This window comes from Amycolatopsis pretoriensis, from assembly GCF_900107925.1.
In the GTDB taxonomy this organism is placed as follows: Bacteria; Actinomycetota; Actinomycetes; order Mycobacteriales; family Pseudonocardiaceae; genus Amycolatopsis; species Amycolatopsis pretoriensis.
Map to the genome: position 1 here is coordinate 1 of NZ_FNUJ01000010.1, position 57671 is coordinate 57671.

The 57671-nt window shown below is 69.9% G+C and carries 47 protein-coding genes, 1 tRNA gene and 3 pseudogenes; 17 read left to right on the plus strand and 34 right to left on the minus strand.

The window, feature by feature from the left end:
- Nucleotides 1–981: family 2B encapsulin nanocompartment shell protein (locus tag BLV96_RS37620; protein WP_091390109.1), on the plus strand; the 981-nt coding region annotated here is incomplete at its 5' end.
- Nucleotides 978–1994 carry a family 2 encapsulin nanocompartment cargo protein polyprenyl transferase gene (locus tag BLV96_RS37625; RefSeq protein WP_086671679.1) on the plus strand — a complete coding sequence of 339 codons (1017 nt, stop codon included), beginning with the start codon at nt 978–980 and terminating at the stop codon, nt 1992–1994. The genes BLV96_RS37620 and BLV96_RS37625, both read left to right, overlap by 4 nt.
- Nucleotides 1995–2095: 101 nt before the next feature.
- Here the strand turns inward: BLV96_RS37625 and BLV96_RS37630 are convergent, their stop codons facing one another.
- Nucleotides 2096–3220: a CapA family protein gene (locus BLV96_RS37630; protein ID WP_086671681.1), complete on the minus strand. Its 1125-nt coding sequence runs from the start codon at nt 3218–3220 to the stop codon at nt 2096–2098.
- A gap of 367 nt (nt 3221–3587) precedes the next feature.
- Between BLV96_RS37630 and BLV96_RS37635 the strand changes: the two genes are divergently transcribed.
- The 6 genes and pseudogenes from BLV96_RS37635 to BLV96_RS37655 all read left to right on the plus strand — a co-directional run bounded on the left by BLV96_RS37635 (nt 3588) and on the right by BLV96_RS37655 (nt 9008).
- Nucleotides 3588–4562 (plus strand): substrate-binding domain-containing protein, encoded by a 975-nt coding sequence (locus tag BLV96_RS37635; protein WP_086671683.1) that lies wholly within the window; start codon nt 3588–3590, stop codon nt 4560–4562.
- 113 nt (nt 4563–4675) lie between these two features.
- A pseudogene (locus BLV96_RS51585) lies at nt 4676–5146 on the plus strand (ATP-binding cassette domain-containing protein); the annotation flags it as partial.
- Between the two features lie 318 nt (nt 5147–5464).
- Nucleotides 5465–6169 (plus strand): annotated as a pseudogene (locus tag BLV96_RS51590) (ATP-binding cassette domain-containing protein); the annotation flags it as partial.
- Entirely contained in the window at nt 6166–7191 is a 1026-nt protein-coding gene (locus BLV96_RS37645; RefSeq protein ID WP_086671686.1) for an ABC transporter permease, read from the plus strand. The pseudogene BLV96_RS51590 and the gene BLV96_RS37645, both read left to right, overlap by 4 nt.
- Nucleotides 7192–7194: 3 nt before the next feature.
- Nucleotides 7195–7851 carry a FadR/GntR family transcriptional regulator gene (locus BLV96_RS37650; RefSeq protein WP_086671688.1) on the plus strand — a complete coding sequence of 219 codons (657 nt, stop codon included), beginning with the start codon at nt 7195–7197 and terminating at the stop codon, nt 7849–7851.
- A 71-nt stretch (nt 7852–7922) separates the two neighbouring features.
- The gene (locus tag BLV96_RS37655) at nt 7923–9008 is read left to right on the plus strand and encodes a glycoside hydrolase family 88 protein (protein WP_086671690.1); all 1086 of its coding nucleotides are present in this window, start codon (nt 7923–7925) and stop codon (nt 9006–9008) included.
- Between the two features lie 3 nt (nt 9009–9011).
- Here the strand turns inward: BLV96_RS37655 and BLV96_RS37660 are convergent, their stop codons facing one another.
- From BLV96_RS37660 to BLV96_RS37710, 11 genes are all read right to left on the minus strand, one after another.
- Complete coding sequence (locus BLV96_RS37660) at nt 9012–10322, minus strand: DNA polymerase IV (RefSeq protein WP_086671692.1); 1311 nt, start codon at nt 10320–10322, stop codon at nt 9012–9014.
- A gap of 1 nt (nt 10323) precedes the next feature.
- A complete protein-coding gene (locus BLV96_RS37665) occupies nt 10324–10635 on the minus strand; it encodes a transcriptional regulator (protein ID WP_086671694.1) in 312 nt (103 codons plus the stop codon).
- Nucleotides 10632–11249: a hypothetical protein gene (locus BLV96_RS37670; RefSeq protein ID WP_086671696.1), complete on the minus strand. Its 618-nt coding sequence runs from the start codon at nt 11247–11249 to the stop codon at nt 10632–10634. The genes BLV96_RS37665 and BLV96_RS37670 overlap by 4 nt, the downstream gene beginning before the upstream one ends.
- Before the next feature lie 150 nt (nt 11250–11399).
- Entirely contained in the window at nt 11400–12131 is a 732-nt protein-coding gene (locus BLV96_RS37675) for an ABC transporter permease (protein WP_086671698.1), read from the minus strand.
- Nucleotides 12128–13027, minus strand: coding sequence for an ABC transporter ATP-binding protein (locus tag BLV96_RS37680; protein ID WP_086671700.1), 900 nt, complete (start codon nt 13025–13027; stop codon nt 12128–12130). Before BLV96_RS37680 ends, BLV96_RS37675 begins: the two co-directional genes overlap by 4 nt.
- Nucleotides 13028–13180: 153 nt before the next feature.
- Complete coding sequence (locus BLV96_RS37685) at nt 13181–14767, minus strand: alpha/beta hydrolase (protein ID WP_167379870.1); 1587 nt, start codon at nt 14765–14767, stop codon at nt 13181–13183.
- A gap of 164 nt (nt 14768–14931) precedes the next feature.
- The gene (locus BLV96_RS37690; protein WP_086671725.1) at nt 14932–15312 is read right to left on the minus strand and encodes an effector-associated constant component EACC1; all 381 of its coding nucleotides are present in this window, start codon (nt 15310–15312) and stop codon (nt 14932–14934) included.
- Nucleotides 15313–15356: 44 nt separating this feature from the next.
- Nucleotides 15357–17075: an aminotransferase class V-fold PLP-dependent enzyme gene (locus BLV96_RS37695; protein ID WP_086671702.1), complete on the minus strand. Its 1719-nt coding sequence runs from the start codon at nt 17073–17075 to the stop codon at nt 15357–15359.
- Nucleotides 17072–17839 carry an amino acid ABC transporter ATP-binding protein gene (locus BLV96_RS37700; protein WP_086671704.1) on the minus strand — a complete coding sequence of 256 codons (768 nt, stop codon included), beginning with the start codon at nt 17837–17839 and terminating at the stop codon, nt 17072–17074. The genes BLV96_RS37695 and BLV96_RS37700 overlap by 4 nt, the downstream gene beginning before the upstream one ends.
- The gene (locus tag BLV96_RS37705) at nt 17832–18710 is read right to left on the minus strand and encodes an amino acid ABC transporter permease (RefSeq protein ID WP_086671705.1); all 879 of its coding nucleotides are present in this window, start codon (nt 18708–18710) and stop codon (nt 17832–17834) included. The genes BLV96_RS37700 and BLV96_RS37705 overlap by 8 nt, the downstream gene beginning before the upstream one ends.
- Nucleotides 18697–19644, minus strand: coding sequence for an ABC transporter substrate-binding protein (locus BLV96_RS37710; RefSeq protein WP_086671707.1), 948 nt, complete (start codon nt 19642–19644; stop codon nt 18697–18699). The genes BLV96_RS37705 and BLV96_RS37710 overlap by 14 nt, the downstream gene beginning before the upstream one ends.
- 96 nt (nt 19645–19740) lie before the next feature.
- Here BLV96_RS37710 and BLV96_RS37715 point away from each other — a divergent pair, with 96 nt between their 5' ends.
- Nucleotides 19741–20724 carry a Gfo/Idh/MocA family protein gene (locus tag BLV96_RS37715; RefSeq protein WP_086671709.1) on the plus strand — a complete coding sequence of 328 codons (984 nt, stop codon included), beginning with the start codon at nt 19741–19743 and terminating at the stop codon, nt 20722–20724.
- On the opposite strand, the gene BLV96_RS37720 is transcribed toward BLV96_RS37715, so the two are convergent.
- Nucleotides 20721–21926: a family 8 glycosyl hydrolase gene (locus BLV96_RS37720; RefSeq protein ID WP_086671711.1), complete on the minus strand. Its 1206-nt coding sequence runs from the start codon at nt 21924–21926 to the stop codon at nt 20721–20723. The genes BLV96_RS37715 and BLV96_RS37720 overlap by 4 nt on opposite strands.
- 159 nt (nt 21927–22085) lie before the next feature.
- Between BLV96_RS37720 and BLV96_RS37725 the strand changes: the two genes are divergently transcribed.
- Nucleotides 22086–22481, plus strand: a complete 396-nt coding sequence (locus BLV96_RS37725; RefSeq protein ID WP_167379871.1) for a PPOX class F420-dependent oxidoreductase — start codon at nt 22086–22088, stop codon at nt 22479–22481.
- Here the strand turns inward: BLV96_RS37725 and BLV96_RS37730 are convergent.
- From BLV96_RS37730 to BLV96_RS37750, 5 genes are all read right to left on the minus strand, one after another.
- The gene (locus BLV96_RS37730) at nt 22478–23020 is read right to left on the minus strand and encodes a TetR/AcrR family transcriptional regulator (RefSeq protein WP_086671715.1); all 543 of its coding nucleotides are present in this window, start codon (nt 23018–23020) and stop codon (nt 22478–22480) included. The two genes, BLV96_RS37725 and BLV96_RS37730, sit on opposite strands and share 4 nt — an antisense overlap.
- Nucleotides 23020–24552, minus strand: a complete 1533-nt coding sequence (locus tag BLV96_RS37735; RefSeq protein WP_086671717.1) for an acyl-CoA synthetase — start codon at nt 24550–24552, stop codon at nt 23020–23022. Before BLV96_RS37735 ends, BLV96_RS37730 begins: the two co-directional genes overlap by 1 nt.
- Nucleotides 24553–24689: 137 nt before the next feature.
- Nucleotides 24690–25892: a GTPase gene (locus BLV96_RS37740; RefSeq protein ID WP_086671718.1), complete on the minus strand. Its 1203-nt coding sequence runs from the start codon at nt 25890–25892 to the stop codon at nt 24690–24692.
- Nucleotides 25889–27673: a P-loop NTPase family protein gene (locus BLV96_RS37745; protein WP_167379872.1), complete on the minus strand. Its 1785-nt coding sequence runs from the start codon at nt 27671–27673 to the stop codon at nt 25889–25891. Before BLV96_RS37745 ends, BLV96_RS37740 begins: the two co-directional genes overlap by 4 nt.
- 101 nt (nt 27674–27774) lie before the next feature.
- Nucleotides 27775–28755, minus strand: a complete 981-nt coding sequence (locus BLV96_RS37750; RefSeq protein ID WP_086671720.1) for an IniB N-terminal domain-containing protein — start codon at nt 28753–28755, stop codon at nt 27775–27777.
- Nucleotides 28756–29057: 302 nt separating this feature from the next.
- Between BLV96_RS37750 and BLV96_RS37755 the strand changes: the two genes are divergently transcribed.
- Together BLV96_RS37755 and BLV96_RS37760 are read left to right on the plus strand one after the other, a co-directional pair.
- Nucleotides 29058–30188: an Hsp70 family protein gene (locus BLV96_RS37755; protein WP_091390112.1), complete on the plus strand. Its 1131-nt coding sequence runs from the start codon at nt 29058–29060 to the stop codon at nt 30186–30188.
- Nucleotides 30185–32587, plus strand: coding sequence for a helix-turn-helix transcriptional regulator (locus tag BLV96_RS37760; RefSeq protein ID WP_091390114.1), 2403 nt, complete (start codon nt 30185–30187; stop codon nt 32585–32587). Before BLV96_RS37755 ends, BLV96_RS37760 begins: the two co-directional genes overlap by 4 nt.
- 127 nt (nt 32588–32714) lie before the next feature.
- On the opposite strand, the gene BLV96_RS37765 is transcribed toward BLV96_RS37760, so the two are convergent.
- From BLV96_RS37765 to BLV96_RS37780, 4 genes are all read right to left on the minus strand, one after another.
- Nucleotides 32715–35336 carry a fibronectin type III domain-containing protein gene (locus BLV96_RS37765; RefSeq protein ID WP_086682524.1) on the minus strand — a complete coding sequence of 874 codons (2622 nt, stop codon included), beginning with the start codon at nt 35334–35336 and terminating at the stop codon, nt 32715–32717.
- Nucleotides 35337–35426: 90 nt separating this feature from the next.
- Nucleotides 35427–36170: a ferredoxin reductase gene (locus BLV96_RS37770; RefSeq protein ID WP_086682521.1), complete on the minus strand. Its 744-nt coding sequence runs from the start codon at nt 36168–36170 to the stop codon at nt 35427–35429.
- Nucleotides 36140–36739 (minus strand): sulfite oxidase-like oxidoreductase, encoded by a 600-nt coding sequence (locus BLV96_RS37775; protein WP_086682518.1) that lies wholly within the window; start codon nt 36737–36739, stop codon nt 36140–36142. Before BLV96_RS37775 ends, BLV96_RS37770 begins: the two co-directional genes overlap by 31 nt.
- 28 nt (nt 36740–36767) lie before the next feature.
- On the minus strand, nt 36768–37367 hold the full coding sequence (locus tag BLV96_RS37780; RefSeq protein ID WP_086682515.1) for a pentapeptide repeat-containing protein: 600 nt from the start codon (nt 37365–37367) through the stop codon (nt 36768–36770).
- A gap of 43 nt (nt 37368–37410) precedes the next feature.
- Here BLV96_RS37780 and BLV96_RS37785 point away from each other — a divergent pair, with 43 nt between their 5' ends.
- The 3 genes from BLV96_RS37785 to BLV96_RS37795 all read left to right on the plus strand — a co-directional run bounded on the left by BLV96_RS37785 (nt 37411) and on the right by BLV96_RS37795 (nt 39928).
- Nucleotides 37411–38313, plus strand: a complete 903-nt coding sequence (locus BLV96_RS37785) for an ornithine cyclodeaminase family protein (RefSeq protein ID WP_091390117.1) — start codon at nt 37411–37413, stop codon at nt 38311–38313.
- Between the two features lie 237 nt (nt 38314–38550).
- A complete protein-coding gene (locus BLV96_RS37790; RefSeq protein ID WP_086675346.1) occupies nt 38551–38805 on the plus strand; it encodes a hypothetical protein in 255 nt (84 codons plus the stop codon).
- 310 nt (nt 38806–39115) lie between these two features.
- Entirely contained in the window at nt 39116–39928 is an 813-nt protein-coding gene (locus BLV96_RS37795; RefSeq protein WP_086675345.1) for an LmeA family phospholipid-binding protein, read from the plus strand.
- A gap of 60 nt (nt 39929–39988) precedes the next feature.
- Here the strand turns inward: BLV96_RS37795 and BLV96_RS37800 are convergent.
- The 10 genes and pseudogenes from BLV96_RS37800 to BLV96_RS37845 all read right to left on the minus strand — a co-directional run bounded on the left by BLV96_RS37800 (nt 39989) and on the right by BLV96_RS37845 (nt 52865).
- A pseudogene (locus BLV96_RS37800) lies at nt 39989–40554 on the minus strand (hypothetical protein).
- Nucleotides 40551–42155 carry an extracellular solute-binding protein gene (locus BLV96_RS37805; protein WP_208608429.1) on the minus strand — a complete coding sequence of 535 codons (1605 nt, stop codon included), beginning with the start codon at nt 42153–42155 and terminating at the stop codon, nt 40551–40553. Before BLV96_RS37805 ends, BLV96_RS37800 begins: the two are co-directional and overlap by 4 nt.
- On the minus strand, nt 42152–43279 hold the full coding sequence (locus tag BLV96_RS37810) for a toxic anion resistance protein (RefSeq protein WP_086675344.1): 1128 nt from the start codon (nt 43277–43279) through the stop codon (nt 42152–42154). Before BLV96_RS37810 ends, BLV96_RS37805 begins: the two co-directional genes overlap by 4 nt.
- Nucleotide 43280: 1 nt before the next feature.
- Entirely contained in the window at nt 43281–44357 is a 1077-nt protein-coding gene (locus BLV96_RS37815) for a hypothetical protein (protein ID WP_086675343.1), read from the minus strand.
- 82 nt (nt 44358–44439) lie between these two features.
- The gene (locus BLV96_RS37820; protein ID WP_086675342.1) at nt 44440–45933 is read right to left on the minus strand and encodes a carboxylesterase/lipase family protein; all 1494 of its coding nucleotides are present in this window, start codon (nt 45931–45933) and stop codon (nt 44440–44442) included.
- On the minus strand, nt 45933–47354 hold the full coding sequence (locus tag BLV96_RS37825) for an ATP-binding protein (protein ID WP_086675341.1): 1422 nt from the start codon (nt 47352–47354) through the stop codon (nt 45933–45935). The genes BLV96_RS37820 and BLV96_RS37825 overlap by 1 nt, the downstream gene beginning before the upstream one ends.
- Entirely contained in the window at nt 47351–49003 is a 1653-nt protein-coding gene (locus tag BLV96_RS37830; protein WP_086675340.1) for a response regulator, read from the minus strand. The genes BLV96_RS37825 and BLV96_RS37830 overlap by 4 nt, the downstream gene beginning before the upstream one ends.
- Nucleotides 49004–49025: 22 nt before the next feature.
- Nucleotides 49026–49943 carry a ribonuclease Z gene (locus BLV96_RS37835; protein ID WP_086675339.1) on the minus strand — a complete coding sequence of 306 codons (918 nt, stop codon included), beginning with the start codon at nt 49941–49943 and terminating at the stop codon, nt 49026–49028.
- A 13-nt stretch (nt 49944–49956) separates the two neighbouring features.
- On the minus strand, nt 49957–50526 hold the full coding sequence (locus BLV96_RS37840) for an HdeD family acid-resistance protein (protein WP_086675338.1): 570 nt from the start codon (nt 50524–50526) through the stop codon (nt 49957–49959).
- Nucleotides 50527–50687: 161 nt separating this feature from the next.
- A complete protein-coding gene (locus BLV96_RS37845) occupies nt 50688–52865 on the minus strand; it encodes an RICIN domain-containing protein (RefSeq protein WP_208608430.1) in 2178 nt (725 codons plus the stop codon).
- Between the two features lie 274 nt (nt 52866–53139).
- On the opposite strand from BLV96_RS37845, the gene BLV96_RS37850 reads away from it, so the two are divergent.
- Nucleotides 53140–53212 (plus strand) — tRNA-Ala (locus BLV96_RS37850).
- A gap of 22 nt (nt 53213–53234) precedes the next feature.
- On the opposite strand, the gene BLV96_RS37855 is transcribed toward BLV96_RS37850, so the two are convergent.
- Nucleotides 53235–54653, minus strand: a complete 1419-nt coding sequence (locus BLV96_RS37855; protein WP_086675348.1) for a tyrosine-type recombinase/integrase — start codon at nt 54651–54653, stop codon at nt 53235–53237.
- Between the two features lie 307 nt (nt 54654–54960).
- Nucleotides 54961–56151, minus strand: coding sequence for a hypothetical protein (locus tag BLV96_RS49410; RefSeq protein ID WP_143051075.1), 1191 nt, complete (start codon nt 56149–56151; stop codon nt 54961–54963).
- 85 nt (nt 56152–56236) lie between these two features.
- Between BLV96_RS49410 and BLV96_RS49415 the strand changes: the two genes are divergently transcribed.
- Complete coding sequence (locus BLV96_RS49415; protein WP_143051076.1) at nt 56237–57133, plus strand: S-4TM family putative pore-forming effector; 897 nt, start codon at nt 56237–56239, stop codon at nt 57131–57133.
- Nucleotides 57134–57671: the final 538 nt, after the last annotated feature.

The window sequence follows — 57671 nt, forward strand, 5'->3', positions numbered from 1 at the left end:
CAGCACGGCCGCGGCGAATACGGCGACGAAACCCACCTCGGCACCGTCACCGACGGCGACCACTTCGGCGCCGAACTCCTCGCCCGCGACGACGCGACGTGGTCGTTCACCGCCCGCGCCGCGACGCGCGTCATCGCGCTGGTGCTCCCGGCCGCGGCGTACGCGAGGCTCAACGGCCGGTCCGAACCGCTGCGGACGCACGTCGCCGAAGCCGTTGCCCAGCCCCGGAAACCGGCGAACAAGGCCGGCGAGGCCAGCATCGACCTGTCCGCCGGGCACGACGGCGAACCGATCCTGTCCGGCACCTACGTCGACTACGACCCTTCGCCGCGAGAGTACGAACTGGCCGTCGCGCAAACCGTGCTGCGGGTGCACAACCGCGTCACGGATCTCTACAACAACCCGATGAACCAGCTCGAACAACAGCTGCGGCTGACCGTGGAAGCGTTGCGGGAGCGGCAAGAACACGAGCTGGTCAACAACACCGACTTCGGGCTCCTGCACAACGCCGACCTCAAACACCGGCTCACCACCCGATCCGGGCCGCCCACGCCGTTGGACCTGGACGACCTGCTCTGCCGGCGCCGCAAGACGAAGTTCTTCCTCGCCCACCCGCGCGCGATCGCCGCGTTCGGACGTGAGTGCACGCGGACCCGGGTCTACCCCGACACGACCCTGCTCGACGGCAAACGCGTCATGGCCTGGCGCGGGGTGCCGATTCTGCCCTGCGACAAGATTCCCGTCACCGAAACGGGGACGACGTCGATCCTGGCGATGCGGACGGGCGAGGACGACGCCGGCGTGATCGGGCTCCGGCCGAAGTCGTTGCCGGACGAGTACCAGCCCGGGCTGAACGTGCGGTTCCTGGGGATCAGCGACCGCGCGGTGACGTCCTACCTGGTCAGTGCCTACCACTCGGCCGCGGTGCTGGTGCCGGACGCGCTCGGCGTGCTCGACGACGTCGAGGTCGGCCGCTCATGACGACCATGGACTCCCGGACCGCCGCCCGGCCGATCGCCGACGTCCTCGCGTGGAGCAAGGGACTCGTCGATCCCGCGTTGCGCGTCTCGGCCGAGAGGCTGCCCGACGCGATGCGCCGGATCGCGGGCTACCACTTCGGCTGGGAAGACGCCGACGGCCGACCGTCGTCCTCGGACGGCGGCAAGGCGCTGCGGCCGGCCATGGTGCTGCTGTGCGCGGAAGCGGCGGGCGGCGACCCCGCGACGGCGGTGCCCGCGGCCGTGGCGGTCGAGCTCGTGCACAACTTCTCGCTGCTGCACGACGACGTCATGGACGGCGACACGACCCGCCGGCACCGGCCGACGGCGTGGACGGTGTTCGGCACCGGGCCCGCGGTGCTCGCCGGGGACGCGTTGCTGAGCGTGGCGTTCGAGCAGCTGTCGCCCGAGGGCGCGAAGCTATTGTCCCAGGGTGTGCTGGACCTGCTGGAAGGCCAGGCCGCGGACGTCGACTTCGAGCAGCGCGACGACGTGACGGCGGCGGAGTGCGTCCGGATGGCGAACGGCAAGACGGCGGCGTTGATCGGGGCGGCGTGCCAGCTGGGGGCGCTGCTCGCGGGGCGGCCGGACGCGGTGGCGCGGTTCGGGGAGTTCGGCCGGTCGGTCGGTTTGGCGTTCCAGCACGTCGACGACCTGCTCGGCATCTGGGGTGACCCCGCTTCGACGGGGAAGCCGGTGTTTTCCGACCTGCAGAACCGCAAGAAGTCGCTGCCGGTGGTGACGGCGTTGTCGTCGGGGACGGCGGCGGCCGCGGAGCTGGCGGAGTTGTACGCGGGAACGGACCCGTTCACCGACGACGAGCTGGCCCGCGCGGCTGTTCTGGTCGACGAGGCGGGTGGTCGCCAGTGGAGCCAGGCCCAGGCGGCGGCTTTGGTGGCGAAGGGATTGCGGGAGCTGGCGTCGGTCAACCCGGTGCCGCGGCCGGCGGCGGAGCTGGCCGCGTTGGCCCGCCTGATCACGACCCGCACGCACTGACGAGAGCCGGCCTCGCAGGGACCCGCAGTCCGTGAATGGCACATCGAGGGACTTAGCGTCCCTGAATGTGCCATTCACGGACTTCCCGACACCGCGGCGGGTCACTTGCCGGGGCGGGTCAACCCGTCCTTGTCGGCGTCCAAGCTCAAGATGTTCTTGTCCGTGTCGCTCAGTGCCTTCGTCACCTGCGCCGACTTCGGCGATGTCGACAAGTCGAGAAGGCGGATCGGGGCGTCGAGCTTGATGTAGGTCGGGATGTACTCGGCTTTGTCGACCTTCCACCGATCGCCGTCGCGCACGAACCGGAACCGGGCCGCCGCGCCCTCTTCCGTGTCGCCGCGCGGCTCCGAGTGGCGGGCCACGCTGTTGCCCAGCCCGTACGCCACCCACTTCTCGCCGATCTTCTCGAACGGCTGGACCACGTGCGCGTGGTGGCCGACGATCAGGTCGATGTCGTCCGACGCCAGGATCTTCTTGGCCTGCGACCGCTGCTCCGCCGTCGGGTCGTGCTGGTACTCCACGCCCCAGTGCAGGCTCGCGATCACCACCTGCGCCCCCGCCTCGCGCGCCTTGCGGGCCGAGGCCAGGACGTCGTCGACGTCGATCTGGTTGGCCAGCCACGGCTTGCCCGCCGGGACCTTGATCCCGTTGAACCCGAAGGCGTACGACACCTGCGCGACCTTCACGCCGTGGACGTCCATGACCAGCGGTTTCGCCGCTTCCGCGGCCGAGCGCGCCGAGCCGGTGTGCTTGATCCCGGTCTCGTCGAGCTTGTCCAGCGTCCGTTTCACGCCGTCGGCGCCCTGGTCGATCGTGTGGTTGGACGACGTCGAGCACGTGTCGTAGCCGGTGTCCTTGAGCGCGTCCGCGATTTCCGGCGGCGCACTGAACGACGGGTACCCGCTGTAGGGCCCGCCTTCCGGCGCCAGTGGCGTCTCGAGGTGGCAGATCCCCAGGTCCGCGCCGGAAATCAGCGGCTTGATCCCGGCCAGCAGCGGCCGGTAGTCGATCTTCCCCTTGCCGTCGGCTTCGGCCTGCTCGGTCAACGCGGGGTGGATCAGGACGTCGCCGGTCGCGACGACGCTGAAGGACCCCTCCGGAGCCGCCGCCGAAGACGGAGCCGTCTCCGGAAACGGCGTCGGCGCCGGGCCGGACTGCGGCGGAGTGCTGCAGGCGGCCGCCAGGACGGCGACCCCGGCGAGCGCGGCGACGCGGTGCTTCGTCATCGGGTCCCCCTAACGTGGTCCGGCCATCCTGCCAGCCGGGCGAAACCGGCAGAGACGGCATCCCGGTCACCAAAAACTTCCACCACAGTCGACAACACCGATCAGAACATTCGCACAGGACAAAACCGGACAACGCGCAGGACAGCAGGGAAAAAATACGATAAATGGCGCCCGCTCGTGCCACGATGCAACTACGGAGAGTAGGTCTCGCTCCGCTAACTGCGGCTTGACGCTCCACGAACGGGTGTTTTGTAATACCAGTCACCCAGCGGCGTCCCCACGCGCCACTCAAACCCCGGCCTCCTTGGGAGCAACGATGTCCCCACACTCGCACAGGTTCCGCACCTGGAGCGTTGTTGGTTGTTGTTTGATTTCCGGCGTCCTGATGGCCTCGTGCTCTTCGGGCAAGGACACCGCCGCCCCGCAGCAGCAGGCGCCCGCCAACGGCAAGATCACCCTCTACTACCTGCAGAAACAGGGTGACCAGCAGTACTTCGTCGAGCAGGCGCAGGGAGCGCAGGAGAAGGCGAAGGAGCTCGGCGTCGAGCTCAAGGTCGTCAACCTCGGCAACGACGCCAACAAGGCGATCAGCGAACTCGACGCCGCGGTCGCGCAGGGCGCCAACGGCGTCGCCATCGTCGTCCCGGACCAGGCCATCGGCCCGCAGGTGATCGACAAGGCCAAGAGCGCGGGCATCCCGCTGATCGCCTCTGACGACGTCATCAAGGACGGCACCGGCGCGAAGGCCCCCTTCGTGGGCTTCAACGGCAGCCAGATGGGCGACTCGGTCGGCACCGAGGCCGGGAAGCTGTTCAAGGCGGCCGGCTGGACCGCCGCCGACACGAAGATCATCAGCGCCTACAAGCAGGACCTGTCCGTCTGCACCGACCGCGTCGGCGCCGCGAAGTCGGCGTTCGCCAAGGCCGCGGGCTCCGACGTCCAGGTGATCGACGTCGGCACCGACAACACCCCGGTCGACGCGCAGAACCGCTCCGGCGCGGTGATCGGCTCCAACCCCGGCGTCAAGCACTGGGTCGTCTGGGGCTGCAACGACGAGAACGAGACCGGTGTCGTGACGGCGCTGGCCAACTCCGGTGTGCAGGCGAGCAACATCATCGGTGTCGGGCTCGGCGCGTACCTCGACTGCAAGGACTGGGCCGCGGGCAAGGACACCGGCAACAAGTCCGCGCTCTACATCTCCGGCGCCGAGGTCGGCCGCTCGGCGATCCAGGTGCTCGTCGACAAGGTGAAGAACGGGAAGGAACTGCCCGCGGAGACGATCGCGAAGACCACGATCGTCAACAAGGACAACTACAAGCAGGCCGGCGTCAACTGCACCTGACCGAACTCCCGCGGGCGTCACTTTCCCTACGAAAGTGACGCCCGCGCCCGCCGTACCGAAGGATCACCATGTCCTCCTCTTCACCCGCGCTCGCCGTCGAGGGCATCGGCAAGCGCTTCTCCGGCGTCACCGCCCTCGACGACGTCTCGCTGGAGTTCCGGTCCGGCGAGGTGCTCGCGCTGATGGGCGAGAACGGCGCCGGGAAGTCGACGCTGTTGCGCGTCCTCTCCGGCGACCAGGGCCCCGACGACGGCCGGCTCCTCCTGGACGGCACCGAAGTCACGTTCGACACCCCGCGCGCGGCGATGGCCGCCGGGGTCCGCGTGATCTACCAGGAACCCGAGATCATCCCGCACGTTTCGGTGGCGGAGAACGTCTTCGTCGGCGAACTCCCCGCGAAGGGCCGGGTCTTCAACCGCCGCACGCTCCTGAAGGCCACGCACGACGCGCTCGTCGAGTACGGCTTCGAAGGCGTGCTCAACCCGGCCACGCTCGGCGTCGCCCTCTCCCCCGCGCAACGCCAGCTCGTCGAGATCCTGCGCGTCCTCACCGCGGCCGCGCCGCCGAAGGTGATCGCGTTCGACGAGCCGACGTCGTCGCTGTCGGAGCACGAGGTCGAGGCGCTGTTCCGGCTGATCGGCCGCCTGCGCGACAGCGGTGTCGCGGTCGTCTACGTCTCGCACCGGATGAAGGAGATCTTCCAGCTCGCCGACCGCGTCGCCGTGCTGCGCGACGGCAAGCTCGTCGGTGTCCAGCAGGTCGCGGAGACCGACGAGCCCGGCCTGGTCCGGATGATGATCGGCCGCGACCTCTCCGCCCTCGAGCGCCGCGTCACGCAGGACACCGGCGACGTCGTGCTGAAGCTCGACGACGTCACCACCGACGACGTCACCGGCATCTCCCTGGAGGTCCGCGCGGGCGAGGTCGTCTGCCTGGCCGGGCTGGTCGGCGCCGGCCGCTCCGAGCTGGCCCGCGCGATCGTCGGCGACCTGCCGATCCGGTCCGGCACGGTCACGCTCGACGGGAAGCGCCTTCGCGCGCACAACCCGGGTGACGCCGTGAAGGCCGGCATCGGCTTCGCGCCCGAAGAGCGCAAGACGGACGCGTTGCTCATGCAGCGGTCCGTACGCGACAACGTCTCCATCGCCGTCCTCGACCGCCTTCGCCGCTTCCGCGTGGTGAAGCGGGCGAAGGAACGCGCGCTCGTCGAGGAGTACATCAGCGAGCTTCGCGTGCGTACGCCGTCGATGGAGCAGGAAGTCCGGAAGCTGTCGGGTGGCAACCAGCAGAAGGCCGTCCTCGCGCGCTGGCTCGCGCGGCGGCCGAAGCTGCTGATCCTCGACGAGCCGACCCGAGGCGTCGACGTCGGCGCGAAGGCCGAGATCTACCGGATCATCGACGGCCTCGCCGCGGAAGGCATCGCGCTGCTGGTCATCTCCTCCGACCTGCCCGAGGTGCTGACGCTCGCCGACCGCATCCTCGTCATGCGGGCCGGGCACCTGGCCGGCGAGATCGGCCGCGAAGACGCGACCGAGGAAGCCGTGCTGACCCTCGCCATCCCCGAAACCGAACCAGCCGTGGAAGAAGCCCAGGAGATCGGCGCATGAGCACCCCCACCAAGGAAACGTCGGCCCCTGCCGCCCCGGCTCAGCCGAGCGCCGCGCGCCGGGTCTTGACCGGCATCGGCGTGCAGAACTCCAGCCTGATCATCACGCTGATCGCGTTGATCGTGCTGCTGAGCATCCTGAACGACAACTTCCTGCGCACCAACAACCTGCTGCTCATCGGCAGCGCGATCACCATCATGGGGCTGCTGGCCCTCGTCCAGACGCTGGTGATCATCCTAGGCGCGCTGGACATCTCGGTCGGCTCGATGGCCGGGCTCGCTTCGGTGATCTCCGCGATGGTGTTCACCTCGACCGGCAACGCCGAGGTCGGCATCCTCGCCGCGATCGGCATCGGCATCGTCTGCGGCCTGATCAACGGCATGATCATCATCTTCGGCCGGGTCAACCCGGTCGTCGCGACGCTGGCCATGCTCGCCACCTACAAGGGCGTCGCGCAGGTCATCTCGGACGGCAAGTCGCAGGGCTACACCGGCGGCGACGACCTGTTCATCTTCCTGGCCAAGGGGTCCGTGCTCGGGCTGCCGTCGCTGGTGTGGGTGTTCCTGATCGTCGCGGCGCTGCTGCACTTCCTGCTCAAGTACACCGACATCGGCCGCAACGTCTACGCCATCGGCGGCAACGACACGGCCGCGCGGCTGGCCGGCATCAACATCAACCGGTACATCATCGGCGTCTACGCGCTCGCCGGCGTGGTCGCCGCGGTCGCGGGCATCCTGATCACCGCGCGCACCGGCTCCGGCCAGCCGGTCTCCGGCTCCGAAGGCCTGGAGCTGCAGGCCGTCACCGGCGCCGCGCTCGGCGGCACGATGCTCAAGGGTGGCCGCGGGTCGATCATTTCGACGGTGCTCGCGGTGGTCATCCTGGGCGTGCTCGACAACGGCATGTCCGGCCTGGGCATCAACCCGTTCTGGCAGAACGTCGCCCACGGCGCCCTGCTCGTGATCGCGGTCGTGCTGCAGCAGCTGCGCAGCGGGGAGCGGCGCGTCGGCCTGCCCGAGTAGCGGGTGAACCTCCACGCCCGGATAGTGGACGAACTGGGCAGGCTCATCGTCGAAGGCGTCCTCGGGGACGGGCAGCCGCTCGTCCCCGAGGAGCTCGGCCGGCGCTTCGCCGCGTCCCGGACCGTGGTCCGCGAGGCGCTGCGCGTGCTGGAGTCCAAGGGCATGGTCACCGCGCGGCCGCGGGTCGGCACGTGGACGCTGCCGCCCGACGCGTGGGACGCGATCGACCCGGACGTCATCGCCTGGCGCGTCAACGGGCCCGACCGGCCCCGGCACCTGCGCGAGCTGGCCGAACTGCGGCTGGCGATCGAACCGCAGGCGGCGCGGATGGCGGCGCGGCACCGGCGGCCGGACGAGCTGTCGGCGATGGCCGCGGCCTACGAGCTGATGGCGGACGCGGTCGAGCGGGCCGACCCGGAAGCGTTCCGGGAGGCCGATTCGCGGTTCCACGCGGCGCTGATCCGCGCGTCCGGCAACGCGCTGATCGCGCAGCTGCAGGTCCCGGTCGTCGCGGCGCTGCGGGCGCACGGCGAGCCGCTGGAGCTCGTCGCGCATTCCCGCGTGCTGACACTGGTGCTCGCGAAGAACGCCGACGGGGCCGAGTCGGCGGCGCGCCGGCTGCTGGAAACCGTTGCGCCGTACCGCTCACCGGCACCTTGACACGTCCAGCGGGAAGCGCTTCACTCGCTGCGACCGACCCGCCGCCATGAGGTGCTGAGGAGGACGCTTCCATGCGTTTCCCGGGTATTCGTGGCTTTGGCGTGCTCGCGGCCGTGGCGGTGGCGGGCAGCCTGCTCTCCGCTCCGGCGGCCACCGCCGAGACCGCTCCGGCCTGCCCGATCACCGGCCAGATGGTCGCCGCCGGCAACTACTGGGTGACCAACGGGACGAATCTCGACGCCCCGGACTGGCAGAACGCGACGTTCCACGTCGGCAACCTGGCGCTGGTCCGGACCACCGGCCAGTCGAACCACAAGACGCTGCCGTGGGCGCAGGCCAACGGGTACCAGCTGCCGGCCGACCCGAAGCGGCCGTTCTTCCCGGACAACCAGGCGGCCGGCGAGGCGTACCTGGACCTGTACACGTACTTCCACCCGGAGATCTCGCTGGACTCGATCCGGACGCGCATCAAGGACGAAGTGGCTTCCGTGCAGGCCGGTCACCGGGACTACTGGAACTACGTGGACGCGCTGAACATGGCGATGCCGTCGTTCGCGCGGATGAGCGTGATCGACCATGATCCGTCCTACCTGGACGCGATGGACAAGCTGTACCGGACGTCGGAACGCAAGCTGTACAACGAGTTCACCGGTCTCTGGTACCGCGACGAGCGGTTCAAGGGTTCAGGGGTGTTCTGGTCCCGCGGCAACGGCTGGGCCCTGGCGGCGCTGACGAAGGTGCTGCAGGTGCTGCCGACGGACGACCCGCGCCGGCCGGAGTACCTGCGGGTGTTCAAGAAGATGGCGTTCTCGTTGTCCTTGCTGCAGCGGCGTGACGGCTTCTGGAACTCCGACCTGCTGAACCCGTGGGACCACGGCGGCCCGGAGACGAGCGGCACGGCGTTCTTCACGTACGGCATCGGCTGGGGCATCAGCGCGGGCATCCTCGATGCGTCCCGCTACCGCCCGGTGGTGGACAAGGCGTGGACGGCGTTGTCGACGAAGTCGTTGCAGGCCAACGGGTTGGTGGGTTACGTCCAGCCGGTGGGCGACCGCCCGGCGACGGCGAAGGCCACGGAAACGTCGGCGTTCGGCGTGGGCGCGTTCCTGCTGGCGGGCCAGGAAGTGGCCAAGCTGCAGGGCTGCTCGGCGGAGTAGGGCCTACTTCAGGCAGTCCCCCGGATCGCCGCGGGTCAGGGCCGGGTCGTCCTGGGGGAACGTCTTCGCCGCGCCCGGCCCCGAGGTCCGGTGCTCGAAGCGGACCGTCACCCGGCCGTGGCCCGCGCCCTGCACCCAGCCCGTGCCGAACTCCGCGTGCACGACGTCGTCGCCCTGTCGCCACTCCGACGGCGGGGCGGCGACCGGTGCCGGCGCCGCCACCACCGTCGACGTCGAAGGCACCGAAGGCGCCGCCAGGGTGAACAGTGCGTCCTGGTGCGGTACCGACAACCCGCTGTACGCCACTCCCGCCAAGCGGACCCCGCCGAACTCCGCCGGGTCGAGCAGCAGCCGCTCCGCCACCGCCGAGAGCTCCGCCAGGTCGTCGGTCGGGGCCGAAATCGTCTCCGAGCGGGTCACCGTGTGCATGTCCGTGTGGCGCAGCTTGATCACCACCGTACGGGCCACCCGCTCGGCCTTGACCAGCCTCCTGTGCGCCCCCACCGCGATCCGGCGGACCTCGGCGCGCAACGACGCCAGGTCGATGATGTCCGTGTCGAACGTCGTCTCCGCGCTGACCTGCTTCGTCTCGCCGCGGTCGGCCACCGGGCGGTCGTCGAAGCCCGTCGCCAGGCGGCGCAAGTCCCGGCCGACCACGCCGCCCAGCGTCGCCACCGCGTCCTGTTCGGACAGCGCCGCCAGCTGTCCGAGCGTCTGGACGCCGATGAACCGCAGCTTCCCCTCCGCCACCGGGCCGATCCCCCACAGCGCGCGCACCGGCAGCGGCGCCAGGAACTCCCGTTCGGTGCCCTGCGGCACCACCAGGAGCCCATCGGGCTTGGCCTCGTCGGACGCGATCTTGGCGATCTGCTTGCCGTTGCCCGCACCGATCGACGCCACCAGCCCGGTCTCGGCACGGATCCGCGCCCGCAGGGAAGCACAGAACTCGCTCACGGTTTCGAACGAAGCTCCGAGCAGCGAAGGCGGCTCGGCGAAGGCCTCGTCCAGGGAGATCTTCTCCAGCAGCGGCGCCACCGACGTGACGACGCCGAAGACCTCCTGGCTGAGCCGCTCGTACACGCGGAACCGCGGTGGCACGATCACGCCGTTCGCCGGGAGCAGCCGCCGCGCCTGGGCCATCGGCATCGCCGACTTGATGCCGAACGCGCGCGACTCGTAGCTCGCGCCCGCGACGACGCCGCGGGGTCCGGTGCCGCCGACGAGCACCGGGCGTCCGGCCAGCGTCGGGCGGGTGAGCTGCTCGGCCGACGCGTAGAAGGCGTCCAGGTCGAGGTGGATCACCCAGCGGGCCACGTCAGTCCCCGCCGGTGGCGTCCAGCAGCTGGTGCAACGCCTTCGTGTAGCTCTCGAACGCCGCGCGCCCGGCCGCGGTCAGGCGGACGAGCGTGACCGGCGTGCGGTGCTCGTAGGCCTTGGTGATTTCGACGTACTCGGCGTCCTCGAGCTTGCGCAGGTGCGTCGAAAGGTTGCCGGCCGTCATGTCGAGGAGCTGCTGCAGCCGCGGGAAGGTGATCTGGTCGCCGGCGTGCAGGCCGGCGAGCGCGACCGTGACGCGCAGCCGCGCCTGGGCGTGGATGACCGGGTCGAGCTGCGGCAGCTCGCTCATCGCGGCTTCTTCTCACGCACGAAGTAGACGATCGCGGCGAGCAGGAACCCGCCGCCACCGCAGACCGCCAGCACCAGGAAGTCGGCCGGGAACCCGACCAGCACGCTCAGCGCCGAGCACACGATCATCCACGCGCCGAGGCCGTACATCAGCTTGTCCTGCCAGAGCATGCCGCCCGCGAGGTACATGACCCCGGTGACCAGCAGCCAGGTGCCCGACCACAGCAGCGACACCTGGTCGGAGGTCAGCGTGCCGAAGTTCGTGATCCGGATGTCGACGACGGCCAGCCCGATCGAGACGAGCGCCCAGCTGTAGCCGTACATCGCGCCGGCGGTCTTCGACGGGCCGCGGATGCCCCGCCCGGCCCGGGCGCTGACGAACGCCGTGTAGGCCATCGCGCCGAGGAACAGCACGGTGACGAGCACGCCGCCGACCCAGCCCGGGATGCTTTCGGTCTGCGTCGCGAAGTAGGTGAAGCCCCAGCCGACGATCCAGGCGAGGGCCCAGGCGGCGAGCATCCGCGCCGGGCCCCCGCCCAGTTCCCGGCGGTTGCGCCGGGACTGCTGGGCGATCAGGTTCAGCGACTCCTCCGCCGACATCGGCTCGTCGTCCACCCGTCCCGCCCTTCGTCCGCGCAGACCCCTCAGTACTTGAACCTTGTTCTGGTTAGCCCGGCGCGCCCCGCTCGGAAACGGAGGCTCGGAACCAAGTGGTGCGCCGGGCGACGGCAGAACAAGGTTCACCGCACGGAGGTTAACAAGCACTTACAGCCGCGCCGTGTCCAGCCGGAACCGGCGCACCACCACGAGCGCCGGCACGACCAGCCAGCCCGCCAGCACGAGCACCGCGAAACCCATTCCGCCCGCGTGCGCCAGGGGTTCGGTTCCGAGCCGGCCGAGCCAGTACGTCGGGAAGAAGTGGGCCAGCGTCGCCATCCAGTCCGGGAGGACGTAGAGCGGGATCCACAGGCCGCCGAGCATGCCGAGCGGCATCATCAGCGCGCCGGTGACCGCGCCGACCGTGTCGCCCTTGCCGAACAGGCCGATGGCCAGCCCCAGCACCGCGAACGGCAGCACGCCGACCCACAGCGACACCAGCACCAGGCCCCACTGCGCGGCCGTCATCTCCACGCCGAGCGCCAGCCCGGCGAGGAACACCACGAGCAGCACCGGCAGCGCGACCGCCATCGCGGAGATGACCTTGACGACGAGGTAGCCGGGGCCGCGCATCGGGGTCAGGCGCAGCTGCCGCTGCCAGCCGTCGGTGCGTTCCTGTGCCACCCGGGTGCCGGTGAACAGCGCGCCGCCGCCGGCGCCGTACGCGGCGAGGTTGATCATCGTCTGGACGTTCGCCGCCAGGCCGTTCGGCGCGATCAGCTTGCCGAAGATCGAGCCGAACAGCACGAACATCGCGACCGGCATGCCGATGGTGAAGATGGTGAACTGGGGACTGCGGACGATCCGCTTGATCTCCAGGCTCAGGTACGTCGTGTTCACGCGGCAGCCTCCTCGGCGGTCAGCGCCAGGAAGGCCTCTTCGAGGCCGAGCGCGGTGATTTCGATGTCGGCCGCCTGCGGGAACTCCGCCAGCAGCGCGCGGACGGCGGCGTCGGAGTCGGCGCAGGCCAGCTCGGCGCGGCCGGCGCGCAGCTGGACGCTCGTGACGCCGGCGAGCCGCGCCAGGTCGGTTTCGGTGGCGCCCGGGACGGCGGCCTTGAGCACCCGCCCGGACACCGCGGCGCGGACCTCGGCGACCGGCCCGTCGGCGACGACGACGCCGTGGCGCATCAGCACGACGCGGTCGGCGTAGTCCTCGGCCTCGGCCAGGTAGTGCGTCGCGAACAGCACAGTCCGGCCGCCGGCGGCGTACTCGCGGATGGCCGCCCAGAACGCGCGCCGGCCGTCGACGTCCATCGCGGCGGTGGGCTCGTCGAGCACGAGCAGCTTCGGGTCGCCGGCCAGCGCGAGGGCGAACCGGACGCGCTGGCGTTCGCCACCGGACAGCTTGCCGCAGCGGCGTTTCACGAGGTTCTCCAGGCCCGCGCGGGCGATGACCTCGCTCGCCGGCAGCGGGTTCGCGTGCGTCGAGACGACCAGGTCGACGATCTCGCCGACCGTGACGTCGCCCAGCAGCGCGCCGTTCTGCATCATGGCGCCGACGAGCCCCCGGTCGACGGCCTCGCGCGGGCTGCCACCTTCGACGGTGACGGCTCCCGCGTCCGGCTTGGTGAGCCCGAGCAGCATGTCGACGGTGGTCGACTTGCCCGCGCCGTTCGGCCCGAGCAGCGCGACGACCTCCCCGCGGGCGACTTCGACGGACACCCCGTCGACGGCTGTGACGCTGCCGAACCGTTTGGTCAGGCCCCGCAGCTCGAACGCCGGTCCCCCAGTCATGGCGTCCCTCCCTTCTCGACTTTGAAACGCAAACTCGACCTGCACTTTGTAACACAAAGTCCACGTAGGTTCAAAGCCCCCGGTGTGGGAAAGCATGAAAAACGGGGTGCCGGGCACTGGGCCCGACACCCCGTCAACAAGGGTTTTCGCAGGTCAGCCGGCGAACCGCCCGGACACGAGACCCTGCGTGGCCGTGGCGTCCGCCTTGGCCGCGGTCGGCGCCGGGGGCGTCGGCTGCGGCAGCGGGGCGCACTCGACGTCGGCCGTGCGGCCCGGCTTGCGGGCGGGTAGCGCACCCGTCGCCAGGTAGTCGGCGATCTTGTTGTCGACGCACGCGTTGCCGCGCGGGGTGATCGCGTGGCTGGTGCCGCCCGGCTCCGCGATCAGCGACGCGCCAGGGAAGCGGCTGCGGACCTCGAGGCTGCCCGGGAACGGGGTCGCCGCGTCGAGCGTCTCGTCGATCATCAGGACGCTCTGGACGCCCTTGCCGTCGACCTTGGTCGGCTTGCCTGCCTTCGCGGGCCAGTACAGGCACGGCGCGTTGAACCACGCGTTCTGCCAGGTGAAGTACGGCGCCTTGGCGAAGGTCTGCCAGTTGTCGCGCTTCCACTGGTTCCAACTGGTCGGCCACTGGACGTCGGTGCACTGGACGGCGAGGTAGACCGCGTAGCCGTTGTCGTCGCCACGGCCGCCGAAGGACTCGAACAGCGACTTCCAGTTCTGCCAGTCGCCCTGGTTGACGAACCGGGACAGCGCGTCACCCAGCAGTGTCCACCGCAGTTGGTAGTAACTGGCCTGCTGGATGACGTCGAGGATCTCGTCCGGGCCGATCACGCCGCCCGCGGGGTTGAAGGTCGTCTTGAGCAGCTGCTCGTTGACCACGCGCTGCACGGCGGCCTGGGTCTTGCCGAGGTGGTAGACGTCGTCGTGCTGGGCGACCCAGCCGAACCAGATGAGGATGTTCTTGTCGAAGGCGACGTCCTGGTTGAGGTTGTCGCCGTACCAGACCCCGCGCGGGTCGACGGTCGAATCGAGCACCATCCGGCGGACGTTCTTCGGGAAGAGCGTGCCGTAGACCTGGCCGAGGTAGGTGCCGTAGGAGTAGCCGTAGAAGTTCAGCTGCTTCGCCCCGAGCGCCTGGCGGATGGAGTCCATGTCCTTGACCGTGTCGGTCGTCTTCATGTTCTCCAGCAGGGCCTTCGGGTTGTTCTTCGCGCAGGCCTCGGCGTAGCCCTTCGAGCGGGCGAGCCAGGTCTTCTCCAGCTGCGGCGTGACCGGCGCGTACACCGGCCGGTTGTAGTCCATGTAGTTCGGGTCGCAGCTCAGCGCGGGCTTGCTCGAGCCGACCCCGCGCGGGTCGAAGCCGATCCAGTCGTAGGCGTCCCCGGCGTGGTTGGGCACGCGCGGCCCGCGGGTGGCCAGCAGCAGGCCGGAACCGCCGGGGCCACCGGGGTTGGTCAGCATGACGCCTTGGTACTGCGCGTCCGGGACCTTGTGCTTGACGCGGTCGACGGCGAGCTGGATCTTGTCGCCGTGCGGCTTCGAGTAGTCGAGCGGCACGTCCAGGAACCCGCATTCGGCCCCGGCGGCGACGAGCGTGGGATCGGTGCACGGCCCCCAGGCGATGGTCCCGGCGGCCTGCGGTGCGGCGGGTGCGGGCGCGGCGGTCGCGGCCGGCGCGCTCACGAGCGCGGACGCCACCGCGGCGGCGGAGACCGCGGCGATTACGGCACGTCTCACTGTTTTCTCCCTTTCCCCTGCGACTTCGGGCGGGAGAACCCTAGACCCGCTCCCGGGCCCGGGGGCAGGGCAAACGGGGTCGGGATCGGGAATGCCCTACGAAAGGCGGAAACCGGTCATCGAGGGCACGCGCCCGTCCGAAGTGGACTGTGCGGCGGACCGCTTCAGCCGTGCCGCTGGACGAAGGCTTCAATCAGCTGCTGCCGCTCCGCCGTCGTCGCCCGCTCCAGCTCCACCGTGTCGCCGTCGATCGTCACCTTGATCTTGTGCTTGCCCGCTTGGCGGCCCAGCCACTCCTTCAGCGTCTCCACCAGGCCCGGGAACACGCCGCCCGCCGCGCTGAACGCCACCAGCAGCGAGCCCACCGTCACCGGGTCCGCCGCCCTCGCGCCCTCCGGTGCCTCGGCCGGCAGCGCGCGCAGGTCGACGTCCAGCTCGCCCAGCTCGGCGCGCAACCGGCGGGCGAGGCGGTCGAGCTCCTCCTCGTCCGCCTCGTCGTCCGCTTCGAGCCGCACCAGGGCCCGCCGGGTGTCCGGTTCGGTCATGCGCGCCATGGTGCGCTCCCCGGCGATCGTCGGCAAGGCCCCGATCAGGCACGGATTTCGTTGAGGTAGTTGTAGATCGTGTACCTCGTGACGTCGAGGCGGCCGGCCAGGTGGTCGACCGCGTCCTTGATCAGGAAATAACCGGCTTCGTCGAGTTCCCGGACCACCGCGGCCTTGTGCCGCTTCTTCATGAGGTCCACCGGGATGCCGGCCTTCGTCACCGCGCGGTCGACGAGGAACCGTTGCAGGCTGTCGACGTCCGGTGGGAAAGTCTCCGGCTCGCCGTTGCCGCCCACCGAAGCCGACGCGTCGACGCTGTTGACGCACAGGCACCCGACCGCGACCCCGTCGGCGTCGCGCAGGAACAGCGTCGACGATCGAATCGCGCGGCCGTCCGGACCGTGCGTGCGGTAGTTCGTCAGGTCCTGGGTGGTGCCGCGGCGGACCAGGCCGAGCAGCAGGTCGGTCATCGGCCCGCCGACGTTGCGGCCGGTCAGGTCGCCCGCGATCGCGACGATCGAGTCCGGCAGCCGGCTCAGGTCGTGCAGCAGCACCTCGTTGCCCGGCCCGAGCATCGCCGCGAGACCCGGGATCGCCGGCACCAGCGCCGTCAGCACCTCGTGCGTCGTCGCACCCGCGGCCGGGACGACCAAGGGCTCACGCGGCTTCGTCAACGTCTCCAACGCGGAACGCAGCAGATCCGCGGCGGCCGCCGGAGTCGAGGCGTGCGGCGAGAGCCGGACGTGCTCGGGCCGCACGGTCGCCGCGATCCCCGCGTTCGCCAGTGCCGCCCCGACCTGCTCGGCCGGGTGGCCGGGCAGCGTGAACGCCAGGATTCCCGCCCGGCGATCGACCGCCGAGACGACTTCGGCGCCGCAGGAGGCCAAGACCTCCTCGAAAGACGTCAACCGCTCGGCGATGCGCCCCGCGATGGCGCCGACGCCGGCGTCCTCGACCAGTTCGAGGGCCTCGGCGAACGCGCCGGACGTGATCGGGCTCAGGTTGGAGATCGACCAGGCCTGCGCGGTCGCGTCCGGCGGGTGGATCTCGTCGTCGAACAGGCCGGGGTCGCGCGCGCCGGTCCAGCCCGACAGCACCGGGTCCATCCGCTCCAAGGCACGGTCGGACAGCACCGCGAAGCCCGTTCCCCAGCCCGCACGCAGCCACTTCTGCCCGCCGACGACCAGGACGTCGGCGACCTCCCACGGCTCCTCGACCACGCCGAAGCCCTGGATCCCGTCGACGACCAGCAGCCGGTCGCCGACGACGTCGCGCAGGGCGGCGAGGTCGGCGCGGTAGCCCGTGCGGAAGTCGACCGCGCTGACGCTGACGGTCGTGATCTCCGGCGTCAAGGCGGCCGCGACGCGCTCCGGCGTCACGTATCCGCCGGTCAGCCGGTGCACCCGCAACCGCCCGGCCTGCTCGGCACGCGCCCACGGGTAGGTGTTGGCCGGGAACTCGGCCGCCGACACGAGCACGTCACCGGTGCTGTTGAACGCGGCCTGGAACAGGCCGAGGCTGGTGTGCGGGAGCAGCACGGTGTGGTCGGTGTCCGAACCGGACAGCCGCGCGGCGGCCGCCTTAGCGCGGATCTCCTGCCGCATCAGCTCGTCCACAGTGGACGGACCGGCCGTGGTGGCCTGGTCGAGCAGAGCGGCCGTCGTGTCGAGCACCGCGTGCGAGGGCGGGCCGAACCGGGCGAAGTCGAGGTAGCCGGCGGGCTCGTCGAACTGGAGCAGGTACCGGGGCGAAATCCGCGTCACGCGAGGATCCTCGCCAGGAACTGCCGGGTGCGTTCGTGCTTCGGCGCGCTCAGCACCTGGTCAGGCGGCCCGGTCTCCACGACGGCGCCGTCGGCCAGGAACACCACCTCGTCGGCGGCCTCCGCGGCGAAGCTCATCTCGTGCGTCACGACGACCATCGTCATCCCCTCCCCCGCCAACGTACTCATCACTTCGAGGACCTCGCCGACCAGCTCCGGGTCGAGCGCGGACGTCGGCTCGTCGAACAGCATCAGCTTGGGTTTCATCGCCAGAGACCGGGCGATCGCCACGCGCTGCTGCTGCCCGCCGGACAGCTGCGCCGGGTAGGCGTCGCCGCGCTGGCCCAGGCCGACGCGGTCGAGCAGCTCGAGGCCCTGCTTGCGCGCCTCGTCCGGTTTCACGCCAAGCACCCGGATCGGGCCCTCGACGACGTTCTCCAGCGCCGTCCGGTGCGCGAACAGGTTGAACCGCTGGAACACCATGCCGATGTCACGCCGTTGGCGCGCCACCTCGCGTTCGCGCAGTTCGTACAGCTTCCCGCCGCGCTGCCGGAAGCCGATCGGCTCGCCGTCGACCCAGATCTGGCCGGCGTCGATGGTCTCGAGGTGGTTGATGCAGCGCAGGAACGTGCTCTTCCCGGCGCCGGACGGCCCGAGCAGGCAGACGACCTGTCCCTTGTGGACCTCCAGGTCGATGCCGCCGAGGACTTCGGTGTGGCCGTAGGACTTCCGGACGCCGACGGCGCGCAGCAGTGGCTCAGACACGGGCACTCCTCACCAGCGGCACGCCGCGCAACGCCTTGCCCGCGCGGGAAAGCGGGCCACGGTCGGCCTGCCCGAACGCGCGTTCCAGGTAGTGCTGGCCGACGCCGGCGACGGTCACCACGACCATGTACCAGACGGCCGCGGCCAGCAGCGTCTCCATCACCAGCAGGTTGTTGGACGAGATGTTGTTGGCCGCGTGGATCAGCTCGGTCACGCCGATCACCGACGCCATCGACGTGCCCTTGAGCATGTTGATGAAGTCGTTGCCGGTCGGCGGGATGATCACGCGCATCGCCTGCGGCAGCACGACCCGGCGCAGCGTCGCGGCCGGCGTCATGCCGATCGACTTGGCCGCCTCCGTCTGTCCGTTGTCGACGCTGTTGAGTCCCGCTCGGACGATCTCGGCCATGTACGCGCTTTCGTTGAGCGCCAGGCCGAGGAACGCGGCGGTGAACGCGCTGATCAGCACGTTCGTCTGCTCGTGGACCAGGAACGGGATGTCGATCACCGGGAAGACCAGCGCCAGGTTGTACCAGAGCAGGATCTGCAGCAGCACGGGCAGGCCGCGGAAGATCCAGATGTAGCCGGCGGCGAACCACCGCGCGACCGGGTTGGCACTGCGGCGCAGCAGGGCGATGACGATGCCGAGCACGATCGCGACGGCCTGGGACAGCACCGCCAGCACGACGGTGTTGAGCAGGCCGGTCGCCATCACCTTGTAGAAGACGAAGTCCGGGACCTGGTTCCACTCGATCTGCGCGTTGCCGAGGGCGATGCCCAGCAGGACGAGCAGGGCCACGATGATCGCGGCGGCGACCCAGCGTCCCCAGTGGCGGAGCCGGACGATGGGCAGCGGTTCAGGAGCCGCCATTGACCGCGGCCTCCTTGATCGCGCCCTGCTCGACACCCCAGGCCTGCAGGATCTTGCCGTAGGTGCCGTCGGCGATCAGGGCCTGCAGCGCCTTCTGCACGGCGTCGCGCAGCGGCGTGTTCTGCTTGTTGACGCCGATGCCGTACGGCCCGCCCTCGATCGGCTCGCCCGGGACGACCTCGAAGAACTTGCCCTCACCCGCCGTCCGCGAGATGTAGACGGCGCTGGGCAGGTCGTTGAGGATCGCGGCGACGCGGCCGGTGCGCAGCTGGTTCTGGTTCTGGTTGTCGCTGTCGGTCGCGGTGACGGTCAGCGCGGGCTTGCCGGCCTGCGTGCACTTGGCGCTCTGCGCTTCGGCGAACTTCTGGTGGCTGGTGCCCTGCACGACGGCGACGTTCTTGCCGCAGAGCGTGTCCGGGCCGGTGATGCCGTCCGGGTTGCCCTTGCGGATCATGATCGTGATGCCCGAGGTGAAGTAGTCGACGAAGTCGATCTGCGCCTGGCGGGCCTTGGTGTCGTTCATGCCGGCCATGGTCAGGTCGATGCGACCGGACTGGAGGCTGGTGATCAGCGAGCCGAACGCCATGTCCTGGTGGGTGACCGGGACGCCGAGCTTGGCGGCGATCGCCTTGGCGAGGTCGACCTCGTAGCCGATCGGCGTCTTGCCGTCGGCGGCGTAGAAGTTGTTGGGCGCGGACTGCAGGTTCGACGCCAGGTGCAGGCCCGCCTGCTTGACGTTGTCCGGCAGGGCCGCGTTGAGCTGGGCGTCCTTCTGCACGCCCTGCACGATCGCGGCGGTGTCCGGGATGCCGGACGCCGGTGCGCCGGCGGCCTGCGACGTCCCGCCCGCGCCGTCCGGACCACCACCGCAGGCCGCCACCAGGACGGCGACGCTCGCGAGCAGCACTGCCTGTGCGGCACGACAACGGGACATAACGGACCTCCACTGTTCGGCTGGCCGGAACGGTACAACTCGTTGTTGAAGAGGTCAACTAGCTGTTGAAATACCGATCGGTGCTAGCTTCGCGGCATGAGCCTGCGGATCGGCGTCCTGGGGGCGGCTCGCATCGCCCCCGCTGCCCTGGTCAAGCCCGCATTTTCGAACTCTTCCGCCGCGGTGACGGCCGTCGCCGCGCGCTCCCTCGATCGCGCGCAAGCGTTTGCCACGCGCCATCGGATCCCGACCGCGTACGGGTCTTACGAAGAGCTTCTGGCGGATCCGGACGTCGACGCGGTGTACAACCCGCTGCCGAACGGCCTCCACGGCCGCTGGACGCGGGCGGCGCTGGAAGCCGGCAAGCACGTGCTGTGCGAGAAGCCGTTCACGGCGAACGCTTCGGAAGCTCGCGAGATCGCGGCGCTGGCGGCCGCGTCGGACCGCGTCGTGATGGAGGCGTTCCACTACCGCTACCACCCGCTGGCGCTGCGGGTGGAGGAGATCGTGGCGTCCGGTGAGCTGGGCCGGCTGGAGCGCGTCGAGACGGCGGTGTGCTTCCCGCTGCCGAAGTTCTCGGACATCAGGTACGACTACGACCTGGCGGGCGGCGCGACGATGGACGCGGGTTGCTACGCGGTCCACATGGCCCGCCTGTTCGGCGGCGAGACCCCATCGGTGGTCTCGGCTTCGGCTCGGCTGCGGTCGCCCCGGGTGGACCGCGCGATGACGGCGGAGCTCCGCTTCCCCTCGGGCCACACGGGCCGGGTGGAGTGCTCGATGTGGTCGTCGTCGTTCTTGAAGATCAGCGCCGCGGTGACCGGCTCGCGTGGTTCGCTTCGCGTGGTCAACCCGCTGATGCCCCAGGCGTACCACCGGTTCGTGGTCCGCATCGACGGCGAGCGGCGCACGGAGAAGTTCCCCCGCCGGGCAACGTACGAGTACCAGCTGGACGCGTTCACGGCGGCAGTCCTGCACGGCGAACCGGTGAAGACCCCGCCGTCGGACGCGGTCGAGACGATGACCGTGATCGACGAGATCTACCGCGCCGCGGGACTGCCGCCGCGAGAGCCGAGCTAGGCGGCCACGTAGTTACCGCTCAGGATGAGCAGCACCTGGACCGTGATGCCCGTCCCGTAGTAGTCCGTCGCGTCCGGGGACCACGATGAGACCGCCGTCCACAGCTTGTCCAGCCACGCCTGGCTGCCCGCGTCCGTCATCGCCGCCACCGCGAACGGTGCCGTGAAGCACGGGTGCTGGCCGCTTTCGGTCTTCGAGCCCGACAGCGAATACCCGCTCTGGATCTTCGCCGGGTCGCCGCCCGTCGCGGACTTGATCCACGTGTTCATCTTGCGGACCTGGTTCGCCGCCGCGCTGCCGGAGAACGAAATCGCGTCCGCGCCCAGGCGCCACGGGTCGCGGCACGCGTTCCAGCTGTACTTGCCGTCGTACGGGCCTTCCAGGAAGTCCGCCGGCGCCGGCTTGGGCGTCGAGTTCGTGTTGACCACGAAGTCCGGCAGCAGCCCCGTGTTCGGCGCGTACGACGACTGCAGCTGGCTCACCGCGGTCTCCGAGCGGGTCCGCACCTGGTCCCAGAAGGCGTCGCCGGTGGCCTTCGCGAACGCGCGCAGGTGCCCGGGCATCCAGTCCGACGAGCGCGAGCTGTTCTTGTACTCCGCGTCGTTGCCCCAGTCGCCGAGCAGCGTGAACTTCGTGCTGCCGTTGACCTCGGACTTCTTGATCGCGTTGATGATCCGGACGGCTTCGGCCTTGTAGTTCACCGAGCCGGTGCTGCCCCACTTCTTGTCCGCGACCAGCAGGCCGTACGCGATTTCGAGGTCGCCGTCGGTGGCGGAGTCGCTGCCGTTGACGCTCTTGCAGTTCGAATCCTGCTCGGCCGCGTGCAGGTCCTTGTTGTTGACCGACGGGTGCGCCTTCACGAACTTCAGGATCCCGTCGACGATCGCACGGGCCTGCGGGTCCTTGTCGGCCATCATCGCAGAGATCGTCATGCCGTACCCCTCGCCCTCGGCGACGAAGGAGTGGTCGGCGTCCTTGGACAGCACGGCGTAGGTGCCGCTGCCGCACTTGGTCGTCAGGAAGTTCTTCTTCCAGAAGTCGTAGTACTTCTGCAGCGCGGCATCCTGCGTGGCCTGCGAGACGGACGGCCGCAGGGTCCCCGGCACGTACGGGGTACCCGCCGCGGACGCGGTCGTGGGCACGCTCAGCAGCCCGGCGGCCAGCGCGGCCGTGGCCACCACCGCCCGGACGATTCTCTTCATCGGTCCTCCGTAAAGACAGTCATCGTTGGCTGCGGCGAGGGTGATCAGAGCGTGGCAGAAGGTTCAAGACGAGGTCAAGACTGTTAGGAAACTTTCCTTACTATGACCGTGAGTGGTCTCACGAGCGTTCGTCCACCCGGACGGACTAGCGTGGACCCCATGAAGATCGACGACCGCGGCCCCGACTTCCGCGCGTTCTGGACCGAGCGCCGGCTGGCCACCCTCACCACGGTCCGGCCGGACGGCACCCCGCACGTCGTCGCGGTCGGCGTGACCGTGGACTTCGAGACCGGGCTCGCCCGCGTGATCACCTTCGACACGTCCGTCAAGGCGCGGATGATCCGGGCCGCGGGCGACGGCGGTGTGCCCGTCGCGGTCTGCCAGCTCGAAGGCCCGAAGTGGTCCACTTTGGAGGGACGCGCGGTGCTGCGCGACGACCCGGAGTCCGTGCGGGACGCGGAAAACCGCTACGCCGCACGCTACCGGCAGCCCAAGCCGAACCCGCAGCGCGTGGTCCTGGAGATCACGGTGACCAGGGTCCTCGGCAACGCCTAACCGGCCCGCGAGTGCACCAGCCGCGTGTACTCCGCCAGCAGCGTGGCCAGTTCGCTGTGCTCCCCCGCCGAGGCGAGCTGCTGGTGCCCCACCAGCATCGCCATGCCCAGCGCCGTCAGCGTCCGCGCCAGGTCGCCGTCGCCGACGATCCCCTTGACGGCGGCCCCGACCGTCCGCAGGCGCGCGGAGTCGACGCGTTTCTGCGCCGCCCGCACGGTTTCGTCGTTCGCCGCCCACGCGCGGATCGCGGCTTCGGCCTCGTGCGGCAGCCCGAGCGTCAGGTCCATCAGCGCGGCGAGGTCCGCCGACGGGCCGCCGGTGCCGAAGTTCCGCGCGCGCAGGATCAGCACCTGCCGGTTCTCCCAGTGCTCCAGGAGCCGCTCGACGAACCCCGGCCAGCCGCCGAAGTGGTGGTAGAACGACCCGCTCGTCACGCCGAGGGCGCGGCACAGCCGTCCGACGTTCAGCTCGGTGAACCCGTGCTCCGCCAGCACGTCCAGCGCGGCCTCGAAGTACGCCTGCCGCGTGACCGCGGGCATCAGACGTTCCGGTCCCGGTCCCGCCAGTACGGTTCACGCAGCGAACGCTTGAGGATCTTGCCGGTCGCGTTGCGCGGCAACGCTTCCACGACGTCGACACTGCGCGGGCACTTGTAGTGGGCCAGCCGCTCGCGGCAGAACTCCATCAGCTTGTCGGCGTCGAGCCCCTCGCCGGCGACGACGGCCTTGACCTGCTCGCCCCACCGGTCGTCCGGCACGCCGATCACGGCCACCTCGGTGACACCGGGGAACTCCGCGACGACGCGTTCGACCTCGGGCGAGTAGACGTTCTCGCCGCCGGTGATGATCATGTCCTTGACGCGGTCCTCGAGGAAGAGGAACCCGCCGTCGTCGAGGCGCCCGACGTCACCGGTGCGCACCCAGCCGTCCACAATGGTCTCCGCGGTCGCCTCCGGCTTGCCGAGGTAGCCGGCCATCCGCTGTTCGGTGCGAACCCAGACTTCGCCCACCTGAGCGTCTTCTCGGGTGACAGGGTCGACGATGCAAATGTCCACACCGGACAGTGCGGTGCCCGCCGACGCCAGCCGTTCGGGACGCGTGGCGTCCCGGTGCGCCTCCGGGTCCAGCGCGGTGACCGCGCCGGACAGCTCGGTCATGCCGTAGACCTGCGCGAACCGGACGTCGGGCCACGCCGCGAGCACGGTGCGCAGCAACGGAAGCGGCATCGGCGACGCGCCGTAGCAGAGGTACTTCAGCCGGGAGAACGCCTTCAGCGCGGCCTCGCCGGCCTGCGCGATCCCGGCGACGACGGCGGGGACGAGGAAGGCGTGCGTGATCCCGGCCTGCAGCGCGGCGAACAGCGACGCCGCGTCCGGCTCGCGCGTCAGGTAGGACGGTTCGCCGTACAGGAACCCGGAAACGGCGTAGCAGCTGCCGCCGACGTGGAACAGCGGCATCGCGACGAGGTTGACGTCGCCGGGGCCGATCGGGAACGCGGTGCCCGCGGCGAGGCCGTGCGCGATAACGCTGCGGTGGGTCAGCACCGCGCCCTTGGGAAAACCGGTGGTGCCGCTGGTGTACATGATCAGGACGCCATCGTCTTCGTCCAAATTGGACGCGATGTACGGCTCGGCATCGGCGACGAAGGACTCGTACTCGTCGACGACCACCACGCGTTCGAGGGCCGGCAGCCGGTCGCGGATCGCGTCGAGCACGGACAACAGCTCGGTGCCGACGAACACGATTTTCGCGCCGGAATCGTTGAGGACGTACGCCAGTTCGTCACCGGAAAGCCGCCAGTTCACGACGGCGTTGGCGGCACCGACGCCGGCGGCCGCGAAGGTGGTTTCCAGGCAGGCGGGGTGGTTCTTGTCGACGAAGGCGACGCGATCGCCCTTGCCGACCCCGGCGGCGGCCAGCGCGCCCGAGAGCCGCCGGACGCGCTCGTCGAACTCCGCCCAGGTCCACTGCCGGTCGCCGAAGATCAGCGCGGTGTCACCGGGCCGTTCCCGCGCCCAGTGCGCCAGAAGCTCGCCGAACAACCGGACGCGGGGGCGGACGTCTTCGGGCATCGGAGAACTCCTCGGGCCGGCGCTGGACCATAGATCGGTCTATGGTGCGTCGCTGTCGGCCGGGCGTCAACACCGGACAACGATGACCGCGACGCCCGGATTGCCCGTTTCTTCTTGGCCTCTAAGCGGCGCGTCCGCTAAGCGAACAACGCCAGCAGTCCCTCGGCCGACCGCACCACGACGTGCGCCGCGGTGCGTTCCGCGTGTGGCTTGTCCGGCCGCTCGGCCTCGTGGCGCCACCGCCGCAACGCGTCCAGGCCCGCGTCGTAGATGTCGCCCGGGTCCGCGTCCGGCTCCAGGCCGAGCCGGTCCGCCGGGGCCGTGCCCTGCGCGCCCAGCAGCCGGATCGCCTCCTCCGCGGGCTCGCCGGACAACGCCGTGCGGCCGCCCGTGATGTCCGCGATCAGGCGCAGCTCGCGGAAGTCGTGCGCGGCCGCCGCGAAACGCTCCACCCGGGACACCAGCCGGTCGCCGCCCGGGCGGGGCTGGGCCGCCAGCAACGCCTCCAGCCGGATCACCGCCGTGCGTGCCTTCAACGCCTCCGCGCGCGCCACGAAACACCCGGCCAGGGTGTCGCGCAGCTCGCCGAGACCGCTGCGGCGCACCAACTCCGCCGACAGCTTGAGCCGGTCGTCGCAGCCGGTGCGGATCAGCGTCAGGGCCAGCCGGACGCCGAACATCCCGAACCGGACCACCAGCGACCGCCGCGTCTCGACCGGGATCGGGCCGGGGAATGCCGGATCGGTGAACGAATCCACCGAAAGCACGTGCCGTTCCAGCTCCTCGCGCGGCACCGCGGCGAACGCGGCGAGCAGGTCGAACTCGTCGTCGCGCAGGGATCGCCCGCCGTACGCCAGCTGGCCCGCGACCGCGATCACGCCCAGGAACCCCGTGCACAGCGGATCTTCGCGCCACGCCCGGCGCGCGAGCTGCTTGGCGGTCAGCAACGCGTCGATCCGGCCCGCGCCGACCTCGTCGGCGCGGGACAGCACCAGCACCGAGTTGACCGCGCTCTGCCGCGCGAACGGCGAGCCGCCCGGCGGGTGCGCCGCCGCGAGCTCGTCGGGCTCGAGGTGCCGGACGAGCCGGACGGTCGCGTCCGGGAAGTCGTCGGCCGGTCCGGGGTCGTCGAGCAGCACGAGGTCGCGCAGCGCCCGCGTCGGCCATTCGCCGAGCGCGGCGGCGAGCGTCGTCTTGCCCGACGACGGCGCCCCGGTGAACGCGACGCGCAGCGGCTGTTCCAGCCGGTTCAGGCAGTCGTGCAGGAGCGCCGAAGCACGCGGGTCGTCGCGGTAGAGCCCGGCCGCGGCGTGCAGCAGGTCGCGGACGTCCTGGGTCACGCCGAAAGCTCCCGCCGCTTCCGCCCGGCGATCGTGCCGAGCTCGCCCGCGCGCTGGTGCAGCCCGGCCAGGCGGTCGATCTCCCGGCGGATGTGCCCGGTCTTGCGCTCGCGCTCGGCCGAGCCGGCCATGATCGTCTCGCGTTCGCGCGTCAGCTCGTCCGCGAGGTCCTCGGCCAGACCGGTGAAGTGGTCGCGCAGCCGCCGCTGCACGACGCGGATCGCGTCGCGGCTTTCCTTGCTGAAGCGCAGGAACACGTCGTCGACGTGCCGTTGCGCGGCCTGCTTGGCGACGGCTTGGCGCCGCTGCAGCCGCATCCCGCCCTCGTCGCGGATCGTCTTCACCGCGAACGCCGCGCCGGCGCTGATCGACACGGGGTTGATCAGCGGCAGGCCCAGCCACGGGAGGCTGGTCACCAGCCCGAACATCAGCACGCCGCCGTAGGAGCCGCGCAGGCCGGTGAAGGCCTGCTGGCCGATCTTGAACTTCTCGATCTTCGGCCGCCGGACGTCGTCGAGGCTTTCCACGCCCGAGCCGTCGAGCGGCAGGTCGGGCAGCGCGTGGTCGTACTGCGCGCCGAAGCACGCCGCGACCGCCTGCGCGGTCCACTGCGCCCGTTCGGTCAACCACGCGTAGTTCGTCTCGATCGCTTCCGCCAGCGCGTTGTCCAGCCACGGCGCGAACTCGTCCCAGACCTTCGCCGGATCGCCCTCGTCGAAGGTCTGGTCGATGGTGTTGACGATCTTGCGCGTGCGTTCGCGCAGGTCGTACTCGACGTCCCCCATCAGGTCGGTGACTTCGTCGGAAAGCAGGTTCTGCCACCGGGTGTTCTGCCGGCGCAGGTCGTCGGCCCGGCGTTGCGCGCGCTGCAGCAGCGCGGCCTGGCCGAGCCCGGCGTCCTGGGCGGCTGTGTCAATGCGGTCGCGCAGCGACTCGACGAGTTCCGCGGCGGCGGCCCGGATGCCGACGGCGGCGAGCAGCGCGCGGGACTGCTCCGGCGGGCGCGCGGCCTGTTCGGCGATCCAGGTGAGCAGTTCGGGGAAGCCCGAGCGCGCGTTGAGTTCGGCGTCGCCCGCCTTCGCGGCGGCTTGGCGCACGACGGCCGAAACCGGCAGGACCGGCGCGTCGATGCCGGCCTCGGCGAGCATCCCGCGGTTGCGTTCGGCGACCGCGCGCCACCCGGGGGAGGCGTCGATCTTGGTGAGCGCCAGCACGACGTGCGGGCACCACGTGCGCACGTGCCGGGCGAGCGCGAGTTCGGCCGCGCTCAGCGGCGCGGTCGCGTCGGAGACGAGGATCACGGCGTCGGCTTCGGCGAGCAGGTCGAGCGCGGCGGCGGTGCGCGGCGAGCGCGGGTCGCCGACCGGCGGGGTGTCGACCAGGACGAGCCCGGCGGACAGCAGTTCCCGCGGCACGCCGACCTCGACGCGGCTGAGCGTGCCGGCGGGCCGGGCGCCGAGCTCACCGCTGAGCCGTTCGACCGCGACGGGGGTCCGTTCGCGGGAGCGGCCGACCAGGGTGGCGGCGGGTTCGGCGGCGTAGCCGATTTCGGTGGGGACCTCGGGGGTCGCGGCGTCGCCGACGGCGCACACGGGCGCGTTCAGCACCGCGTTGAGCAGGTATCCCTTGCCCTGTTTGGGGAAGCCGAGCACGCCGAGGCGGATCTGCCCCTCGGGGGCGTCTCGACGTCTGCGGAGGCGCTCGGCGAGATCGGCGCGGCCGTGGGTGCGGCACGCGTCCAGCGTCTCGTTGAGCACTTCGAGCCAAGCCGGTGCGGTCACAGCGGACGAGTGTCCACGGTTTGCTCCCCGTGTGCACACCGGGTGCCCGTCCCGCGGCTGCACCCAGACCGCGGGACGGGCACCGGTGACCGGTTCGGGAATCAGTGCCCGAGGTGGATGTCGTTCGACGCGATGTCACCGATGTGCAGGTTGCCCAGCGCGTTGTGGCTGACGTCCGCCACGTCGGAGACCACGTCGTGGACGGCCGCACCGGCGTGGTTGCCGCTGGCGATGTCGCCGACGGCACCCGCGACGTTGTGGTCCACGTTGATGCCGGTGGCGTTCGTCACGACACCGGTGACGTCGCCGACGTTGTGCGTGATCTCGCCGGTGACGTGCTTCACGTCGAGGTCGGCGGCACCGTTGATGATGCCGGTGAAGTCGCCGACGTGGCCGGTGAGGTTGTTCACCGAGCCGGTCAGGTCACCGGTGTGCGAAACGACCTCGTTGACCGGGCCGGACGCGGCGCCGAGCACCTCGGTGCCGATGGTGTGCGCGGTGCCCACGGCACCGACGACCGGCTGCTCGGCCAGCGTGGTGAGCGGCGCGATCTGGTTGGCGTCGGTCAGGTACGCCGGCGCGGCGGTCAGGTTGGTCAGCGCGGCCGAGTCGAGGCCGCTCGCCAGGTCGCCGCCGATGATCACGCTGGTCACGTTGCCCGCGAGGGCGGTGACGTTGCCGGCGTTGGTGATGTCGTTGACGCCCGGGACGGCCGGCAGGCCGAGGTCGCCGACGGCCGGCAGCTCGCCGAGGTCGCCGAGGCCCGGCAGCTCCGGGGCGGCCGGCAGGCCGAGGCCCGCGGTGAGGGCGGTGAGCTGGTCGATCGCGCCCTGGATGCCGGGGGCGTCGGTGCCGACCGGCAGCACGTCGCCGAGGCCGGGGAGGCCACCGACGGCCGGGAGGCTGTCGACCGGGACGAAGTCGAGCACCAGCGGGATGACCTCGTGCACGTCGGCGGCGCTGACGTCGCCGAGACCGGCGGCGGCGAGGACGCCCTGCGGGTCCGTCCCGAAGGCCGCGAGGGCGGTCGGGTCGTTGAGCAGGTTCAGAGCGAAGTCGTGCAACGTCTGCACGGAGTCCATGGGGATTTCTCCTGGTCCGGTGGTTCGGGGGACAGCATCGGCCGCAGGGACCGCTGCTCCGACATCAAGCTAGGGATCCGGTCCCCCCACGCACATCGGGGATCACTCCGAGTCGCGGGCCAGTCAGCCGATAGGGGATCGATATGTCATCGTTAGGGAGTTAGGGGCTCATCCGAGACGCACTCAGTTGGGTTAAATCCCTCCAACCACTTGCTTGACTAACCCGTTTGGGTGAGGATGCCCCGAGCCCTAGGGGGATTCCGCGCCCCCGATCGGCCCCGCGAGGTGAGGAGGAAGCGCCGTTGTCCTACGTCCTCGGGATCGATGTGGCACAGGGGCGGACCCACGCCGCGACCTGCCGACGTCAAGGCCCCGGCTGGGCCGAGCCCGAACCCCTCTGGCTGGGCGAACGGACCCCGGCCGCCGCGTCCGCGCTGTTCCTGGACGACGAGGGGTACCTGCTGACGGGCGACGCCGCCGCGCAGGCGGGCGCCCGGGTGCCGTCCCGGCTGCTCACCGGCTTTCACCGGCGGATCGGCGACGACGTGCCGATGCTCGTCGAAGGCGAGCCGTTCCCGCCCGAGACGCTGACCACCGTGCTCGTCGAAGGCATCGCCGAGCACGCCGCGAACCTGTTCGGCGGCCCCCCGCGGCACCTCGTGCTGACCCACCCGGGCGACTGGGGCGCCTACCGCCGCGACGTGCTGCGCCGCGCCCTGGCCGAAGCCGGGTTCACCGCGGTCACGCTGGTCCCCGGCTCGGTCGCCGCGCTCGGCGCGCACCTGCCCGTCCCCGGTCCCGGCGCGCAGTTCGCCGGGGTGTGCGAGTTCGGCGCCGACGGCGTGACCGTCACGCTGGCCACGGCCAGCGGCGCGAGCGGGTGGCAGCCCGCCTCCAGTGCCGAGGGTGTCGCCCCGGCCGCGGCGCTCAGCACGCTGTTCGCCCTCGCCGGCGCGGCTTCGGCGTCCCCCAGGGGGCTCGCCGGCGTGGTGTTCTGCGGTGACGTCCCGCCGCACGCGCTGCCGGCCCGCCCGCCGTGCCCGGTGTTCGCGGGACCGGTTCCGCCGGCGGCCACCGCGCTCGGCGCGGCCGCCCTCGCGGCGCTGCGCGCGGACCACCGCGGTGCCCCGCACGAACCCCCCGCCGTCGAGACCACCCTGCTCCCCCAGGTGGACACGCTCGGTGACCTCGGCGAGCGGCCGCCCCGGCCGCCGGTCGACATCACGCCGTTCGAACTGCCCGAGCGCGCCACCCCGCTGAACCTGTTCCGGCGGCGGCGCCCCCTCGCCGCCGCGGTCCTCGTGCTCGCCGCGGCCGTCTCGGCGGTCGTGATCACCCTCACCGCCCGCGAAGCCACCGCGGGCCCCGACCCGTCCCCCGCCCCGAGCCACTGCGCCCGCCCCGGCGCCCCCTCCGGTGAAGGTCACTGTTGAACACTCTGCTCACGCAGGTCTCCCCGCTCGTCCCCGTGCACCCGGCCGCCCGGCAGCTGCTCGACCAGGTCACGGCCGCCCCGGCCACGCCGCTGCGGCTCGCCGTCGTCGCGCCCGGCGGCTACGGCAAGAGCGTGCTGCTCGCCGCGCTCGACCGCTGCTACCGCGAAGCCGGCGTCGAGGCCCTGCTCGTCGACGACGCCGACCGGCTGGCCCCCGACCAGCTCGAGGAACTGCTCACCGGCGCCGACGGCCCGATCGTCGTCGCGCACCGGCCGGCCCCGGTGTCGGCCGCCTGGACGTTGCTGCAGCTCGGCCCGCTCGGCGTCGACGACGTCGCCCAGTTGATGACGGCCGTGACGGGCCGGCCCGCCGACCCCGCCGCCGCGGCCGAGCTGCACGCGCGCAGCGGCGGCGTCCCGCGGCTGGCCGAGCGGGCGCTGCTCGGGCGCCTGGAGGACTTCCGGCCGGAGCTCGACGAGCTCGACGACGACGTCCTGCGCTACCTGATCGCGGCCGAAGCCGGGGCGGGGCGCAACCTCGACCTGCTGTGCGCGCTGCTGGACCGCGGCCCCGACCGGCTGCCCGCGATCGTCGACGCCGCCCGCTCGACCGGCCTGCTCGGGCCGGACGACTCGCTGCCGCCGCTGGCCGCGGCCGCCGTCCGCGACTTCGGGCCGCCCGCGCGCCGGCTGACGACCGTGCAGCGGCTCGTCGAGCTGCAGCTGGCGAACGGCCTGCCGGTGCTCGACCTGGCGCGGTCGCTGCTCGGCACGGGCAGCTCGGGCGCGTCCGCCGCCGCCGCGTTCGCCGCCGCGGCCGCCGAAGCCCTGCCGTCGGACGCCCGGCTGGCGACGCGCTTGTTCGAAGCGGCCGCCGAGGCGGGCGACCGTTCTTCCGCCGTCACGACGGGCTGGGCGCGCGCGACGGCGTTGTCGGGCGACCTCGACACGGCGTTGCGCCTCGGCGACGGCATGCTCGGCGACCCGGACGCCGAAACCCGCGCGGCCGGCGCGGCGATCGCGGCGACCGTGCTGGCCCACCGCGGTGAGCTGGCCCGCAGCGCGGAGCTCTACCACTGGGCGTCCCGCACCTCCCCGGCCGGCGCGGGGGCCTGGGCCGGGGCCGACGCCTTCGCGGCCATCGCCCTGGTCGGCACCGGCGACCAGGCCGGCGCCCAGCGGCTCCTCGACTCCCCCGCCCCTGGCGTGGCGCCGACGCTGTTCGCCGGCGCGGCCACCCGGATGGCCCGCGGCATCGCCGATTCGGTGGCCGGCTGCGCGACGGAGACGTTGTCGACGCTGCTCGGCGCGGCGGCGATGCTGGAACCGGCGCTGGGCGGCACGCTGCTGCCGGACAGCCCGGCGGCACTGGCCGCCCTCGCGGCGCTGCACACCGGCGAGCTGTCGCTGGCGGAGTCGGTGCTGACGCGCGCCCTCGACGGCGGCATCGGCGGCGACCTCCTGGCGGTCCGCCACCGGCTGTTGCTCGGCTGGGTGGCGATGACGGCGGGCGACCTCGCGACGGCCGCCGAGCACCGCGACGCCGTGGCCGGGCGGACCCTCGAAGCCCGCGACGAGCTGTTCTTCGCGACGCTGGAACTCGGCCTGGCGCGGCGCGCGAGTGACCTCGTCGGGCTGCAGCGGTCGTGGAACCGCGCGTACCAGGCATCGATGCGCCAGCAGACGGACCTGTTCGGCCTGCTGCCCTTGGGCGAGCTGGCGATCGCGGCGGCCCGAACAGGGGCGTTCGCGAAGATTTCGGGCCAGCTGGAACGCGCTCACGCGTTGCTGGCCCGGCTCGGCGAGCCTCCACTGTGGACGGTCACGCTGGTGTGGCACGAGCTGCACGCGGCGATCACGCTGGAGGACGCGGAATCGGCGAAGGCGCACCTGGCGACGTTGACGACGCACGCGCACTGCGGCCGCCACCCGAGCGCGCTGGCGACGGCGGCCCGGTGCTGGCTGTCGGTGCTGGGCGGCCAGTTCGACCCGGACACAATTTCCGCTGCGGCGGCGGAGATGCACGACCTGGGCCTGCGCTGGGACGCGGCGCGCCTGGCGGGCCAGGCGGCGATCCGCACGTCCGACCGCAAGGCGATGGTCCAGCTGCTGGAGGCGGCCCGCCAGTTCCAGGGAACAGCGGCCCGCCGCGAACCGGGGACGACGGAACCCGCGGCGGCGGGGACCGGGCTGGCGGCGCTGAGCGAGCGCGAGCTGGAGGTGGCCCGGCTGGTCGTCGAAGGGCTGACGTACAAGCAGGCCGGATCGAAGCTGTTCATCTCGGGCAAGACGGTCGAGCACCACATGGCCCGCATCCGCGGGAAGCTGGGGGCGTCGGACCGGCGAGAGCTGCTCGCGACGCTGCGAGAGCTGCTTTCGCGGCCGGACGCCCCCTAACGCAGCCCCCACCCTCCCTGGGGGCCGGCCCCGCTTCCAGCGTATCGGGGGCGCCCGACGAAATGGTCGTGAAGACCGGTGGTGGGGCCGCTTTGTCCACATCACGGCCGACCTGTGGATCGCTCCCTCATTCGCTGGTCGTCGCGGTGAAGGTGGCTGCTGGGCCGGTTCCCGTCGCCGTCACCGCGGCCACCGTGAACGTGTACGTCGTCGCCGGCTTCAGGTTGTCCACCACCCTCGTCATGCCCTTCATCGTCGGCTGGGTCACCAGGGCGTCGCGGCCCTGGACCGTGATCGTGCGGCCGTCGGACACCGTGATGGTGTAGCCCAGGACCGGGGTGTCACCCGTGGCCGCCGGTGGGTTCCAGCGGATCGAAGCCGCCGTCGCGCTAGGCAAGGCCTTGGCGCTCGTCGGGACACCCGGTAGCGCGCCCGGCTTCGGGCCCGGCGTCACCGGGGCCGCGGCCAAGGAGGGTTCGCTGGTGCCGTAGGCGTTGCGCGCCGCGACCGTCACCGTGTACGCCGTCCCGTCGGTCAAGCCGGGAACCTCTGCGTACGCGCGCTTCGCGAAGTCGGCTGCCGAGATCGTCGCCGTGAAGGTGCGGCCGCCGCCGGTGGCCGTGACGACGTAGGCCGTCACGGGTGCGTTGTTGAATGCGTACGTCGGGTTCCAGGTCGCGTACAGCTTTCCCGCGACCGCGAACGTACCCACTCGCGACGGGGCTTCGGCCGGGGCCGGCCCGCCCACCCGGCGGGCGAGGAGGCCGCGGTACGCCGGTTCGAGGCCCGCGTTCGCGACGACCGCCGCCGGCGCGGCGGCCGGGTTTGCCAGGAGCTGGTTGCCGCGCAGGACCACGCCCTTGTCGTTCTTGTCGCGGTCGCCCTGTTCCCAGTAGTTGGCTTCGATCAGCGTCGGGTCGTTGTTGCCTAGGCCGTCGCGGTAGTCGACGTGCGTCGAGCCGACGTTCGCGTACGCCATGTCGTACAGGACGTTGCCGCGGATCGTTTCGTACGTGTTGCCGTTGTCGGTGTAGACACCCTTGCCCAGCCCCCACTGGCCGTGGATGACGTTGCCGGTCACCTTCTCGCCGTCGTCGAGCGAACTGCCGGTGATGCCCTGGGTGTAGACGCCACCGCCGTCGTCAAGCATCAGCATGTAGTCGAAGATCAGGTTGTCGGAGACGGTGTTGTCGTGCGAGAGGTTCGGCGTCGCCGGCTGCTTGATCTTGTCCGGCCAGCCACCCCATCCGACGGAGATCGCCGAGTAGCCGACGTGGTCGATCTGGTTGTGGGACAACGTGTTCCGCACGGTGTAGCCGTTGACGATCGGGACGCCGCCGTGGAACTCGCGCGGCAGGCCGTAGAGGTGGTTGTCGGTCACCGCGATGTCCCGCACGACGTCGGCGTCGGTGTCCGTGGTCGGTTTGTCGACTCCGCCGAGCTGGACGCCGTTGCCCGAGATGTCGGTGAAGATGTCGCCCCGGACCTGCGATTCTTTCGTGCCGTCGACGAGGTCCAGCCCGGCGCCGCCGAGGTGCGCGAACACGCTGTCGCTGAACTCGACGCGTTGCCCGTGCGACACGGAGACGTTCGCGGGCTCGCGCGTCCACGACGCGTACGGGCAGGTGCCGCCGGGCACGAACTGGCAGAGCCCTTGCGTGGCCCAGCCGTTGGCGCCGGTGATGGTGTAGCCCGCCTGGATTTCGGAGAAGCCCTCCGGCGACGACGGCGTCAGCCACGTCGCGTAGGAGTAGCGCAGCCCGCGGAAGGCGACGTCGTGGATGCCCCGCGCGTCGACGAGCTTCTCCAGCACCGGCACCTCGACGTCCGCGCGGCGCAGGTCCTGGCCCGGCTTCGGCAGGTAGTAGACGACGTGCGCGGACCGGTCGAGATACCACTCGCCCGGGGTGTCGAGCAGCTCGAAGGCGTTTTCCGCGTAGGTCGGGTGCCGGCCGTTGGTGAGGTCGGCCGGGCCGACCATGTTGACGCTGCGGCCGGGGATGTCCGGGAAGAGCACGCGTTTGGTCGAGTTGTCCCAGCACGGCTGGGCCATGGTGATGGTCGTGCCCTCGGCCGCCGCGAGCGGGCAGCGCGGCTCGGTCCACTGGCCGAGGCCGTCGCGCTGGATGTTCCAGAGCGCTTCGCCGGCGGTGTAGACGAACTCGACGTCCTTCGGGTTGCGCCAGTGCGCGAGGGTGTCGGCGCTTGCGGTGTAGCCGGTGGCGGTGGCCTTGACGGTCACCGGCAGCGGACCCCGGGCACGCTGTTCGCGGACGCCGTCGACGTACAGCTGCCGGCTGTTGTCGAGCCCCTGGGGAGCGGCCGCGGCGAACAGCCCGGGCCGGCCCGGGACCGGCCGCCAGCCGGTAACGCGCACGCCCCCGTTCAGCTCGGTGTCACCGCTGCCCTGCCAGATGACGCGGTGGCCGTTGCCGCCCGAGTCCCGGGCGTCGAGGCGCAGCGGCTCGGTTAGCCGGAAGACGCCGGGCGCGAGGTGCACGGTGAGGTCGCGCGTGAGGTGCGGCGCGCGTTGGCGCACGAGGTCGCGCGCCTTGCCGAGGGTGCGCACGGGCCGGTGCGCGGTGCCCGCGGCGTGGTCGGAGCCGGTCGGCGAAACGTAGACATCGCGGTCGGCGGCGGAGTCCGGCGCCGCGGCGGCGGCCGGGCCGGTCGCGGCGAGCAGCGCGCCCGCCCCCAGGAGAACGGTCACCACGGTACGGCGCCGCTTCGAGCCCTGCTTCGTCAGCATGAGACGAAACATAGGATCTCTGAACGTCGATGTCGACAATTTCCCGCTCAGCGGGGCGCGTTGTCACCTATTCATCAGATGGTTGGCCGGTCAGTCGCGACTGGGACCGAACCGCTCGGTGCGGATGCGGTGCGGGTCGTGGCCGAGGGCGACCAGGATGTCCGCGACCGTCTCGACGAAGCCCGTCGGCCCGCAGACGAAGCACGACGCGCCGAACTCGGCCGGCCAGCCCGCCGTGTTGAGCGTAGCCACGTCGATGCGCCGCGGGATGCCCGGGCGACCCTCCGGCAGTTCGCGCGTGTAGACGTAGGTGATGTCCAGGCCCGCGACCGGCGTGCGCAGTTCGTCGGCGTAGTACTGCTCGGCCGGGGTGCGCAACGAGTAGATCAGCTTGAACGGCGTCCGCGCGCCGGCCGCCCGGCGGGCGCGGATCATCGCCATCAGCGGCACGATGCCCGAGCCGCCCGCGACGAGCAGGACCGGTTCGGGGTCCGCCGGCCGCCAGACGAACCAGCCACCGACGGGACCGCGGATCTCGACCGGGTCGCCGACCGCGTACGGCCCGGTCAGGTGCTCGGACACCTCACCGTCGGCGACGCGCTGCACGGTCAGCTCGACCCGGTCCCCGTCGGCGGGCGCGGCGAGCGAGTAGCTGCGCTGCGCGCGGTAGCCGTCGGCGGCGGTCAGCCGCACGTCGACGTGCTGCCCCGCCAGGTGCCCCGGCCAGCCGGGCAGGTCGAAGACGAGCGTGCGGGCCGTCGGCGTCTCGTCGCGGATTTCGGCCAGGCGGGCGACCCGCCAGGCTAGTCGCCCTGATACCGCTGTTCGCGCCATGGATCCCCGTAGTCGTGGTAGCCGACGTTCTCCCAGAAGCCGGGCTCGTCCCGGGTCTTCAGCTCCAGGCCGCGCACCCACTTCGCGGACTTCCAGAAGTACAGGTGCGGCACGAGCAGCCGCGCCGGGCCGCCGTGCTCGGGGGTCAGCGGCTTGCCGCCGTACTCGTAGGCGATCCACGCCTGGCCGTCGAGCAGGTCGGCGAGCGGCAGGTTCGTGGTGTAGCCGCCGTAGGAGTGCACCATGACGTAGTCGGCGGCCGTGTCGAGCCCACCGACCAGCGTGTCCACCGAGACGCCCCGCCACCGGGTGTCCAATTTGGACCACTGCGTGACGCAGTGGATGTCCACTGTGGGCTTCTCGCTGGGCAGGGCCATCAGCTCGGCCCACGTCCAGGAGTGCTTGTCGCCGGCCTCGGTGGTGACCGTGAACTCCCACGTCTCGGTGCGCACGCGCGGAGTCGGCCCGGCCGACAGCACGGGGAAGTCCTCGGCGAGGTACTGCCCGGGTGGCAGGCGCGGGTTGCCGCTGCGAGCCCGGCCGCGGAACCCCGGTGTCACGACGCCCATGCGGCCCTCCTTCCCGGTCGGCCCGAGCCTACGCCCGGACGCGCAGCCCGAGCGACGTGACGAGCACCGCAGCCTGTTCGGGTGACACGATCGCCCCGGCCAGGTCGGCGTTCCCCGGGTCGAGCGCCGACAGGTCGCTGCCCCGCAGGTCCGCACGCGGCAGCTTGACGGCGTGCAGCATCGCGCCCGAGAGGTCGACGTCGGCGAACACGGCGTCACCGCAGTTCGCCCCGGTCAGGTCGGCCTCCCGCATCCGCACCCCGTGGAAGGCGACCGACCGCAGGTCCGCGCCCGCCAGGCCGGCGAAGGACCAGTCCCCACCGGTGACCCGCAGCGGGCGCAGCTCGCACTCGCTGAACGTCGCGCCGACGAGCTTGCACCCGGTGAACTCGGCGTCGAAGAAGTTGCACCGCTTGAAGGAGCAGCCGGTGAACGCGGAGTCCGTGTGACGGGACGCGTTGAACCGCACGTTCCCGAACACGCAGTCGGTGAAGACCGAGTTCCGCGTCTGCGCCTCCGAGAGGTCGACCTCGAGGAACTCGCAGCGCACGTAGTGCCGTCCGGTGATCTCCTCTCCGTACCGGTCGTCGCGGACGAACCGCTGGTCTTCTTGCGTGGCATCGGGCACCCCGTCAGGCTAGCGGCAGTTTCCGACACCGAAAGGTCCACGCATGCTCGACGCCGACGCCGTCCGGACAGCCGTGCCGATGACCGCCGCCGTCGACGCGGTGCGAGAGGCCTTCCTCGACCTCGCCGCCGGCCATTTCGTGGTACCGCAACGGTTGTCCTTCGGCGGCGGCACGACGCTGGTGATGAGCGCGTGCCACACACCGACGTCGACAACGGTGGTGAAGACGCTCAGCCTCGTCGCCGGCCGCACCCCGATGATCCTCGGAACGCTCGTGTGGAACACGGCCGAGGGCCAGGTGGTCGCGGACGCGATCGAGGTGACGACGCTCCGCACGGGCGCGGCCTCCGGCGTCGCGACGGACCTGCTGGCCCCGCCGTCCGCCGGCCGCTTGGCGCTCCTGGGCACCGGCGCGCAGGCCGCCGACCAGGTGCGAGCGGTGGCGGCGGTCCGCCCGATCCGCCGGCTGGCGGTGTTCGGCCGCTCACGCTCGCGCGCGCTCGCCTTCGCAGAACGGATGGCCGCCGAGTTCCCGGACGTGACGACGCGGGTGGCCTCGTCGGCCGCGGACGCCGTCTCCGACGCGGAGATCGTTTGCTGTGCTACGTCATCGTCGACTCCTCTGTTCGATGTGGACGACCTGCCTGAGCGGGTTCACGTCAACGCGATCGGGTCGTACCTGCCTTCCATGCGGGAGCTTCCGGCCGGATTGCTCGGAGGTGCGGGGTGTGTCGTGGTGGATCAGGTCGAGGCGGCGCTCGAGGAGGCCGGTGAGGTGATCCACGCGGTGGACAACGGGTTGGTGTCGCGGGCTTCGTTGGTCGACCTCGGGGACGCGTTGCGTACGCGGCCCGAGGTGAGTGGGCGAACGGTGTTCAAGTCGGTGGGGCTCGCGGTGCAGGATTGGGCCATCGCGAGGTTGCTGGGCGACGCTGCATCGCAGTGACGGAGCGGCCAGCGGTTGGTGTTCGACCGCACGATGGCACCCACGGCGGGCTTGCCGAGGCTTTCGAGGGCTTCGCGGGCGCCCGAAGGCTCACAGAGCGTCCGAATGGGGCGGCGGAGAGCAACTGAAAGCGGCCGAACGGCCCAATCTTGGGCATGAAGCGTTTGATCGGTCACCCGTTCCGGGAATTTTCGCGACATGTCTCCTTGGCGAACCACCACCAGACGGAACACGGCCGTGCGGGTCATCACGGCGATCGGCGCGATCTTCGCGGGGATCGAAGTTCTCTACATGATCATGGTGCTCGCCGGCGCGAATGCCGGTAACGCCTTCTTCATCTTCATCAAGTCGTTGGCAGTCCCTCTCGCGTTGTTCTGGCCGGGGCTGTTCAACGTGGACAACGGCAGCCTGCAGGTCATCCTCGACTTCGGCTTGGCCGCGGTGTTCTGGCTGGTCGTCACCGGCATCATCGCCCGCTTCGCGGGCCGGTGACCGGCGGGCGACGTCGCCCTCCACGCTGCCGCCTGCCGTCACTGACCCCTCCAGTGGCGGCGGGCGGCTCACGATCCGTTTCGTGATGCGGCACGGGATGCGGGACTCCGGTGCGGGTCTCGCGCCAATGCTGCGGTTGGGGTTCTCGCGGGGATACCCGTCGCCGAGGTCGCAACGGACAGCGGCCACCGCCGCGCTGCGGCACCTCCCGCGGTCGTCTGCATCCGCGGATGACCGCCGCCGGGTGAGAAACCTCCTTTTGCGTTACCTGGCGTCGGCGCTCTGCCTCTCCTTGCGCGACACTGGACGGATGACTGACGGCAGGTGGTTCGATGGCTGGTCGCCCTGGCCTGAGCTGGCCGGGCTGGCCGCCGCTGGGCGCTCGCTGCTTCCGAACGTGCCCGTCACGCCCGGTGCCCTCGTGCGGACCGTTACCGAACAGCTCGTCGGGCGGCGGCTGACCGCCAAGGTCCAGGACCGCGAAGTCCACCTCACCCTCGCCGAACTCGACTACCCCGCCGACAGCCTTCGGCTGGCCACCGGACGCGTCGGCGACGTGCGCATCGTCGCCGAAGACGTCGACTGGCCCGAGCCCGAAGGGGGCAGCATTTCGCTGCGCCGGGTCACCGTGCTCGCCGAGGACGTCCGCCTCCGCTCACTCCCGACGCCCGCCGCCAAGCCGGCCCGCGTGGACCTGCGGATCGCCGTCTCCGCGGACGTGCTCCGCGAAAGGGTGGCGAAGGTCCGGCCCGGGATCGTGGCCGCCCCGGCCGGCAGCGGCCTGCTCCAGATCCACTGGGCCAAGAAGCCCCACTGGGGCCACTTGACCCTCGAGGCCCAGGTGGCCGACGACGCCGTCGTGCTCGTCCCACGGACCCTCCACATAGGACAAGGACAACTGCGCCCACCGAAGCGCTTTCACCCGATCGTGCTTCCCCTGCCGGAACTGCCGCCGGGCCTGAAGCTGACGAAGGTGGAGCCCCGGCACGACGAACTCGTGCTGCACACCGTCGCGGAAGAGTGGCCGGAACGGCTTTCCCGCATTCCTCTCGCCGATCTGCTGAGCTGGTTGACCACCGCAGCGGTGACCCTGACTTTGCCGAAACTCGGTTCGCGTCCATGACGTCCAAGCTACTCGAACGCGCGTTCGAACGTCATCACTCACAAGGGTAGCGGCTGAAACTCACGCGTCCCGGTCTCGCAGATACCGCGTGTGATCGGCCTGCCGGTCGACGTCGGAGGCGTAGAACCGCTCGGCCACCCGATGCGCCTCGGCCTCGAGCAAACCCAGCTGGGCCACCAGTTCCTCCCCCGCGCCGGCCCGCCGCGAAGCGAACCACCACGGCAGGTTCAGGTAAGTCTCCAGCGACAGCGGCAAATCCGTCCGCACCAGCCGGACAAGGGAGTGCTGCAGATCCGGATCAGCGGCCAGCCGCGCCGGATCCGCCAGCAGGTCCCGCAAGATCGAAGCGATCCGCTCCACAGTGTCCACAGTAGACGCAGGCATCCGCGGCGCCTGCGAAGAGACCCGCGAAACCAAGGTCTCCAAAGAAGACCGCAGCGAGGCCGAAATGTCCGGCACCAAACGAACCTTCTCGGCAGGCGCCACCAAAGCCCCGCCAAGTACAACGCCACCACGACGAACGGCCAGAACCACCCGACCACCCCGGTCAGGTACAGCACGACGCCGACCAGGCCACCGACACAGCCCAGCAGGTTCTTGGTCGACCCCAGATAACGCAGCATCATTGGTACCCGCGGATCTCCTGGAAAACGTCGGACAGCTGGACTTTCCGCGCGTCGAACACCTTCCCGCCGGTCAGCGTCGCCACCTGCGTCAGCTCGTCGCTGCTCCCCTCCCCGAACAGCACGGTGAACACCGGCACCTGCTTCATCGCGGGCGGCACCGAGCCGAACGACGCCTGGAAGCCGCCCAGCGACGAGCCGTTCGCGTTCTCGCCGTCGGTCATCAGGACGATCGAGGTGAACCGGTCCGGATCGCGCGTAGACAACGGTTCCAGCACCCGGTAGGCCTCGGAAAGGCTGTCGTAGATGGCCGTCCCGCCGTTGGCCGACAGCCCTTCGGCGAACGCCTTGATGCGCGCCAGCTCACCCGCGGGATCCTGCTCCGGCACGGTGAACGTCGTGGCCCGCGACGGAGTCGTGCTGAACGGCAGCATCGTCACCTCCTCCCGGCTCCGGAACCGCCGGAACCGGCCCGTCAGCGAGTCGTCCGCCCCGGTCAGCCCCACCAGCGCCGTCCGCAGCGAGTCGATCCGGTCGCCCTTCATCGACCCGGACGTGTCCAGCACGTACAGCGTCCGCGACGGCCGCCGGATCTTGTCGAAGTACGCCTGCAGCAGCGCGTCCACGGCCTGCTGCGTCGCCGGGAACGGCAGCTCGACGAGGTCGCGCGCCGTGAACCGCGGCCCGAGCGCGACCCCCGGCACGACCGGCCGCCGCTGGGTGGTGTCCATGATCCGCTTCTGGACGTCGGGCGTGCGCAGGTAGTCCGCAAGCCGCTGGTGCGCCGACCGCGCGTCGTCACCGGCGGAGGCCAGCAGGGAAAGCGGGTAGTCCGCCGTGACCACGCCGTCGCTCGGGTAGACCAGCGTCAACGGCTGCGGCAGCTTCCCGGACGCGTTCGCCGACAGCAGCACGGATTCGTAGTTGATCAGCCCGTCGATCGGGTCCGGGCCGGTCGCGCGCCGGATGTACGCGTCCGACAGCCACCCCGAAGAGCCGGCCGAAAGCGCCTGGGCGCTGAAGAACTGCGTCAGCTGCGGAGTCACCGAAGCGATCTGCCGGGCGTCGATCGCGTTGCCCGCACCCGCCAGCGCCGAAGCGACGCCGACCAGCGCCGAGAACCCGGAGTTCGACGCCGACGGATCCGTCATCCCGTAGCTGAACGCCTTCTTCCCGGCCTGCGCGGCGATTTCGCTCCAGCTGACCGGCTTCCCGGCCCACCCCAGCCGCTGGACGACCGGAGAAGCCAGCCCCAGCACCACCGGCGAGCTCATGATCTTGACCTGGTTCCCGAGCCGCTTCGCCGCTTCGGGAATGCCCGCGAGATAGCGGTTCGACGAGAACCACACGGCGTCGTACTTGCCGTCGACACTGCCGTTGGCCAGCGCTTCGGCGCCTTCGAGTGTCCCGGTGAAGGTGAACTTGACCGTGACGCCGGTGGCCCGGGCGGCCTCGTCGAGCACCGGCTGCATGTCCGCCAGCTCGCTGCCCGCGAGGATCCGCAAGGTCCCCGGCTCGGGCTCCCCCAGCGGCGCGGACGGAGAGTCGGAACACCCCGCCAGCAACGCGGCGCCCAAGAAGAGCGCCAGCACCTTCCTGATCATGCTTCCCCCTCGTGCGAACGCCGCAGGTGGTCTTCGGCGCGGCGGATCTCGCCGGACAGCGACTCGACGGTCGCGGCCATGCTGCGGACGGCGTCGGCGCGGAACCCGTCGATCGCGTCGATCGAGGCGTAGATCCGGTCGAAGGAAGCGCGGATCGTCTCGGTCGCGACGGCCGGGTCGCTGCTCGCCTTGCGGATCTCCGCGGACTGCAGCGTCAGCAGCTCCGAGTTCGCCCGGATCAGCCCGTCGGTGGTCGCCTGCAGCGCCGCGACCTCGTCGAGGACGTCCCGCTGGCTCGCCAAAGCCCCGCTGACCAGCAGCGCGACGCGCAGTGCGGACACGGTCGTCGACACCGCCCGTTCGACGCCGCGGATCAGCTCGTCGTTGTTCTTGCGCACCAGGTCCAGCGCGAGGTAGCCCTGCGCGCTGACGGCCAGCTGCGTCAGCAGGTCCTGGTGCCGCTGCCGGATCGGGTACAGCACGTCCGCGCGCAACGCGTTGGCGCGCCCGGGATCCGTGAGGTCGAAGACGCCGGCCTGAGCCTCGATCGCGCTGTCGACGGCCTCGGCGAGCGCGGCCGCTTCGGCGAGCTTCCCCATCACCTTCCACAGCCGCTCGCGTTCGCCCTTGATCGAGGCGTTGTCGCGGCGCAGGACGTCCTGGCGACCACGCAGGTCGACGACCAGCGCGTTGACCGGCTCGTTCGCCGCGCGGTAGCGGTCCAGCGCCCGCTTCGCGCCGGCCGCGGCCGGGAACATCCCCAGCAGCTTCCGGCCGGTCAGCGGCAGCTTCGCCGGGTCCAGCTCGGCGACGGTCCGGCGCAGGCTCGCGAGGCTCGTCGTGACGCCGTCTTGCGGCGACGCCGTGCTGCGCAACGACCGGTCAAGCATCGTCCCGGCGACTCCGGCCGCCGCGCGCATGTCGGCCTCGCCGACGGTCAGCAGCTCGTCGAGCAGGTCGGTGAACTCCGGCGAACGGACGTCGAGGGCTTCGAGCCGGGAGGCGAACTCCGAAGCGCGAACGGTGATTTCCGTCCGGGTATCGGAACTGAGCGTGATCAGCCCGGCGGCACGCTCGGCCGGGATCGCGGTGACCGGCTCGGGCGGGGTGAGCGCGAAGTCCATGTCAGTACTGCTTGCCGACGGCGTCGAGCAGCCGCTCGAGGGTTTCGAACGACGGCGGTTCGACGGCGTCCACCAGGTCGGCGGGCACGTGGGCCGGCGCGGCGACCTCGGCGAACAGCTTCGGATCGGTCGTGCGGAAGCCGAAGGTCGCGGCGAGCTTGCCCAGGTCGGGATCGGTCGCGAGGAGCTGCCCGACCTTGTCGCCGTCGCCGGTCAGCGGCACCAGCGTGTGCTTCGAGTAGACCGTCGGCGCGGTGTAGAGCATTCGCATGTCGGGCCGGATCGAGCCGTCGCCGCTCACCACGCGGCCGACGAACTGCGACTCGTAGATCAGCGCCAGCGGCGTCTTGCCCATGCCCGCGGACAGGTAGTCCTCGAACGGCCCTTCGGTGCTGTTCTGCGTGTACCCCTGGTCCAGGAACAGCTTCGCCACCGACGGCAGCACCTTCGCCTCCTGGCCGGGCGTGCTGACGACGGCGTTCCCGTTGGCCACGAAGGAAACGATCGACAGGTACATCGCCGCGGAGTTCGACTCACGCGGGTCGGTCGTCGTGACCAGGACGTTCTTGCGCGCCGGGTACGCGGTGTTGCCGGGCAGCTGGTCCCAGCGCGTCCCGGCCTTCGCCAGGTCGAGGTACTCCGCGATGTCCAGGACGTCGTAGTCGCCGGCGCCTTTGTGCACCACGCCGTTGGCCTTCAGGAGAGCCACGATCGGCTCGAAGGTGGCGACGGCCATCGGCGACTGGAACGGCGTGTACACCGTGGTCACCTTGCGGTCGCGCTGGATCTTCTGCGCCGCGGGCGACGACGACGGGAACGCGAAGGCGTACTTCCCGAGGTCGACGGTCGTCGCGATCTGCCGCGAGCCGGCGGTGTCCACTTCGACCTTGAGCCCGTGCTTGGCGAAGGCGTCGACGACGCGCTGGTCGGTGAAGAAAGCCTGCTTCTCCGACCCGATCACCCCGCGCACGGTCGTCGTGGAGCCCGCGGCGCTGTCGTCGCCGCGGCCCCAGACGATCACCCCCGCGACGGCCAGCACCAGCACCACGGCCAGTCCGATCGACACCCGGCGTTTCACTTACCACTCCCCTCGACGGGCCTTCGCTCATTGGACGCGGGAGCGAGCCGGTTCGAAGTGAACGGCAGGTGAAGGAACGGTCTCAGGTCACCGGGAACCAGGTCCCGGACGCCCATTCCGTGTCGCCCCAGGCCTTTCGCTCGTCGGAGCGTGGATCGAGCACCAAGTCGGTGTCTTCCCGGAAAACCAGCACCGGCCGGAGTTCGGGGCCGTACGGCGGCCACTCGGGACCGTCCGCGTCCGCGACGCCGTCGCGGATGAACCGCACCCAGGCGCGGTGGATGAGCAGCGCCGCACGCTCGCGCTTCGGGTTCACCTGCGTCGCTTCGGCGAACAACGGCAGCGGCGTCTTCCACGCCATCGTCGTCTCGGTGCCGTGGCCGCCGTCGAGCTGCTCGGGGACGCCGGGCGCGGCGATGTCGATGCGGTAGCGGTAGACGGGTGCGTGCGCGGACTGCGCGTCGGCCAGGCGCTGCGTCGGGATGCCGTACCGTTCGTCGCCCATCGCGGCGATTCGAGCGGCCTTCAGGTCCGGGACGCGGCGAAGGTACGTCTCGAGAAGGTGCGAAGCGCGTTCGCCGCCGAGGATTCCCTCGAGCACACCGGACGCCGGGGCCGTCGCGACGTCGTCACCGAGCATCAACGCGTACGTGCTGCCCTCGTTGCTGTTGCAGCCGACCAGAAGCGGGATCCCGGCCGCGCTCCCCCGGCGGATCGGCTCGATCGGCACCTCCGGCAGCACGCGCGGGTGCAGCGTCGGACGCCAGAGCCACAACGCCTCCAACCCGGACAGGATCCGCTCCTGCGCCTCGACGAACTCCTTGGCGGGCAACGCCCTGAGCGCGGCCATGTCGTGGCAGCCGACTTCGTCGAGCAGCTGCCGGGCCAGCTCCGTCCCGGCCGCCGGCGTCGCCACGTGGTCCGCGCCGCCGCTGCTGCTGATCGCCCGCGCGAACAACCCCTGGCCCAGCGGGCTGCCCATCAGGTTCCCGACGCTCTTCGCGCCCGCCGAGACGCCGTACACGGTGATCCGCTCCGGGTCGCCGCCGAACGCGGAGACGTTGCGGCGCACCCACTTCAAGGCCTCGACCTGGTCGAGGAACCCGCACACGCCGGCGTCCGCTTCGGACTCGCCGAAGATGCCGGCGAGGTGCAGGAAGCCGAGCGAACCGAGCCGGTAGTTGATCGTGACGACGACGATCCCGGCGCGCGCGAACTCCTCGCCGTCGCCCAGCTGCTCGCCGTGCCCGACGCGGTAGCCGCCACCGTGCAGCCAGAACAGCACCGGCCACCCGCCCTCGGGTGCGGGACCGTCGGGCGTGCAGACGTTGAGGTACAGGCAGTCCTCGTCGCACACCGCGGCCGGGTTCATCGGGTCCGGCGACTGCATGGCGTGCGGCCCGTACTCCGTCGCGACGTGCACGCCACCCGAGAGCGACGGCGGCCGCGGGGCCTTCCAGCGCAGCTCGCCGACCGGCGGACGGGCGTACGGAACTCCGCGCCAGGCGCGGACGCCGTCACCCGCCAGCCCCACCAGCGCCCCGAGCTCGGTCGTGACCGTCGGGACGGAAGCCATCAGAGCGAGGCCTGCTCGACCGTCGGCAGGCAGACCTCGAACCGGGTGTTCCCGGGCTCGGACTCGACGCGCAGATCGCCCTGGTGGCGTTCGACGACGATCTTCCACGAGATGTCCAGGCCGAGCCCGGTGCCCTCGCCGACCGGCTTCGTCGTGAAGAACGGCTCGAAGATCCGCTGCCGGATGTCCGCCGGGATGCCGGGGCCGGTATCGCCGATCTCGACCCGGATCTGGTCGTCGACGCGCCAGGTGCGCAGCGTCAGCGTGCCTTCGCCGGCCATCGCGCCGAGCGCGTTGTCGATGATGTTCGTCCAGACCTGGTTCAGCTCCGCCGGGTACGCCGGGATCTTCGGCAGGCTCCGGTCGTACTCCTTGACGACGCGGATCCCGCTGCCGATCTTGCCGGACAGCATCACGAGCGTGGAGTCGAGGCCGTCGTGGACGTCGACCCACTGGTGCGGCGCCCGGTCCATCTGCGAGTACTGCTTGGCCTTGCCGACCAGCGCGGAGATGCGCGTGGTGGAATCCTCGATCTCGCCCATCAGCATCTCGGTCTCGAGCGCGTAGGCGAGCCAGCGGACGGCGCCGTCGATGAACGTGTCGCCGACCTGCTCGAGGACGTTGTCCAGGTCGGTCGTGGTCAGCCCGGCGCGGACGTAGATGTCGGCGAGGTCCCAGCCGCCGTCGATCTCGCGCTCGTCGAACCAGTCGCCGATCTCGTCCTCGCGGTCGGCCTGCTGCATCGCGGACAGCTTCTCGGCCTGCGCGACCTGCTTGACCAGGCGTTCCTGGACGTCGATGAGCTGGTAGAGCAGCTCCGGCTCGATGTCCTTCTTGGCCAGGAAGGCGAGCTTGTGCCGCATGCCGGCGACGCGTTCGCGCAGGGCGGACGTCGCCCGGACGGCGGCCGCGGCCGGGTTGTTCAGCTCGTGCGTCAGGCCGGCCGACAGCTCACCGAGGGCGAGCAGGCGGCGGCGCGAGCCGATCACGGTGTCGCTGTTGCGCCACCCCAGGTACATGCCCTCCAGCAGGTGCGTCGCCATCGGGAACCACTTGCGGAACTCGACGGAGAACTCCTTCGACGGCAGCGCGAGCAGCGTGACGTCGGACAGCGCGCGCACGGTCGCGCCGTAGCGGTGGTCGTCGTCCTGGTGCACGAAGAACTGCGTCGCGCCGAAGTAGGCACCGCGCTGGTCGGACCGGTTGGTCTCCACCTCGGTGCCGCTGACCAGGCGCGTCATCCGGATGGCGCCGCCGAGCAGGACGTAGAAGCAGGTCGCCTCGCCGCCCTCGCTGATGATCGTCGAGTCGCCTTCGTACTCCTCGAGCACGGCGTTGTCGGCGACCCAGTCGAGCTGCGCCTCGGAAAGGTGTTCGAAAAGGAAGAGCCCGCGAAGCTCTTCCCGCGGCAGTGCGCTCATTGTTCCTCCAGGTACCGGTGTACCAGCGTCACGGCCATCGCGCCCTCGCCGACCGCGGACGCCACCCGCTTGACCGACTGGGACCGCACGTCACCGGCCACGAACACGCCGGGGATGGACGACTCGAGGTAGTACGGATCACGGTCGAGGGCCCAGCCGGCCGGGCGCTGCGCGTTCGCCGTCAGGTCCGGTCCCGTGCACACGAAGCCGTGCTCGTCGCGGTGGATGCCCTCGCCCAGCCAGTCGGTGCGCGGGGCGGCGCCGATGAAGATGAACAGGTGGCCGGAGTCGACCGTCTCGGTGACGCCGTTTTCGCACAGCGTGAGCCGCTCGAGGTGCTCGTCGCCGTGGGCCTGCTTGACCGTGGTGTGCGTCCGGACGTGGATGTTCTCGATGCCGGCGATCTGCTCGATCAGGTAGTGCGACATCGACGCCTCCAGCGAGGTGCCGCGCACCAGGATCGTGACGTCGCTGGCGTGCCGGGAGAAGAACACCGCGGCCTGGCCGGCGGAGTTCGCGCCGCCGACGATGTAGACGTGCTCGCCCTTGCACTCGGGGGCCTCGGTCGCGGCCGAGCCGTAGTAGACGCCGCGGCCGGTCAGCTCCTCGATGCCCTCGGCCTCCAGCGCGCGGTAGGTGACGCCGCTGGCCAGGATCACCGAGTGGGCGGCGATCTCGGTGCCGTCGCCGAAGGTGACGACCCGGGACGAGCCGCGGGCTTCGAGGCCGACGACGTCACGCGCGGTCAGCACCTCGGCGCCGAACTTCTGCGCCTGGCGCCGCGCCCGGTCGGTCAGCTGCGCGCCGGAGACGCCGTCGGGGAAGCCGAGGTAGTTCTCGATGCGCGAGCTGGTGCCGGCCTGGCCGCCGGTGGCCTTCTTCTCGACGAGGACCGTGCGCAGGCCCTCGGACGCGCCGTAGACGGCGGCGCCGAGGCCGGCCGGGCCGCCGCCGATCACGACGAGGTCGTAGAACTCCTGCGCCGGGCGCGTCGACAGGCCGACGGCGTCGGCGATCTCGCTGCCGCTGGGGTTCTTGAGCACGGTGCCGTCGGGGGTGACGACGACCGGGATGTCCTGCTCGGTGGCCTCCGCGGCCTGCAGGATCCGGCGGCCCTCGTCGTCATCGACGGAGAACCAGCGGTACGGGACGGCGTTGCGAGCGAGGAAGTCGCGCATCTGGAACGACGGCGAGTTGTACCGGTGGCCGATGAGCTTGACCTCCTCGACCGGCCGGTCGCCGACCGCCTTCCAGGTCTCGACCAGCGCGTCGATCACCGGGTAGAGCTTCTCCTCCGGCGGGTCCCACGGCTTGAGCAGGTAGTGGTCGACGTCGACGACGTTGATCGCCTGGATCGCGGCGTCGGTGTCGGCGTAGGCGGTCAGCAGCGCGCGGCGGGCGTGCGGGAACAGGTCCATCGCCTTCTCGAGGAAGGCGATCCCGTCCATCTGCGGCATCCGGTAGTCGGCGAGGATGGCCGCGACGGCGTCGCCGCGCAGCTTGATCTCGCGCAGGGCTTCGAGCGCGTCCATGCCGGAGTCGGCACGGATGACGCGGTAGTCCTTCCCGTAGCGGCGCCGCAGGTCGCGGGCGACCGAGCGGGACACGGCGGGATCGTCGTCGACGGTCATCAGGATCGGCTGGCTCACGAGATGCAGCCTACGGCGCTTCTCAGGCCGTTGGGGAAGACCGCCGTTTCGGCACCTGGACCCGCTCCAGGTCCTCGGCCACGACGATCTCGCCGTCGAACTCGGCCTTCGCCTCCTCCAGGAAGCGCGCGGGATCGGGGTAGCGCTGCGAGAAGTGCGTCAGGACCAGTTGCCGGACACCGCACTCGGCGGCGACGCGGGCCGCCTGCTGGGCGGTCAGGTGGCCGAAGTCCCGCGCCAGGTGGGTGTCTTCCGCGAGGAAGGTCGCCTCGATGACGAGCATGTCGGCGTTTTCGCCGAGCGCGTACACCGCGTCGCAGAGGCGGGTGTCCATGACGAACGCGAACCGCTGGCCGGGCCTCGGCGTGCTGACGTCTTCGAGACGTGTGTTCCCGAGCCGGCCCTCTCGCTGGAGGCGTCCGACGTCGGGACCGCTGATGCCGTGTTCCCTCAGCTTCTCCGGGAGCATCGTGCGGCCGTCCGGTTCGGTCAGGCGGTAGCCGAAGGCCTCGACCGGGTGGCTCAGGCGCCGGGCCTCGAGGGCGAACTTCGTCCCGCCGGCGATCGGGCCGTCCTCGGCGATCGGGTGTTCGCGCAGGTCAGCCGTCTCGTAGAACGCCGTCGCGTGTCGCAGCCGCTCGAAGTAGTGCGCGCCGGACGCCGGGAAGTGCGCGTGGACCGGGTGCTGGACCTTGTCCAGGGAGAGGCGCTGGATCACGCCGGAGAGGCCGAGGCTGTGGTCGCCGTGGAAGTGCGTGACGCAGAGGCGCGTGATGTCCGTGGCGGCCACGCCCGCCCGCAGCATCTGGCGCTGGGTGCCCTCGCCGGGGTCGAAGAGGATGCCCTCGCCGTCCCAGCGCAGGAGGTAGCCGTTCTGGTTGCGGTGGCGCGTAGGCACCTGGCTCGCGGTGCCCAGCACCACCAGTTCGCGGGTCGACACCCCCGCACGCTACTCAAGCGGCGGGGGCGGTGTCCCCGAGTTTGCGCAACCGGAAGGCCAGCACCAGCAGCATGATCCCGTAGAGCAGCGCGTAGATGCCGACGAGCAGCGCGATGCCGAACGCGCCGGCGATCGGGTTGATCACGATGAGGACGCCGGCGATCACCGAGAGCGCGCCGGCGGCGATGAGGAAGGCCTCGCCCCGGATCTGCTTGCGCAGCCGGATCGCGGCGGCGATCTCCGCGACGCCCGTGACGATCGCCCAGAGGCCGACCAGCAGGGCCAGCAGCAGGACCGTGATGCCGGGCCAGACGAGCACGAGGATCCCGGCGATGATGCCGAGCGCGCCGAGGATCCCGTAGGCGGCGCGGTGGCCGGCGTCGCCCGGGCGGAACGCCTGCATGAGGCCGCCGATGCCGTCGACGATCGCGTACACGCCGTACAGGATCGCCAGGACGAGCACCGTGGCGCCCGGCCAGATCAGGGCGAAGAGACCGAAAAGCACAGCGAAGACGCCGCGGACGGCGGCGATCGGCCACGCCTGACGGGGTTCGACGACGGAAAACGCTGCGAAGGAGGTCATGTGCCGCTCCTCGGGTGGTTTTGGGACACCCAGTATCGCGGCAAAACGCCTGCCTGGCGCGATCCACCACCCGTTCGGGCCATGTGTCCACTGTGACCGGTCCAAGTGGACTTGAAGGACCGGCGTGCGCCGCGGCCGCCACCACGACGCACGCCGGTTGCTCAGGGGTAGCTCACCAGGTTCGACGGCCGGGTGCCGTCGGGGGTGATGTCACCGGTGTTGTTGATGACGTGGTTGATCCGGCCCTGGGTGCCCAGGGACACGGTCACCATGTCGTGGAACCGCACGTTCGGGTTGTTCGGCGCCTCGAACGCGTGTGCGCTGACCACCGAGGGGCTGGTGCTGAAGAAGCAGTAGCTGCCCAGCCCCCACGCTTCGTGACTGGTGACGTTCGGACCCACCTTGTAGGCGGAGTAGCCCTGGGTGGACCCGTTCATCCAGCCGGCCTGGTTCGGCACGTCGTACGGCATTTCGTTCTGGAAGAAGTACGTCCGGCCGCCGTTGCCGTTCCAGACGACCTGCGTCTTCTGGTAGTGCTCGACGAACAGGCCGTACATCGTCACGTTGTTGCCGTTGACCGTGAGGCCGTTGTCGGCCGTGTTGGTGGTCCAGCCGACGTAGTTGTTGTTGTCGGCGTGGTCGGCGCGCCAGATCCACATGTGGTCGCCGATGACGTTGTTGCTGTTGACGACCAGGCTGTTCGTCGCCTTCCCGACGGCGGAGCCGCCGATGCGGAAGAAGACGTCGTGCAGGGACGTCGGGTTCGCCGCGTGGTTCGCGGTCGAGCCGGCCGCGCCGACCTGCATGAGGGTGTTCGAGTTGGTCGTGCCGGCGTCGATGAGCAGGCCGGCGACCTTGACGCCGTCGACGTCGTCGACGTTCATCGCGGTGACGCCGCCGTCCGGCACCAGGGTGGCGATGCCGAGGCCGAGCACGACGGTGTCCGGCCGGGTGACGTGCAGGGCCTGGTTCAGGTGGTAGACACCCGGCGTGACCAGCAGGTTCTTGCCCGCGGCGAGCGCGGCGTTCAGGTCCGCGGCGGTGGCGCCGGGCTTGGCGATGTAGAACTGGTCGATCGGCAGCGACGTGCCCGGCGCGGTGCCGTTCGCCCAGCTCGTGCCGGACGCGTTGGTCTTCACGCTCGGGACGAAGACCTGGTAGTTGCCGGCGCCGTCGATGTAGAGGAACGGCTTCTCGCGCACGACCGGCGTCTGGCCGACCGTGGTGTAGGGCGGGCTCGGGAAGGTGTTGGCCGGGGCGCCCTGGACGCCCGCGAAGACCATGTTCCAGTTCGAGCCGTTCCAGCTGCCGAACTGCGAGTTGCGCGAGATCCACTGCTGCTGCGAGCCGGAGCGGACCTGGCCGTCGATCTTGCTGTCGGAGATCCAGCCGCCGCTGGCCCAGCCGCCGTCGTCGAGCTGCAGGTCACCGCGGACGTGCATGCGGCGGTACGGCGCGGCTTGGCTGACAGCCCAGCGGTCGGCTCCCCCGTTCGGGTTCACGGACAGGTTCTCGGCCCCGCGCCAGAAGTTCTGCGTGGCGTTCTGCGGCGGGAACCAGTCGGCCTCGACGTGCACGGCACCGTTGATCGTCACGGCGTCGGGGCTCAGCCCGAGGCCGAGGACCTGGGTGTAGAAGCCGACGTTGACGTCGTTGGCGTAGGTGCCCGGCTTGAACATGACGGCGTAGCGCTGGCTGCCGAACTGGTTGCGTTCCTGCTGGGAGAAGATGCTGTTGAGCCGGCTCTGGATGGTCGAGCTCGACATGGACGGGTCGAAGACGACGACGTTCGGGCCGAAGTCGGGCTGACCGGGCTGGGTCGTGTTCACGGGGTTCAGGGTGAAGGACTGGGCGGCGGTGCCGTTGCAGGCGTACTGCTGGAGCTGGACGGAGTCGGCGGCGGAGGCACCGGGGACATCGAGGCACTTCCCGCTGTTGCGGCTGACGAGGTGGTAGCGGCCATTGCCTTCGTCGACGGCCTGCCACTGCTGGTTGGCGCCGCCTCCGTAGGTCCAGAGCTGCACGAGCCCGCCATCGGCGGTGGAAACGTTCGAGACGTCCCAGGCGGCGGCCGGGTTGGTGCGGGCGTTCACCCGGAAATAGCCGTCGCCGGTGGACTGGAACTGCCACTGCTGCGAGGCGGTCTGGTTGCAGGAGTACTGCTGCACGACGGTGCCGTTGCCGGTCCCGGCGGCCCGGGCGTCAACGCACTTGCCGCTGTTGGCGGCGGCAACGGTGTACCAGCCATCGGGGGTGCCGGCGGCTTGGGCGCTTGTGGCGGTCACAGTGCTTCCGACCAGGACAGACGCTGCGGCGAGCAACGTCATCACCCTCTTCATGCGAAACCTCCTCTGCCGCGTGAGCGGCGTTCGTAGAGCAGGAAACGGCAGAGGCGTGCCCGGTCTGGGTAGACGCGGCGTAACGGGCGGGGACCTCGGCGTCACAACCGCGCAAAATGTAACGGCGGCCACACTGGGAGTCAATACACGACTAAAAATAAGGTGTGAAGACGCAGGTCAGAGGGTTGCGGCGGGCGCGGGGACCCCCGTGTTCGGGTCAGGTGGGGGTCGTGTACGGTACTCACATACGAGATGCGGAGTTCACCTTCGCTCCGGGGCTATGGCGCAGCTGGTAGCGCACCTCACTGGCAGTGAGGGGGTCAGGGGTTCGAGTCCCCTTAGCTCCACTCTCTCGCAGAACCCCTTCGATCAGGTCGTTTCGGCTGGTCGGAGGGGTTTCTTCATGTCTGGAGCCGATCTTGGGTGACCCGCTTCGACCGGCGCATCGGTGTCCCTGCTGGGGCATTTCTGGAGCACCACGCTCCCACTCACGGCCCCTCTGACGCCACGTCGCCGCCGCTCACGGGCGGCGCCACTGGCACTGTCCCTCCCGCCAGCGGCGATAGGGGCACCCGCACACGCTCGAACGCGCTTGGCCGACTGGCCCGTCCGCGATCGGCTTTTCACTGCCGATGTCAGCTTCGGCCCCTTCGGGTATGGGCTGCGGGTGGCTTTCTGCCAACGGCGCTGAAGATCGGCCAGCAACCGCGTCTCCACCTCCGGCGCCACATGCGAATACACCTCCACCACCCGATTCGGCAGATGATGACCCAACCGACGAGCCTGCGCGATCTCCGGCGCACCCCCGGCGATCAACCACGTCTTGTGACTGTGCCGCAACCCGTGAAACGTCAACTCCGGCCGGACCGCATACACCCGCACCCCTGCCTTGCCACCACCATCGATCGCCGGACGCAGCACCCGCCGGTCGAAGCTCGACCGCCACAGCCACGTGCCACACCCGTTGGTGAACACGAACTCGAACGGATGCGTCTCCAGATGCCGACGCAGCAGCCGGACCAGGAACGGCGGCAACACGATCGTGCGAGCCGAGGACGGAGTCTTCGGCGGCCCCAACCGCCTCCCCCGCGACTCGTGCAACGACCCCACCTCAGCGTCGACTACGAGCCGACCAGCGTCCAAGTCCAGGTTGTCGCGGTGCAGGGCCGCGAGCTCACCCCACCGACACCCCGTCCACGCCGCCGTGATGATCAGCAACCGCGCCACTGGTCCGCCGAGCACGCCAGCCTGATTCGCTATCCGCAGCACCTGCTCCGGAGTCGCCCATACCCGCTCCGCCGCCGCCACCCGAGAACGGCGTCCGCGCCGACGCCGCTGCCGCACCGGGTTGACCGGGATCAACCGCTGCCTGACGGCATCACTCATGACCATCGACAACAGCTTCACCCAGCTCGCGACCGTCGCCGTCGCGTAGCCGGCCTCCCGTGACTCCTTCACCCACGCATCCACATCCAGCGCCGTGATCTCCTCCAGCGGCGTCGCGCCGAAACGGACGAGAACATGACACCGCAGGTAACTCTCGTAGTTGTCCGCCGTCCGCGGATCCAGATCCTGAACCGGCAACCACCGCGCCACCCACGACCGAAACTCCAGCCGGCCACCCGCCGGGTCGATCCACACCTGCCGCCGTTGATCAGACTCCACGTCAGCGGCATGCACCTCCGCACTCCGACGACTCGCGAACCCCGACACCGACCCCACAGTCCCGTCCGCACGGCGGTACCGGACCCGCCACGAAGCCTGACCCGTCTGCTCGACCCACGCCATGACGACCTCCACACCACCAGATCCCAGACAAGGCCGTCCCAGCATCACCCCAGACGCGCCCGAAGCCGACAATCAGATCCCGTGATCTTCCATCCAGCCGTCCAAACAAGTCACAGGTTTCTGGCAAGCCGCGGCCGCGATGGGCCTCCGCCGCAGCGCTTGCACGACTCATAGCACCACTCAAAGTCCTCTTCTGTCGAAGAGCGGACGCCTTCCGCTACGGCCAGGCGACGGGTGACGCAGACACGAGGCGTTGGACACATCGAGCCGATGCTCAAAGCAGATGTCGAAACGCGCTGAATGTCACTCAATCCGACTTAAAATCGACCATCTCATTAACTTTTTTAACAACCTCCAAGCCGAAGGCGAAGTACCATTGTCGACCAACTTCTCCAACATTACTATACGAAGTGTAGGTGATAGCCTGCGCTAACAAAGACAACAAGTATTGAATCTGAAATATACGCTTGAGTTCATAATCTAGCCCTCTGATTACTGCGGCACGGACCCTATGAACCGATTGAGCGATAACCGATTCTTCGAGGTCACTATGTGAAAAATCGGCGTCAATCAATAACCTAACCAAGGTATGCATATCGCCCCCCGAGTTCGTCTTCGCGCGGACCGTTGGAAGGATCAAAGAGAGGAGCAGTGTCGCCACATCGCGCGACAACGGCGCAGAGGAACTGTACCCCGAAAGATCAATTAACCGGATTTGACCGAAATCTGGCTGGCCATCAGTCAGAGGAACAACTATATTGTCGACGTGCAAGTCCCCATGAGAATATCCAAGGACATAGTCGACGTCAATCTTACTAAAAGCAGAGTCATCGTTGAGCAAATGAATCGGATTTGGCAACTTGCCAGACTTTCCGATCCGCACTCCAAACCAGTCCACATCGTCCACCATAAGCCCCGCCCGATCAGCCCAACGATATGCCGAGCGCCCTCGATTCAAAGCTCCCCGCAGCTCGAGACGGAGGAATTCGCTCGCAGAAGTTCTCCTGCGCGTCCATCCTGTAGGTTCATTCCAGCGGTACAGGATCGAGCGTATCGCCTCAGCGGCACCCAACTGCTGATACGCGGGCTCCATTTCTCCAACTGTTTGACTATTCGAGACCATTTCAGACGAGTCAAGGAACATCAACACTCGACCATCCTCGACCGTTTGAGGCTGAAACAACTGCCGAATTAGATGCCGACTAGCAAACGTTGGCGACGACAGCCAGGCGCGCTCGTAATTACGCGCTTCACCCGCCGGGCTCCCCTTGGAGCACACCTTCAATATCACATCCACCGAATCGCCAAACTCGACAGTAGGCGTGATTCTAAGTCGCGCAAGAAGGGCACCACTTCCACCTCGACGTCGCCAGGGTTCATCGGGAACCTCGAGACTAAGCGCGCGATCGCGCGCCCAAGCCTCAAGCGCTCGGACGACCACTGAGTCGCCCAGATACCGACCGACGTCAGAGACGCCTTGTTCGTCGCCGTTGCTCATCAGCTCAAATACTACCCGGCTCATCGACAGTATGGCCGCCGACGAGACGAACAGCTAGGATGTCCAGGTGTCGGAGCCCCCACCCTTGTTCACGAAGGCTGACATCACGCCTGCCCAGCTGACCGCACTAAAGGCGATGTCCATCTCACATCAGCGGGTCCGGATACTTTCCGGAATTCGAATTGCGTTGTCTTCAATTATTGCCGTAAGCGGCGCAGTCGTGACGGTGACCGCGCTTCAAGCAACCTGGGTGACCATTGCGGGAACACTATGGGCCGCCATTTACTCGATCGGACTAGCTTCATGGGTGGACGGTGAACTACTTCGTGCTGCCAAGCTTCAGGAGAAGTTTGAAGTAGAACTGTTCCGACTCCCGTGGAACACCGTGGTCGCTGGCCGTCCAGTGCGCATGGAGGACGCCAGTCGGTTAAGCAATGGTTTCAAAAGCCGACGAATCGCCGAAGACTGGGACGAGATGCCAAAACTGCCCAGACCGTTCGACGTCCTCGCTCGCCAAATACAGAATCTGGGGTGGGGATCTCGGATTCGCCGGAGATATGCCAACGTTGTGCTTTTCTTTGTCTCGACATGGACAGCTTTGGGCGTCGTGATCGGTGCGAGCCTAAGCTTGACCGTTACCGATATTGTCGTGCGCTGGTTCATCCCTTCGTTGGGCGGCTTACTACTCGGACTCGATACCTTTCGGCAACAGCGAGCAGTAGCCAGCGACCGTGAGCGTGTATGCGTTCACGCCGAAGATGAGGCTATAAACGCAGCAACACAACCCTATAAAGCAGTGGATCACGATAGATTACTCATACTGGCTCGCCAAGTGCAAGATACCCTGTTCAGCACTCGATGTCGAGCACCGAGAGCCCCGAGTCGGATATTCTATCTTCCGTACTATTCCAGTGATTCAATCGACTTCAAAGCACCAGTCCAACGGATTGCAGAGGCCCTTCCATCGGCGCCAACTGATTGATCCGCACCTGCGAGACCTGGCGTCGCGCCTTGATTTTGCGCGGAGCAATACGATAACTGAACTCACGAGAATACCTGGCAGCACTTAATCTACTTCATCTTACTTCGAATTCTCATCCGAGTTTTAGCATTGACAACGCACTGACATGCCGCTAATCGACCCTATGACAGTACCTACGATTAAGTCGAAGAAAGATTTTCAGCGATGGTTGACAGGTCATAGCCCGCAAGGATGAATTCTGTTCTTCTCAAGTCAAGATGGATCTCGACCCATGCGCCTGCAATCCCTTGCAGCAGAGCGTCCACATGACTGAAGCCGACCACCGCGTCATTCAACTCCAGGTGCGCGAGCGACTGCGCCTTCTCAATTCAGGCGCGGCGCAAGAACTCACGGCCCGAGGCGGATCCAGAGAATTGCCAGCCTCTGCGCGGTCCTGTCCCTCGCGCTGGCGGCGTCGCACTGTTGCCGGACGGACCGCGGCGCACCCCGTTCGCCAGCTCGGCGGTCGTCGCCGGGCTCGCCTCCGTGGCCGCGCGGT

What these genes read in the sequence shown, in the direction of transcription:
- BLV96_RS37680 (WP_086671700.1), bottom strand. Translation starts at nt 13,027, where the DNA reads ATGACTGGGGGACCGGCGTTCGAGCTGCGGGGCCTGACCAAACGGTTC.
- BLV96_RS37820 (WP_086675342.1), bottom strand. Translation starts at nt 45,933, where the DNA reads ATGGCTTCCGTCCCGACGGTCACGACCGAGCTCGGGGCGCTGGTGGGG.
- BLV96_RS37840 (WP_086675338.1), bottom strand. Translation starts at nt 50,526, where the DNA reads ATGACCTCCTTCGCAGCGTTTTCCGTCGTCGAACCCCGTCAGGCGTGG.
- BLV96_RS37810 (WP_086675344.1), bottom strand. Translation starts at nt 43,279, where the DNA reads ATGGACTTCGCGCTCACCCCGCCCGAGCCGGTCACCGCGATCCCGGCC.
- BLV96_RS37625 (WP_086671679.1), top strand. Translation starts at nt 978, where the DNA reads ATGACGACCATGGACTCCCGGACCGCCGCCCGGCCGATCGCCGACGTC.
- BLV96_RS37725 (WP_167379871.1), top strand. Translation starts at nt 22,086, where the DNA reads ATGAAGATCGACGACCGCGGCCCCGACTTCCGCGCGTTCTGGACCGAG.
- BLV96_RS37765 (WP_086682524.1), bottom strand. Translation starts at nt 35,336, where the DNA reads ATGCTGACGAAGCAGGGCTCGAAGCGGCGCCGTACCGTGGTGACCGTT.
- BLV96_RS49410 (WP_143051075.1), bottom strand. Translation starts at nt 56,151, where the DNA reads ATGAGCAACGGCGACGAACAAGGCGTCTCTGACGTCGGTCGGTATCTG.
- BLV96_RS37795 (WP_086675345.1), top strand. Translation starts at nt 39,116, where the DNA reads ATGACTGACGGCAGGTGGTTCGATGGCTGGTCGCCCTGGCCTGAGCTG.
- BLV96_RS37645 (WP_086671686.1), top strand. Translation starts at nt 6,166, where the DNA reads ATGAGCACCCCCACCAAGGAAACGTCGGCCCCTGCCGCCCCGGCTCAG.
- BLV96_RS37655 (WP_086671690.1), top strand. Translation starts at nt 7,923, where the DNA reads ATGCGTTTCCCGGGTATTCGTGGCTTTGGCGTGCTCGCGGCCGTGGCG.
- BLV96_RS37630 (WP_086671681.1), bottom strand. Translation starts at nt 3,220, where the DNA reads ATGACGAAGCACCGCGTCGCCGCGCTCGCCGGGGTCGCCGTCCTGGCG.
- BLV96_RS37705 (WP_086671705.1), bottom strand. Translation starts at nt 18,710, where the DNA reads ATGGCGGCTCCTGAACCGCTGCCCATCGTCCGGCTCCGCCACTGGGGA.
- BLV96_RS37690 (WP_086671725.1), bottom strand. Translation starts at nt 15,312, where the DNA reads ATGACCGAACCGGACACCCGGCGGGCCCTGGTGCGGCTCGAAGCGGAC.
- BLV96_RS37805 (WP_208608429.1), bottom strand. Translation starts at nt 42,155, where the DNA reads ATGATCAGGAAGGTGCTGGCGCTCTTCTTGGGCGCCGCGTTGCTGGCG.
- BLV96_RS37855 (WP_086675348.1), bottom strand. Translation starts at nt 54,653, where the DNA reads ATGGCGTGGGTCGAGCAGACGGGTCAGGCTTCGTGGCGGGTCCGGTAC.
- BLV96_RS37710 (WP_086671707.1), bottom strand. Translation starts at nt 19,644, where the DNA reads ATGTCCCGTTGTCGTGCCGCACAGGCAGTGCTGCTCGCGAGCGTCGCC.
- BLV96_RS37715 (WP_086671709.1), top strand. Translation starts at nt 19,741, where the DNA reads ATGAGCCTGCGGATCGGCGTCCTGGGGGCGGCTCGCATCGCCCCCGCT.
- BLV96_RS37775 (WP_086682518.1), bottom strand. Translation starts at nt 36,739, where the DNA reads ATGGGCGTCGTGACACCGGGGTTCCGCGGCCGGGCTCGCAGCGGCAAC.
- BLV96_RS37825 (WP_086675341.1), bottom strand. Translation starts at nt 47,354, where the DNA reads ATGAGCGCACTGCCGCGGGAAGAGCTTCGCGGGCTCTTCCTTTTCGAA.
- BLV96_RS37720 (WP_086671711.1), bottom strand. Translation starts at nt 21,926, where the DNA reads ATGAAGAGAATCGTCCGGGCGGTGGTGGCCACGGCCGCGCTGGCCGCC.
- BLV96_RS37750 (WP_086671720.1), bottom strand. Translation starts at nt 28,755, where the DNA reads ATGGACTCCGTGCAGACGTTGCACGACTTCGCTCTGAACCTGCTCAAC.
- BLV96_RS37770 (WP_086682521.1), bottom strand. Translation starts at nt 36,170, where the DNA reads ATGGCGCGAACAGCGGTATCAGGGCGACTAGCCTGGCGGGTCGCCCGC.
- BLV96_RS37785 (WP_091390117.1), top strand. Translation starts at nt 37,411, where the DNA reads ATGCTCGACGCCGACGCCGTCCGGACAGCCGTGCCGATGACCGCCGCC.
- BLV96_RS37730 (WP_086671715.1), bottom strand. Translation starts at nt 23,020, where the DNA reads ATGCCCGCGGTCACGCGGCAGGCGTACTTCGAGGCCGCGCTGGACGTG.
- BLV96_RS37845 (WP_208608430.1), bottom strand. Translation starts at nt 52,865, where the DNA reads ATGAAGAGGGTGATGACGTTGCTCGCCGCAGCGTCTGTCCTGGTCGGA.
- BLV96_RS37665 (WP_086671694.1), bottom strand. Translation starts at nt 10,635, where the DNA reads ATGAGCGAGCTGCCGCAGCTCGACCCGGTCATCCACGCCCAGGCGCGG.
- BLV96_RS37735 (WP_086671717.1), bottom strand. Translation starts at nt 24,552, where the DNA reads ATGCCCGAAGACGTCCGCCCCCGCGTCCGGTTGTTCGGCGAGCTTCTG.